Origin of the sequence: Klebsiella sp. OBRC7, from assembly GCF_000293135.1 — a bacterium.
Lineage (GTDB): Bacteria > Pseudomonadota > Gammaproteobacteria > Enterobacterales > Enterobacteriaceae > Klebsiella > Klebsiella michiganensis.
Genome location: NZ_ALNJ01000137.1, coordinates 1 through 57671, shown reverse-complemented (window position 1 = coordinate 57671; position 57671 = coordinate 1). Strand labels below are relative to the sequence as shown.

Annotated in this window: 46 protein-coding genes, 1 pseudogene and 1 other annotated feature (1 of these 48 running past the window's edge); of the genes and pseudogenes, 13 read left to right on the top strand and 34 right to left on the bottom strand. The window is 46.3% G+C overall.

What is annotated here, in order from left to right:
• On the bottom strand, positions 1 to 784 hold the 5' portion of the coding sequence (locus HMPREF1144_RS25740) for an SDR family oxidoreductase (RefSeq protein ID WP_004852412.1). Its footprint begins 41 nt before the window's first position; 784 of the gene's 825 nt are visible here — the first part of the coding sequence; its start codon is at positions 782 to 784; its stop codon lies off the left edge, out of view.
• A 175-nt stretch (positions 785 to 959) separates the two neighbouring features.
• Here HMPREF1144_RS25740 and hisL point away from each other — a divergent pair, with 175 nt between their 5' ends.
• The 9 genes from hisL (at position 960) to hisIE (ending at position 8199) form a co-directional block, all read left to right on the top strand.
• Entirely contained in the window at positions 960 to 1010 is a 51-nt protein-coding gene (gene hisL / locus HMPREF1144_RS33140) for a his operon leader peptide (RefSeq protein ID WP_009654477.1), read from the top strand.
• Positions 986 to 1108 (top strand) — a sequence feature (His leader region). (Overlaps the previous gene by 25 nt.)
• Positions 1109 to 1155: 47 nt before the next feature.
• Positions 1156 to 2055, top strand: coding sequence for an ATP phosphoribosyltransferase (gene hisG, locus HMPREF1144_RS25735; RefSeq protein WP_004138766.1), 900 nt, complete (start codon positions 1156 to 1158; stop codon positions 2053 to 2055).
• 39 nt (positions 2056 to 2094) lie between these two features.
• Positions 2095 to 3399, top strand: a complete 1305-nt coding sequence (gene hisD / locus HMPREF1144_RS25730; protein WP_004852413.1) for a histidinol dehydrogenase — start codon at positions 2095 to 2097, stop codon at positions 3397 to 3399.
• Positions 3396 to 4457 (top strand): histidinol-phosphate transaminase, encoded by a 1062-nt coding sequence (gene hisC, locus HMPREF1144_RS25725; protein WP_009654461.1) that lies wholly within the window; start codon positions 3396 to 3398, stop codon positions 4455 to 4457. The genes hisD and hisC overlap by 4 nt, the downstream gene beginning before the upstream one ends.
• Positions 4454 to 5521, top strand: a complete 1068-nt coding sequence (hisB, locus tag HMPREF1144_RS25720) for a bifunctional histidinol-phosphatase/imidazoleglycerol-phosphate dehydratase HisB (RefSeq protein ID WP_004852417.1) — start codon at positions 4454 to 4456, stop codon at positions 5519 to 5521. The genes hisC and hisB overlap by 4 nt, the downstream gene beginning before the upstream one ends.
• Entirely contained in the window at positions 5521 to 6111 is a 591-nt protein-coding gene (gene hisH, locus HMPREF1144_RS25715; RefSeq protein WP_004852419.1) for an imidazole glycerol phosphate synthase subunit HisH, read from the top strand. The genes hisB and hisH overlap by 1 nt, the downstream gene beginning before the upstream one ends.
• Positions 6111 to 6848 (top strand): 1-(5-phosphoribosyl)-5-[(5-phosphoribosylamino)methylideneamino]imidazole-4-carboxamide isomerase, encoded by a 738-nt coding sequence (gene hisA, locus HMPREF1144_RS25710; protein ID WP_004852421.1) that lies wholly within the window; start codon positions 6111 to 6113, stop codon positions 6846 to 6848. Before hisH ends, hisA begins: the two co-directional genes overlap by 1 nt.
• The gene (hisF, locus tag HMPREF1144_RS25705; RefSeq protein ID WP_004852424.1) at positions 6830 to 7606 is read left to right on the top strand and encodes an imidazole glycerol phosphate synthase subunit HisF; all 777 of its coding nucleotides are present in this window, start codon (positions 6830 to 6832) and stop codon (positions 7604 to 7606) included. The genes hisA and hisF overlap by 19 nt, the downstream gene beginning before the upstream one ends.
• Positions 7600 to 8199 (top strand): bifunctional phosphoribosyl-AMP cyclohydrolase/phosphoribosyl-ATP diphosphatase HisIE, encoded by a 600-nt coding sequence (hisIE, locus tag HMPREF1144_RS25700; RefSeq protein WP_004852427.1) that lies wholly within the window; start codon positions 7600 to 7602, stop codon positions 8197 to 8199. The genes hisF and hisIE overlap by 7 nt, the downstream gene beginning before the upstream one ends.
• Before the next feature lie 83 nt (positions 8200 to 8282).
• Here the strand turns inward: hisIE and HMPREF1144_RS25695 are convergent, their stop codons facing one another.
• From HMPREF1144_RS25695 to HMPREF1144_RS25665, 7 genes are all read right to left on the bottom strand, one after another.
• On the bottom strand, positions 8283 to 9602 hold the full coding sequence (locus tag HMPREF1144_RS25695; protein WP_009654481.1) for a glycosyltransferase: 1320 nt from the start codon (positions 9600 to 9602) through the stop codon (positions 8283 to 8285).
• Between the two features lie 131 nt (positions 9603 to 9733).
• Complete coding sequence (locus tag HMPREF1144_RS25690; RefSeq protein ID WP_009654460.1) at positions 9734 to 10879, bottom strand: glycosyltransferase family 4 protein; 1146 nt, start codon at positions 10877 to 10879, stop codon at positions 9734 to 9736.
• Positions 10880 to 11773 carry a glycosyltransferase gene (locus HMPREF1144_RS25685; protein WP_042928531.1) on the bottom strand — a complete coding sequence of 298 codons (894 nt, stop codon included), beginning with the start codon at positions 11771 to 11773 and terminating at the stop codon, positions 10880 to 10882. It lies immediately after the preceding gene.
• On the bottom strand, positions 11770 to 12924 hold the full coding sequence (gene glf / locus HMPREF1144_RS25680; RefSeq protein WP_009654478.1) for a UDP-galactopyranose mutase: 1155 nt from the start codon (positions 12922 to 12924) through the stop codon (positions 11770 to 11772). The genes HMPREF1144_RS25685 and glf overlap by 4 nt, the downstream gene beginning before the upstream one ends.
• An 18-nt stretch (positions 12925 to 12942) precedes the next feature.
• Positions 12943 to 14835 carry a DUF4422 domain-containing protein gene (locus HMPREF1144_RS25675; RefSeq protein WP_009654500.1) on the bottom strand — a complete coding sequence of 631 codons (1893 nt, stop codon included), beginning with the start codon at positions 14833 to 14835 and terminating at the stop codon, positions 12943 to 12945.
• Positions 14836 to 14848: 13 nt separating this feature from the next.
• On the bottom strand, positions 14849 to 15589 hold the full coding sequence (locus HMPREF1144_RS25670) for an ABC transporter ATP-binding protein (protein WP_004852439.1): 741 nt from the start codon (positions 15587 to 15589) through the stop codon (positions 14849 to 14851).
• Positions 15589 to 16356, bottom strand: a complete 768-nt coding sequence (locus tag HMPREF1144_RS25665) for an ABC transporter permease (RefSeq protein WP_004138730.1) — start codon at positions 16354 to 16356, stop codon at positions 15589 to 15591. The genes HMPREF1144_RS25670 and HMPREF1144_RS25665 overlap by 1 nt, the downstream gene beginning before the upstream one ends.
• Positions 16357 to 17660: 1304 nt before the next feature.
• Here HMPREF1144_RS25665 and HMPREF1144_RS25660 point away from each other — a divergent pair.
• A complete protein-coding gene (locus tag HMPREF1144_RS25660; protein ID WP_009654497.1) occupies positions 17661 to 18665 on the top strand; it encodes an NAD-dependent epimerase in 1005 nt (334 codons plus the stop codon).
• 471 nt (positions 18666 to 19136) lie between these two features.
• Positions 19137 to 19259: a small membrane protein gene (locus HMPREF1144_RS33135; protein WP_004138729.1), complete on the top strand. Its 123-nt coding sequence runs from the start codon at positions 19137 to 19139 to the stop codon at positions 19257 to 19259.
• 572 nt (positions 19260 to 19831) lie between these two features.
• On the opposite strand, the gene ugd is transcribed toward HMPREF1144_RS33135, so the two are convergent.
• From ugd to galF, 20 genes are all read right to left on the bottom strand, one after another.
• Positions 19832 to 20998, bottom strand: a complete 1167-nt coding sequence (ugd, locus tag HMPREF1144_RS25655; protein WP_009654486.1) for a UDP-glucose 6-dehydrogenase — start codon at positions 20996 to 20998, stop codon at positions 19832 to 19834.
• Positions 20999 to 21160: 162 nt separating this feature from the next.
• Entirely contained in the window at positions 21161 to 22531 is a 1371-nt protein-coding gene (rfbK, locus tag HMPREF1144_RS25650) for an O9 family phosphomannomutase RfbK (protein WP_009654491.1), read from the bottom strand.
• 22 nt (positions 22532 to 22553) lie between these two features.
• Positions 22554 to 23969, bottom strand: a complete 1416-nt coding sequence (locus tag HMPREF1144_RS25645; RefSeq protein ID WP_009654483.1) for a mannose-1-phosphate guanylyltransferase/mannose-6-phosphate isomerase — start codon at positions 23967 to 23969, stop codon at positions 22554 to 22556.
• Between the two features lie 212 nt (positions 23970 to 24181).
• Positions 24182 to 25588, bottom strand: a complete 1407-nt coding sequence (gene gndA / locus HMPREF1144_RS25640; RefSeq protein WP_009654492.1) for an NADP-dependent phosphogluconate dehydrogenase — start codon at positions 25586 to 25588, stop codon at positions 24182 to 24184.
• A 176-nt stretch (positions 25589 to 25764) separates the two neighbouring features.
• Positions 25765 to 26895: a polysaccharide pyruvyl transferase family protein gene (locus HMPREF1144_RS25635; RefSeq protein ID WP_009654487.1), complete on the bottom strand. Its 1131-nt coding sequence runs from the start codon at positions 26893 to 26895 to the stop codon at positions 25765 to 25767.
• Positions 26896 to 28236, bottom strand: a complete 1341-nt coding sequence (locus tag HMPREF1144_RS25630; RefSeq protein WP_009654493.1) for a Coenzyme F420 hydrogenase/dehydrogenase, beta subunit C-terminal domain — start codon at positions 28234 to 28236, stop codon at positions 26896 to 26898.
• Entirely contained in the window at positions 28233 to 29750 is a 1518-nt protein-coding gene (locus HMPREF1144_RS33830) for an MATE family efflux transporter (RefSeq protein WP_009654507.1), read from the bottom strand. Before HMPREF1144_RS33830 ends, HMPREF1144_RS25630 begins: the two co-directional genes overlap by 4 nt.
• 138 nt (positions 29751 to 29888) lie before the next feature.
• Positions 29889 to 31034 carry a glycosyltransferase family 4 protein gene (locus tag HMPREF1144_RS25620; protein WP_009654465.1) on the bottom strand — a complete coding sequence of 382 codons (1146 nt, stop codon included), beginning with the start codon at positions 31032 to 31034 and terminating at the stop codon, positions 29889 to 29891.
• Positions 31035 to 31069: 35 nt separating this feature from the next.
• Positions 31070 to 32824, bottom strand: coding sequence for a hypothetical protein (locus HMPREF1144_RS25615; protein WP_009654506.1), 1755 nt, complete (start codon positions 32822 to 32824; stop codon positions 31070 to 31072).
• 37 nt (positions 32825 to 32861) lie between these two features.
• Positions 32862 to 34037 (bottom strand): glycosyltransferase family 4 protein, encoded by a 1176-nt coding sequence (locus HMPREF1144_RS25610; RefSeq protein WP_052544871.1) that lies wholly within the window; start codon positions 34035 to 34037, stop codon positions 32862 to 32864.
• A 140-nt stretch (positions 34038 to 34177) separates the two neighbouring features.
• Positions 34178 to 35104, bottom strand: a complete 927-nt coding sequence (locus tag HMPREF1144_RS25605) for a glycosyltransferase family 2 protein (protein WP_009654473.1) — start codon at positions 35102 to 35104, stop codon at positions 34178 to 34180.
• Positions 35091 to 36509 carry a hypothetical protein gene (locus tag HMPREF1144_RS25600; RefSeq protein ID WP_009654468.1) on the bottom strand — a complete coding sequence of 473 codons (1419 nt, stop codon included), beginning with the start codon at positions 36507 to 36509 and terminating at the stop codon, positions 35091 to 35093. The genes HMPREF1144_RS25605 and HMPREF1144_RS25600 overlap by 14 nt, the downstream gene beginning before the upstream one ends.
• Before the next feature lie 17 nt (positions 36510 to 36526).
• Positions 36527 to 37582, bottom strand: a complete 1056-nt coding sequence (locus HMPREF1144_RS33945) for a glycosyltransferase family 4 protein (protein WP_009654472.1) — start codon at positions 37580 to 37582, stop codon at positions 36527 to 36529.
• An 18-nt stretch (positions 37583 to 37600) separates the two neighbouring features.
• Positions 37601 to 39028 carry an undecaprenyl-phosphate galactose phosphotransferase WbaP gene (wbaP, locus tag HMPREF1144_RS25590; RefSeq protein WP_009654476.1) on the bottom strand — a complete coding sequence of 476 codons (1428 nt, stop codon included), beginning with the start codon at positions 39026 to 39028 and terminating at the stop codon, positions 37601 to 37603.
• An 82-nt stretch (positions 39029 to 39110) separates the two neighbouring features.
• Entirely contained in the window at positions 39111 to 41273 is a 2163-nt protein-coding gene (locus tag HMPREF1144_RS25585; RefSeq protein ID WP_009654489.1) for a polysaccharide biosynthesis tyrosine autokinase, read from the bottom strand.
• 17 nt (positions 41274 to 41290) lie between these two features.
• Positions 41291 to 41725 (bottom strand): protein tyrosine phosphatase, encoded by a 435-nt coding sequence (locus HMPREF1144_RS32100; RefSeq protein WP_071532319.1) that lies wholly within the window; start codon positions 41723 to 41725, stop codon positions 41291 to 41293.
• Positions 41726 to 41727: 2 nt separating this feature from the next.
• Positions 41728 to 42864, bottom strand: coding sequence for a polysaccharide export protein (locus HMPREF1144_RS25580; protein WP_009654485.1), 1137 nt, complete (start codon positions 42862 to 42864; stop codon positions 41728 to 41730).
• A 73-nt stretch (positions 42865 to 42937) separates the two neighbouring features.
• Entirely contained in the window at positions 42938 to 44377 is a 1440-nt protein-coding gene (locus tag HMPREF1144_RS25575) for a capsule assembly Wzi family protein (RefSeq protein WP_009654504.1), read from the bottom strand.
• Between the two features lie 998 nt (positions 44378 to 45375).
• Entirely contained in the window at positions 45376 to 46005 is a 630-nt protein-coding gene (locus tag HMPREF1144_RS25570) for a phosphatase PAP2 family protein (protein ID WP_009654498.1), read from the bottom strand.
• A gap of 460 nt (positions 46006 to 46465) precedes the next feature.
• Complete coding sequence (gene galF / locus HMPREF1144_RS25565) at positions 46466 to 47362, bottom strand: UTP--glucose-1-phosphate uridylyltransferase GalF (protein WP_042928527.1); 897 nt, start codon at positions 47360 to 47362, stop codon at positions 46466 to 46468.
• 976 nt (positions 47363 to 48338) lie between these two features.
• On the opposite strand from galF, the gene HMPREF1144_RS25560 reads away from it, so the two are divergent.
• Positions 48339 to 49925 (top strand): TerC family protein, encoded by a 1587-nt coding sequence (locus HMPREF1144_RS25560; RefSeq protein ID WP_009654482.1) that lies wholly within the window; start codon positions 48339 to 48341, stop codon positions 49923 to 49925.
• Between the two features lie 239 nt (positions 49926 to 50164).
• Here HMPREF1144_RS25560 and asmA read toward each other — a convergent pair whose 3' ends face one another.
• The 4 genes from asmA to alkA all read right to left on the bottom strand — a co-directional run bounded on the left by asmA (position 50165) and on the right by alkA (position 54316).
• Positions 50165 to 52012, bottom strand: a complete 1848-nt coding sequence (gene asmA / locus HMPREF1144_RS25555; RefSeq protein ID WP_004852488.1) for an outer membrane assembly protein AsmA — start codon at positions 52010 to 52012, stop codon at positions 50165 to 50167.
• Between the two features lie 27 nt (positions 52013 to 52039).
• Positions 52040 to 52621, bottom strand: a complete 582-nt coding sequence (gene dcd, locus HMPREF1144_RS25550) for a dCTP deaminase (protein ID WP_004852489.1) — start codon at positions 52619 to 52621, stop codon at positions 52040 to 52042.
• A gap of 90 nt (positions 52622 to 52711) precedes the next feature.
• Positions 52712 to 53353, bottom strand: coding sequence for a uridine kinase (gene udk, locus HMPREF1144_RS25545; RefSeq protein WP_004122537.1), 642 nt, complete (start codon positions 53351 to 53353; stop codon positions 52712 to 52714).
• 114 nt (positions 53354 to 53467) lie between these two features.
• Positions 53468 to 54316: a DNA-3-methyladenine glycosylase 2 gene (gene alkA / locus HMPREF1144_RS25540; protein ID WP_009654464.1), complete on the bottom strand. Its 849-nt coding sequence runs from the start codon at positions 54314 to 54316 to the stop codon at positions 53468 to 53470.
• Positions 54317 to 54452: 136 nt separating this feature from the next.
• Here alkA and yegD point away from each other — a divergent pair, with 136 nt between their 5' ends.
• On the top strand, positions 54453 to 55805 hold the full coding sequence (yegD, locus tag HMPREF1144_RS25535) for a molecular chaperone (protein WP_042928524.1): 1353 nt from the start codon (positions 54453 to 54455) through the stop codon (positions 55803 to 55805).
• A gap of 96 nt (positions 55806 to 55901) precedes the next feature.
• On the opposite strand, the gene HMPREF1144_RS25530 is transcribed toward yegD, so the two are convergent.
• Both HMPREF1144_RS25530 and HMPREF1144_RS25525 read right to left on the bottom strand, forming a co-directional pair.
• The gene (locus tag HMPREF1144_RS25530) at positions 55902 to 57185 is read right to left on the bottom strand and encodes a citrate synthase (RefSeq protein WP_009654505.1); all 1284 of its coding nucleotides are present in this window, start codon (positions 57183 to 57185) and stop codon (positions 55902 to 55904) included.
• Positions 57186 to 57465: 280 nt separating this feature from the next.
• Positions 57466 to 57671 (bottom strand): annotated as a pseudogene (locus tag HMPREF1144_RS25525) (formate dehydrogenase cytochrome b556 subunit); the annotation flags it as partial.

Here is a 57671-nt window from a genome sequence, read left to right as displayed (position 1 = left end):
CAAACCCCAGTTCGTTGCAAATACGGCTGCCATCCACGATCTTGCCGCTACCGTTCTCCGGGTTATCAGAGAATACGGGGACGGGAAGCCCAAGCTCGCGGGCCATCTGCGGATAAAAGACGCCGCGCGCGGGATGCTTAGGCGCACATATATTATAGATGCGCCCGCCTTTCGGAGCCTGCAGTAACAGTTCGATCGCGGCAATCACATCCTGAAGATGCACCAGATTGACGCCGTGCTGGCCGTCCGGCGCGGATTTTCCGGCAAAAAAGCGCCCCGGATGACGGGACGGCCCCACCAGCCCGGCGAGGCGCAGAATGTCCACCGAGGTGCCGGGAAGGTTATGCAGCCAGTCCTCCAGCTCTTTCAGCACCCGCCCGCTGGCGGTTTGCGGGTTGCGGGGCGAATTTTCTTTCAGCGTGCCGCTGGCGTTGCCGTAAACCGACGTCGAGCTGGTGAATATGATGCGCGGCACGTGATGCGCCAGCGCGGTATCGACGATCTCCTGTACCGCCTGAAGATAAAAGTCCTCTCCCGGTCCGGTTCGCCGCGCCGGTAAGGTAATGACCAGCGCGTCAACGTTCATTAAGGCATCCAGATCCTCGGTGTCGCAGACCAGCTGCGGCTCCAGACGCAGCGGATAGCCGTCGATGCCGCACATCCGCGCCGCCTCGACGCCATCCTGCGTGGTCTTACTGCCGGTCACCTGCCATCCCCGCGACATCAACGACAGCGCAAGCGGCATACCCAGCCATCCTAAACCTACAATTGCGACCTTTTTCATCCCCTTGCTCCTGAATTTTCGCTGTGTTGACTTAAGGCTACGCCAGCCGGCGGCAGCTGACAATTTCTTAGGTCAATATGAAATCAATTAATGATAGAAAAAAGCCCTTGCTTTATGCGAGTGAAGTGGTTTAGGTTAAAAGGCATCAAATGCATAGTCATTCACAGAGAATTTTATGAACAGCGTTCAATTTAAAAACCACCATCATCACCATCATCCTGACTAGTCTTTCAGGCGATGTGTGCTGGAAGACGTATGGATCTTCCAGTGGTGCATGAACGCAAAGAGAGCCCCCGGAAGATTCACTTCCGGGGGCTTTTTTTTGGACCGAATTCGGACAGATTCAGACAGGGTTACAGAGGAAAATAAGAATGTTAGACAACAGCCGTTTACGCATAGCTATTCAGAAATCAGGGCGTTTAAGCGAAGATTCACGCGAATTACTCAGCCGCTGCGGCATCAAAGTGAATTTGCACACCCAGCGCCTGATCGCGCTGGCGGAAAATATGCCCATCGATATTCTGCGCGTGCGTGATGACGATATTCCGGGCCTTATCATGGACGGCGTGGTCGATTTGGGGATTATCGGCGAAAACGTGCTGGAGGAAGAGCTGCTGAGCCGCCGCGCTCAGGGCGAAGACCCGCGCTACTTTACCCTGCGCCGTCTCGACTTCGGCGGCTGCCGCCTGTCGCTGGCGACCCCGGCGGATGAACCCTGGGACGGCCCGGCGATGCTTAACGGCAAACGCATCGCCACCTCCTACCCGCACCTGCTGAAGCGCTACCTTGACCAGAAAGGCATCTCGTTCAAATCCTGCCTGCTGAACGGCTCGGTTGAAGTGGCCCCGCGCGCCGGTCTGGCCGACGCGATTTGCGACCTGGTATCAACCGGCGCGACTCTCGAAGCGAACGGCCTGCGCGAAGTGGAAGTGATGTTCCGCTCCAAAGCCTGCCTGATCCAGCGCGACGGCGAGATGGCCGATAGCAAACAGCAGCTGATCGACCGCCTGCTGACCCGCATTCAGGGGGTGATTCAGGCCCGCGAATCAAAATACATCATGATGCACGCGCCGACCGAGCGCCTGGAAGAAGTGATTGCCCTGCTGCCCGGCGCCGAGCGCCCGACCATTCTGCCGCTGGCGGGTGACAAGCAGCGCGTGGCGATGCACATGGTGAGCAGCGAAACCCTGTTCTGGGAAACCATGGAAAAACTGAAAGCGCTGGGCGCCAGCTCCATTCTGGTCCTGCCGATTGAGAAGATGATGGAGTAATCCGGCGGATCGGTCACGGGATAAACAGGGGAAACAACCATGAGCTTCAACACAATTATCGACTGGAACGGCTGTAGCGCTGAACAACAGCAACAGCTCTTAATGCGCCCGGCCATTTCCGCCTCCGAGAGCATCAGCAGGACGGTGTCGGAGATCCTGAATAACGTTAAAGACAACGGCGATGCGGCTCTGCGTGAATATAGCGCTAAGTTCGACAAAACCGACGTCAAGGCGCTGAAGGTCAGCGACGAAGAGATTGCCGCCGCCGGCGCGCGCCTGAGCGACGAGCTCAAGCAGGCGATGGCCGTAGCGGTCAAAAATATCGAAACCTTCCACAACGCGCAGCGGCTGCAGGCCGTCGATGTGGAAACCCTGCCGGGCGTGCGCTGCCAGCAGGTGACCCGCCCTATCGCCTCCGTCGGCTTATATATTCCCGGCGGCTCGGCGCCGCTGTTCTCCACGGTGCTGATGCTCGCCACGCCGGCGCGCATCGCCGGCTGCCAGCAGGTGGTGCTGTGCTCGCCGCCGCCGATTGCCGATGAAATCCTCTATGCCGCCCAGCTGTGCGGCGTGCGCAATATCTTTAACGTCGGCGGCGCGCAGGCGATTGCCGCCCTGGCTTTCGGCACCGAATCGGTGGCGAAAGTCGATAAAATCTTTGGCCCTGGCAACGCCTTCGTGACCGAAGCCAAGCGCCAGGTCAGCCAACGTCTTGACGGCGCGGCTATCGATATGCCCGCCGGGCCGTCGGAAGTGCTGGTGATCGCCGACAGCGGAGCCACCCCGGATTTCGTCGCCTCTGACCTGCTTTCCCAGGCGGAGCACGGCCCGGATTCGCAGGTGATCCTGCTGACGCCGGATAGCGAGATGGCTACCCGCGTCGCGCAAGCCGTTGAGCGCCAGCTGGCCGCGCTGTCCCGTGCGGAAACGGCCCGCGTGGCGCTCTCCGCCAGCCGCATCATCGTGGCCCGCGATATCGCCCAGTGCGTGGAGATTTCCAATCAGTACGGTCCGGAGCACCTGATTATTCAGACCCGCAACGCCCGCGAACTGGTCGACGGCATTACCAGCGCCGGTTCGGTATTTCTCGGCGACTGGTCGCCGGAGTCCGCCGGCGATTACGCCTCCGGCACCAACCACGTGCTGCCGACCTACGGCTACACCGCCACCTGCTCCAGCCTCGGCCTTGCGGATTTTCAGAAACGCATGACCGTGCAGGAGCTGTCGCGCGACGGGTTTGCCGCCCTCGCCTCAACGATTGAGATTCTGGCCGCCGCCGAGCGTCTGGACGCCCACAAAAACGCCGTTACGCTGCGCGTCGCAGCCCTTAAGGAGCAAGCATGAGCATTGAAGATTTAGCCCGCGCCAACGTCCGCGCGCTGACGCCGTATCAATCTGCTCGCCGTCTGGGCGGTAAAGGCGACGTCTGGCTGAACGCCAACGAATTCCCGACCGCGGTCGCGTTTCAGCTGACCGAGCAGACGATGAACCGCTATCCGGAACCGCAGCCGAAAGCGGTCATTGAACGCTACGCGCAGTATGCGGGCGTCAAGCCGGAGCAGGTACTGGTCAGCCGCGGCGCCGATGAAGGCATTGAACTGCTGATCCGCGCCTTCTGCGAGCCGGGCCAGGACGCGGTGCTCTACTGCCCGCCGACCTACGGCATGTACAGCGTCAGCGCCGAAACCATCGGCGTGACCTGCCGGACGGTGCCCACACTCGCCGACTGGCAGCTGGATCTGCCGGGCATCGCGGCCAATCTTGACGGCGTGAAAGTGGTGTTCGTCTGCAGCCCGAATAACCCGACCGGGCAGATTATCAACCCGAAAGATTTTCGCACCCTGCTGGAGATGGCGCGCGGTAAAGCCATCGTGGTCGCAGATGAGGCCTATATTGAGTTCTGCCCGCAGGCCACGCTGGCGACCTGGCTCAACGAGTATCCGCATCTGGTGATTCTGCGTACCCTCTCCAAGGCCTTCGCCCTGGCCGGACTGCGCTGCGGCTTTACCCTCGCCAACGCCGAGGTGATTAACGTGCTGATGAAGGTTATCGCACCTTATCCGCTCTCGACGCCGGTCGCCGACATCGCCGCCCAGGCGCTCAGCGCGGAAGGCATTGCCGCCATGCGGGCGCGCGTGGCGCAGATCCTCGCCGAACGCGATTATCTGGTCAGCCAGCTGCGCAGCATCGCCTGCGTTGAAGAGGTGTTCGATTCCGAGAGCAACTACGTTCTGGCGCGGATCACCGCCTCCAGCGCGGTATTTAAATCTTTGTGGGATCAGGGCATTATCTTACGTGACCAGAATAAACAACCTTCATTAAGCGGCTGTTTGCGTATCACTATCGGTACCCGTGCAGAGAGCCAGCGCGTCATTGACGCTTTGACTGCGGAGAATGTATGACCCAGAAGTTTCTCTTTATTGACCGTGACGGTACGCTGATTTCCGAGCCACCGGTTGATTTTCAGGTAGACCGCTTCGATAAGCTGGCGTTTGAGCCGCAGGTGATCCCGGCCCTGCTGAAGCTGCAGCAGGAAGGGTACAAGCTGGTGATGATCACCAATCAGGACGGGCTGGGAACCGCCAGCTTGCCGCAGGACGAGTTCGACGGCCCGCACAACCTGATGATGCAGATTTTCGCCTCGCAGGGCGTCAACTTTGACGAGGTGCTGATTTGTCCGCATCTCCCGGCGGATAACTGCGACTGCCGCAAGCCGAAAACCAAACTGGTGCTGCCGTGGCTGGAGCAAGGGGTGATGGACACCGCCAACAGCTACGTGATTGGCGACCGCGCGACCGACATTCAGCTGGCGGATAACATGGGCATTATCGGCCTGCGCTATGACCGTGAAAAGCTGGACTGGCCGACCATTTGCGAACAGCTAACCCGCCGCGACCGCTACGCCCACGTTGAGCGCATCACCAAAGAGACCCAGGTGGATGTGAAAGTGTGGCTGGACCGCGAAGGCGGCAGCAAAATCTCCACCGGCGTCGGCTTCTTCGATCATATGCTGGACCAAATCGCTACCCACGGCGGCTTCCGCCTGGAGGTTAACGTTGGCGGCGATCTGTATATCGACGATCACCACACCGTGGAAGATACCGGGCTGGCGCTCGGCGAAGCGCTGAAGCTGGCGCTCGGCGATAAGCGCGGCATCGGCCGTTTCGGTTTTGTGCTGCCGATGGACGAATGTCTGGCCCGCTGCGCGCTGGATATCTCCGGCCGTCCGCACCTCGAATATAAAGCCGACTTTACCTATCAGCGCGTTGGCGATCTGAGCACCGAGATGGTGGAACACTTCTTCCGCTCGCTCTCCTATACCATGGCGGTCACTCTGCACCTGAAAACCAAGGGCAAAAACGACCACCACCGCGTAGAGAGCCTGTTTAAGGCCTTCGGCCGCACGCTACGCCAGGCGATTCGCGTCCAGGGCGACACGCTGCCGTCTTCGAAAGGGGTACTCTGATGAACGTGGTGATCCTCGATACCGGCTGCGCCAACCTCAATTCGGTGAAATCCGCGGTGAGCCGCCACGGCTATGAGCCGCAGGTCAGCCGCGACCCGGATGTGGTGCTGCGCGCCGATAAGCTGTTTCTGCCGGGGGTGGGGACGGCTCAGGCGGCGATGGACCAGCTGCGCGAGCGCGAGTTAATCGAACTGATTAAAGCCTGTACCCAGCCGGTGCTGGGCATTTGCCTCGGTATGCAGCTGCTGGGAAAACGCAGCGAAGAGAACAACGGCGTCGACCTGCTGGGCATTATCGACCAGGACGTGCCGAAAATGACCGATCACGGCCTGCCGCTGCCGCATATGGGCTGGAACCAGGTGTATGCCAAAGCCGGCGATCGTCTGTTTCGCGGCATTGAAGACGGGGCGTATTTTTACTTCGTCCACAGCTACGCAATGCCGGTCAACGTCAATACCATCGCCCAGTGCAGCTACGGCGAGGCCTTCACCGCGGCGGTGCAGAAAGATAACTTCTTTGGCGTCCAGTTCCACCCTGAACGCTCCGGCAGCGCCGGGGCGCAGCTGCTGAAAAACTTCCTGGAGATGTGATGATCATTCCTGCTTTAGATTTAATTGACGGCACGGTCGTCCGTCTCCATCAGGGCGATTACGGCCAGCAGCGCGACTACGGTAACGACCCGCTGCCGCGCCTGCAATCCTATGCCGCCCAGGGGGCCGAAGTGCTGCACCTGGTCGACCTGACCGGGGCGAAAGATCCGGCGAAGCGCCAGATCCCGCTGCTGAAAACCCTGGTTGCCGGCGTGAATGTACCGGTGCAGGTTGGCGGCGGCGTGCGGACGGAAGAAGACGTGGCCGCCCTGCTTGAAGCGGGCGTGGCGCGCGTGGTGGTGGGTTCGACGGCGGTGAAGTCGCCGGAAGTGGTGAAAGGCTGGTTTAAACGTTTTGGCCCGCAGCATCTGGTGCTGGCGCTTGACGTGCGGATCGACGCGGAAGGCCGCAAGCAGGTGGCGGTCAGCGGCTGGCAGGAGAACTCCGGCGTAACCCTGGAGGAGCTGGTGGAGAGCTATCAGTCCGTCGGCCTGCAGCACGTGCTGTGCACCGATATTTCCCGCGACGGGACGCTGGCCGGGTCTAACGTCTCGCTGTATGAAGAAGTCTGCGCCCGCTATCCGCAGGTCGCGTTTCAGTCTTCCGGCGGCATTGGCGATCTGCATGATATCGCCGCGCTGCGCGGAACCGGAGTGCGCGGGGTGATTGTCGGCCGGGCGCTGCTGGAAGGTAAATTTAACGTAACGGAGGCCATTCAATGCTGGCAAAACGGATAATCCCCTGTCTCGACGTTCGCGACGGCCAGGTAGTGAAAGGCGTGCAGTTCCGTAATCACGAAATCATCGGTGATATCGTCCCGCTGGCAAAACGCTATGCCGACGAAGGCGCGGATGAGCTGGTGTTCTACGATATCACCGCCTCCAGCGACGGCCGCGTGGTGGACAAAAGCTGGGTGTCGCGGGTCGCGGAAGTGATCGATATTCCGTTCTGCGTTGCCGGCGGCATTAAGTCGCTGGACGATGCGGCGCAAATCCTCTCCTTCGGCGCGGATAAAATCTCCATCAACTCCCCTGCCCTGGCGGATCCGACTCTGATTACCCGCCTGGCCGATCGGTTCGGCGTGCAGTGTATTGTGGTGGGCATTGATACCTGGTTTGACGCCGCGAGCGGCAAGTATCACGTCAACCAGTATACCGGCGATGAGAGCCGGACGCGGGTGACGCAGTGGGAAACCCTGGACTGGGTGCAGGAAGTGCAAAAGCGCGGGGCCGGCGAGATCGTCCTCAATATGATGAACCAGGACGGCGTGCGTAACGGCTACGATCTGGCGCAGTTAAGCAAGGTGCGCGCCGTCTGCCGCGTGCCGCTGATTGCATCCGGCGGCGCGGGCACCATGGAGCACTTCCTGGAAGCCTTCCGCGACGCCAACGTCGACGGCGCGCTGGCCGCCTCGGTGTTCCACAAGCAAATTATCAACATTGGTGAACTGAAAACGTACCTGGCAGCACAGGGCGTGGAGATTAGGGTATGTTAAGTGAACAGCTGGATTGGCAAAAAACCGACGGTCTGATGCCGGTCATCGTGCAGCACGCCGTTTCTGGTGAAGTGCTGATGCTGGGCTATATGAATCAGGAGGCGCTGGCGAAAACCGAAGAAACCGGCAAAGTGACCTTTTATTCGCGGACCAAACAGCGTCTGTGGACCAAGGGGGAAACGTCGGGCAATTTCCTCAATGTGGTGAGCATCACCCCGGATTGCGATAACGATACCCTGCTGGCGCTGGTTAATCCGATTGGCCCAACCTGCCATAAAGGCACCTCAAGCTGCTTTGGCGAAACCGGCCATCAGTGGCTGTTCTTATATCAGCTGGAGCAGCTGCTGGCGGAACGCAAACACGCCGATCCGGAGAGCTCCTATACCGCGAAGCTGTACGCCAGCGGCACCAAACGTATTGCGCAGAAGGTGGGAGAAGAAGGCGTGGAAACCGCGCTGGCCGCAACGGTGCATGACCAGTTCGAGCTGAAGAATGAAGCGTCGGATTTGATGTATCACCTGCTGGTGCTGCTGCAGGATCAGGGGCTGAATTTGACGGATGTGGTGGAAAACCTGCGGAGCAGGCATAAGTAAGTCATCAAAGGGAGGCGGCACAACGCCTCCCTTGCAATATCAACATCGCCAGCGCGCTGTTTGATATCACCTGTTTATCGTCGTCATGACTTTTTTCGTGCAGTTATTTCTTTAACTAGCCTCAATGGTTTCGTCATTTTCCACGATAAAGATGAAACCAAATCTGTATAGCGCTGGGTCAGCTCATGGTACGCATTTTCGATGCTGAGCAATTTCTGTTGTCGAGTTTGATACTCGTCCTCTAAATGCGTATTCCGCTGTTCAAGCTCGTGGATAATGGTGGTTTTATCGCTAACCTGCGCCTTCAGAACATCAATTTCACTTCGCTGAGATACCGTCGACTGTTTAAGAGAAGTCATTTCTTCCTGCAGCGTTGAGTTCAACATTTGTGCATGTTCCAGCTCGCATAGCGCTCTGTCTTTCAGAGAAAAAATATACTCTTCCGCTGACTGATTAACGATCCGGCCATACGCAGCTTTGATAAAGTCATCATAAAAGTCATCACGATCGATTTCTAAAGATAAGATGAACGACTTCACATCGTTGAAGAGCAGGTTAAAGGAAGGGCCCGAGATCGTATTTAAGTTCCACTCAAGAAAAACAACGGCGTAATTATTAAAATCACGACTTCTGGACGCCAGTAAATCACGATCTTGCATAAACAAACGTAGCGAAGTTAATGCCTGCAGCGCGCAGTGCCACGAATCTTCTCTGGTGGAAGAAAGCGACTCAGCGCGATGGATAGTATGAGAGATTAAGATCTCATCAAGCAGAGAGATACGATTTGCTAACAGCATGAAACAACACACAAAGTACAGGTCGTTTGTGGTTCTCAGCGGTTGAAACTCCAGGCCCGATGCCAGGATAGCCTCGCGTCTAAAAAGCTTATCCCATGGCCACCATATAAAGGCTCTGAAAAAATCGTCAGCAATTTCCCGTGAAGAGAAGACCTCTTTTTCAGGCAGTAAATCCTCCCGCGCCGACAAAGGCATGGGAGAGCGGGTATTGGTTTGCAGATCGATTGACTGGCACCGGCAGATAACAACATCCGTTTGCTGGGCCGTAGCCCGGTCGGACATTCTCTTTAACATCTCTTTATCGGCGTAATCGTCATCGTCGAGGAAAATGATGTATTCGCCGGTCGCGATACGTAAGCCGATATTTCGCGATTCGCCGCCACCGACGTTGCTCGGATTGGTGATAACCCGGACTCGCGAATCTTCACTGGCTATTTTAGTGACGATATCCAGAGTATTATCCGTTGAGTTATCGTTAACAAGGATAATCTCAATCTCTTTTAAAGACTGGGCTAACACCGTAGTAAGCGTCTCAGCAATATACTCCGCGGCGTTATGGACAGGGATAATAACGGATACAATAACGTTACTTAATTCATCAGACATTCAATCACCTTCAAAATAAGAGGCACGCAATCATTAAACTCATCATGCGTTTGCTGAGCAGTTACATAGCTTAAAATGCAACCGCTTCGGAGGTGTTTGATTTACATGAAGATGTAATCTCTTGCGTTACATCATCCCTGAACCACATCATGATAAGTCTTTAAGGTCTTGCTAATGATCATACCGCTAGAAAACTTATCCTGAACGCGTTGCCGTCCTTTGATACCCATCTCTACTCGTGCTTTGGGATTGGCTAACAAGAATTCAAGCTTATCGGCCAGCTCCTGCGGAGAGTTACTTTTCACGATAATGCCGTTATCGTTATTAATGATCAGGCTATCGCAGCCGCCAACATCGTAGGCAATGCAGGCCCGGCCAACCGAGGAAGCCTCTAGCAGAATACGCGGCACGCCTTCGGAATAGATCGAAGGTAATGCCACGATGTTCGACTCCTCGATCAAGTCGCAGACGTTAGAGCTGTGACCTAACCAGTTAATCAGGCCTTCTTTATGCCATTGCTGGATCACCGCAAGGGATATGGCATCTTTATCGTTTTCAACGAGTATCCCGGCAACGTTTAGCGTAAAATGAATATTTCTTGCTTCGAGGATTTTCTTGGCTTCAATTAAATCCCCGAGCCCTTTACTCCAGAGCATTCTGCTGGCAAACAGCACAACCGGAACGTCACGCTCCTGCTCCAGAGAATATTTATAGATCTCCGGATTGATACCCGCGCCATCGATGACAATAGTCTGCTGATAGTCAATCCCAACAAAACCCGCCAGTTTTTTACGATCTTTATCGTGCTCAAACATAAATATACTGCGCTTATTACTGGCAATATATTTGTAGGCCATGATGGTGATATTGCGCAATAGCTTAAGAAAACCCGTATCACCAGAAAATACACGACCCAGACCGACAAAACTCACGATGACGGGACGGTTGTTTGTCCTGGACAGGAGCCCACCGATCAGACAAGGTTTAATAGTAATACAGTGTAAAAGGTCGGGATTAATTTCTTTAATGAGCTTTCGGGAGGCAAAAAAGGCCCGAAAGAAAGTTAATGCATTAAATGATTGAGCATCAAGTGGAACATTATGACACTTAAAACCGAATGTTTTAAATTTATTCAGCACTTTACCGTCGACAAAATGACTGATGATGTGAATCTCATAACCAGCATCTCGGGCGGCGATCGCACGATCAATCCAGTGCAAATCAAAATACCAATCCGAGTTTATGAAATAACACAGTTTTTTCATTGCTATATCCACTTAATGATTCTTACCGCTGATTCCTTTTACACCGTGGAAAATTCCACGACGCAAGTATTTAAAATATAACAATTTATTGCGTTGCCATGGCAATATTGATACATATTTAATCAACCGTAAAAGGATTGAGAGACGGCTAAAAATGGCAACTCGCGGAAAAATTCTCTTCGCCAAAATAAGATTTCGACAAAGATAATAAACCTTCCATTCGGGAATAATACATTTCCCCTGGATACTCACATCGTGGGTAAAGATGACCTCGGGAGAATAGCGAATCTCTTCGCCATCGAGTGTTAACTGATAGCCAAAGTAAAGATCGTCAAAATATAAAAATAACTCATCGTGAATATTGTGTATATTCTTTCGCAGCAAATCTCGCTGAATAATCATCCCGACAAAGGAAACCGTCTGTACCGCACACGCCCGGGAAACCGACGGAAGAAACGCCGCAGGATTTCTGATGTAGCGTAATGTGTCCATAAACGACGACGGCACTTTGGCAAAAGGCATGTTCATCGGACAGGGTTGCCCCTGAAGATCCTTGACCAAAGCGGTGAACACCCGACAGCTAGCCTTATCCAGCTGGGCAAATTTTTCCAGCGCATCGCTCTCGGGCCAGGCGTCATCATCGTAAAAGAAAACCCAGTCGCTATCGACGTTGTCGCATAAATATTGACTCCCGGCCTTAAAGCCACCCGCGCCACCGCTGTTGGATGGCAGATTAAGAACAATCACTCGCGGGTCGCTAAGGGTGGCTAACCAGGCCTGGGTTCCATCCGTGGACCCGTTATTGACAACAACGATCGCTGTAAAATTTAATTTCACCGTGTTGGCAATAGTCAGTTTTAACTTCTCTAAACGATTATACGTGACTATTAATGCGGAGCAATTCATCGCACTGAAACCGTAAATACTGGCATAGACTCATTACTGCTGAGGGAGGATAAGTACTTATCGGCTGTATTTAATGCTTCAGCGATAGTGACATCCATATCCAGATATCGATAGGTTCCAAGGCGGCCAACAAACGTCATATTCTTTTCATTTTCCGCAAGGGACAAATATTTATCGAGTAAAGCCATCTCCCCCATCTGACGAATCGGATAATAAGGGATATCCTTTTCGCCACATTCGCGGCTGTATTCCTTATAGCATACCGACCCTTCATGGGTTTCCCAGGGCGAAAAGTACTTATGTTCAGTGATACGGGTGTAAGGAACATCCAGTGAGCAGTAATTCATCACCGCGCAGCCCTGATAATCGCCCTGCCAGGTGAATTTTTCAAAATCCAGAGTACGATAGCCCAGGCGACCATATTGATAGGAATAGAAGGCATCCAGCGGCCCGCTATAGAACACATGATCGTACTGTTCTCTCTCTTCCGCGTTGAAGGATTGCTGAAGTTCAATGGTAATATTTTCATGATTGGCGATTGACTCAATCATTTTCGTATAACCCAGTTTCGGCATGCCCTGAAATCTGTGGTTAAAGTAATTATCATCGTAGTTAAAACGAACCGGCAGACGCTTAAGAATCGACGCAGGAAGCTGCGAAGGCTCCATCCCCCACTGCTTGATGGTATAGCCCTTGAAGAACGCCTCATAGAGCTCTTTGCCGATAAAACGCAGAGCCTGTTCTTCAAAGGTCTTCGGTTCCAGGATCGAACTGTCCCCTTTTTCGGCAATAAGCGCCCGGGCCTCATCTGGCGAACAGGTCTTCGCAAAAAACTGGTTGATGGTATGCAGGTTGATCGGCAGAGAGAACACCTGGCCATTAACCGTTGCTTTGACACGGTTCACATACGGCATCATTTCAGCGTGCTGAGTCACATAGTTCCACACTGTTTCATTATCGGTGTGAAAGATATGCGGGCCATAAACGTGAACCATAACGTCAGTTTGCGGATCGCGCGCATCATAGGAGTTACCGCCTATGTGGTCACGCTGGTCAATAATTCTGATGTGATGACCCTGTTCAGCAAGCTGGCGTGCGATAACCACACCGGAAAAACCCGCTCCGACGATGAGAATATTTTTACTGTTCATAATATAACTCCAGCAGCCTTAACCAAGAATTGAGCGTCTAACTTTATAGTAGTATTTTGTTATCTTGTTACGCCTCGGTGAACCGACAGGAGCATATTTATTGAGGAAAGGCATCAACGCTTTTTTGATCTTAGTCTGAAGCAGAACTGGCGTTTGCCCTGCAGTATGCGCAGGACTTGATGAATTTACCGGAGATAACTGACGGAAATAGGCCTCTTTTTCCCATGGCGTATTGATGACGTTTTCCAGGAAATCGTCATAAAAGTCGACCTTGTCCGTATTCCACGGTTTATTCTCCCCGGCATAGTGAATCATATTCGGATTCTTTCTGGCTTTTAAAAAGCGCATATATGTTGCGAACTGGAGATTGGGGAAAAAGTCATCCGTATTGCCATTACCATGATAGACATTCCACTCCAGCGGTAAAAATTCAACCCGGCCATAGAAGACTTTGTTCATGATGTCCTGGTCGAGGAACCAGTACTTCTTCTCTTTGAGCGTCTTAATCAGCGCGGAGAAGGTATCTTCCTGCACCATCTGGGCAACGTTAAAAACGATAATTCCCGCCTGGAAATACTCATCCGGATTGGTCATTTTAAGCGTTTTTTGCAGATACTCGCCGGCGGGCATCACGCCATCTGCCGACTCCGACATCGCACCAAACTTGACGAAGCCTTCCATCACGATATCTTTAACGGCGGCAACAAGGTTTGTGCCGAGGTCGACATTAAGCAAAGTCGCAAGATCGGCCTTCACCACAGTATCGGAATCGATAAAAATGACCTTCTCATATTCACGGAAAAGTTGCGGAATAAACAAGCGAGCATAGGTTGATGCGCTAAAGTGCGCTCGGGTATGTACGCCATTCAATTCCGTGAATGCATTCACATCAAAGAAACGCAGTGAAAAGTTTGTATGGGCCGAGACCAGTTTTAGTAAGCGCTGCTTGTTAAGGTTACTCACCTTATTTTCCAGCACAACAATATCGTAATGGGTGTTTTTATCAGAATGGCGAACAATGGAGTTGATTAAGGCTCCACCGCTGATGGCATAGTTGTCATCAAAACTGATAACTATCGGCGCAGCATGAGGAAAAACCGGTTCCAGCTTGCCGTTGAATGTCTCATTCGTCACGAAAGTGCGCTGAAGTTCTTTAACTTTCAGGGCCCGGTCTTGCTGCTGCTTAATAATATAAATGTTAAAAAGACGCTCAGCAATGTGTCCAATAACACGCTTTTCTTGCGCGTTATAATTATTCATAGAGATGCGGCTTTCAAGATTAGTCAAAATCGCGAAGAGCCATTCTGAATAATCTACGAACATATCTTTGTGCATCACAAACATGTTCGTATAATAGCCATCTGTGGCATTGTTAAACTGCTGAATAGCCGCTTTATAATCCGGATAAAGCTCTTCGACAACCTCCAGGGCAGCCAGATAGTCCTTTATATGTAAAAACTCACCTTTCTCATAATGATCGAGGTTATTTTTACTGCCGGCAGAGGTCACAGACCACTTCTTTGGTAACAGCAGGTCAAACCCTGAAATACAATCCTGGATTGCCGTGTCGGTTAAACCAAACTGCTTTTCATACTCTGCATCAATAACGGGTGAATTAACGACACCCCAATTATCTTCGGGAAAGCTCTGCTCTGAGGAAAAGTTCAGATGTCGGCGATAATGCATAAAGCCGACATAATCAGAAAGAGATTCATTTTTCCAAACCCAATAATGTGCTGTTAACTCACAGTAAAAAGGGTTTTTAAACGAAATATTATCACCTGTATCATCGCCAATACAGCCGATATCATTATAGGAGTTGGCTTTACCTACATGCAATGGTTTGATAATCGATGCATTAAGGAATGCGCTCGGCTTATGATGACAGGTATAGATCTTAATACTATTCATTTAATTACCAGATTTAGGCCATTGCTTGTTTATAAAGTTCGATGATTCTTTCAGCAGAACCGATTTCCCGCAGACGATGATTTTCGATCCAGACAACCCGATCGCATATCTTTTCCACATCACTCATGTTGTGGCTAACAAACAATATTGTCACGCCACGATTTTTGAACTCTTTAATCGTCTTGATACATTTGGCCTGAAAAGAAATATCGCCGACGGCAAGCACTTCATCGATAATCAGAATATCAGGCTCAACTTGACTGATAACAGAAAAACCAAGCTTCGCTAGCATACCGCTAGAATAGACGCGGATCGGCTCATCGATAAATTCTCCTAATTCGGAAAATTCAATGATGCGCTCCATTCGCTGCTGCACCTCTTTACGGCGTAACCCAAGAAGTGTGGCATTAAGAAAAATATTCTCGCGCCCCGTCAATTCTGGATGAAAGCCGCCGCCCAGCTCAAGCATTGAAGCGACTCGCCCACGCGTGGTGACCGATCCTTTTGTGGGTTTTATCACGCCGGCAACCAGCCCCAAAGATGTGCTTTTGCCTGCGCCATTTCGCCCGATGAGCGCAACGGCCTCTCCTTTACCGACCGTAAAAGAAACATCCTGAATAGCAAGATATTTGCGGCCCTTCAGTAATTGAAATGCTCTTTTGGGATGAAATATTAAATCTTTAATACCTGAGCCAATATGATGGTAAAGTGGATACTCTTTTGTCACATTATTAAAATCAATTACTGGTTCCATCACAAGATCTCTGCAAAGCGATATTTTAATTTATTAAAAATACTCAGACCGATAACCGTCAGCACTATACCCGTCAAATATAATACTGAAATATGCTCATAGTTTAAAACCCCATCCATAAATAAGTTGCGCCAGCTTAAAATCATACTCGCCAGAGGGTTATAGTCAATAACCCAGCTATATTTTGCCGGAATCATATCGGATGCGTATAAAATGGGCGTACAGTAGAACATCAACATAATACCGAGAGTCACAAATCTTTCCAGATCTCTAAAAAATAGATTCAACGTTGAAAAGATTATGGATATGCCAAAGGTGAATATCACCTGCCCGATAGCAATGAGCGGTATTCCCCACAGCCACGAAAGCGAAGGACGCATACCGTAGACAAAAAGAAAAGCGACGATGACAGGAATGGTACACAAGAAGTGTAACCCTTCCATCATGACATTACTGAGCGGGATAACTGAGCGCGGAAATACAGTTTTTTTAATAATTTGCGCATTAGCAATAAATGAAAAAAGTGAATTTGTTGCTGAGCTTGCAAACCACTGCCAGGGAAATAGCCCCGTTATTAGAAAAAGGGTATAATTAGGTATCTGAACACGCATGATCAGTTTGAAAATAAAATAGTAGATCATCGCAAAAAGCAAAGGATTGGCAATTGACCATAAATAACCAAACACGCTACTTTTATACCGTACCTTTAGATCTTTATTAGTGATAACAACAAGCAGGTCAAATAAATACCCTAGATTATACTTCATTTTTATACTCATAAATTATTCTACGAAATTTTAAGCATTTTGTTATGCACTTTAGATCTCGCGTTGTAGCTGACTAAACCCCCGTCAGCTGCGATAGCTCTAACGCCCGAACTTTTAGATTGCCGGTAGATACCGTGACTTGAGCATACGAGCTGAAAACCTAAGCACATAGATTAAAGCAAGATTTTCCCGAGTTTTGTCTCCGCTTTAATGCATTGGCAGCAGCCGATCATTGTAGATCTTGCATACTGAACTGGGACAAGTGAGATGCTGACCTGGAGATGACCAGTTAATGTGCTGTTTCATGGAAAACAGTAAAAACTGCTATTTTTCAGTCAGATACCCCCTCCCCTTCATGTTATGAGATAGCTTTAAATCACGCTACCGCCCTTGGCTGTCGCAACCAAACTGCGTAATGATTCATCTATCTTGTCTGTCAAACCTCCAGCGCCGGTTATCACAACCACAGTGCACTGGCTCAACGCCGTCCTGACGTTAAACAGCGGCTGTCGAAAAAGTGGCAGCCCGTAACACCGGGTGTTGCTCGCTTGAAAACGATAAAGATTCAAGCAGGGGCACACTCTCGCTGTTTGCTTTTGCCTCATCCATCAGGAATTTCTCAATTCGCTCTTCCAACAAGCCTGTTTTTCATGCATCACAGGGCTTCGTCTCCGTTATCTACCCATTCATCTTCTGATGAATCTGCGCAAACTGTGCTCCAATATTGATTGAAATGACGCCAACAATCAGTTTAGTGTCATATTTAATGCTGCGCACAGGATAGCTGATTAAGCTAACAACACAATGGTCATGCAAATGAGCAGCAGCATTATAGCGCTGGTCTATAGGAATAAAAATGAAAATACGTTGCCAATCAATTCATATTGCAAATGATTCAGGTGGTAAACATAATTTAAGCAAAACACTACAAAGAAAATAACCCTTTGATTTATATAAGAAAACCTTAAAAACCCGCCTTCAATGTGAAATAATTGTAAACTCAAACATAAAATCAATTTTAATCTGCGTTATTTCTCCGGGGCATAAACCATCCGCGCAGAACAGAGAATCATAAGTACGCGATCAAACCATACGCAATCATTACCTTGCTAATCATAAAGCACAGATAATGAATTTCATTCAAACTATAGAACGCCAGTACAAACCCATTGATATCCTGACGCCAGCGCTTCCCCAGCGAACACATGAACATAATCAGCAACGGTAAAGCAGGTGATCCACACGGCAAGCCAGTGTAAAATCAACGAATAGATAGCGGGACACAGTCACCCCAGAGGATGAATATGAAATTTTTAGTAACTGGAGCCGCAGGATTCATCGGCTTTCATACCTGCAAGCGCCTTCTGGAGGCGGGTCATGAGGTTGTCGGCCTCGACAACATGAACGACTATTATGACATCAATCTTAAGCAGGCCCGTCTGGATTTACTGCAATCTCCCCTGTTCAGTTTTCACAAAATCGATCTCGCGGATCGTGAAGGTATTGCCCGGCTTTTTGCTAACGAGAAATTTAACCGAGTGATCCATCTCGCCGCGCAGGCAGGAGTTCGCTACTCCCTGGAAAACCCGTTCGCTTATGCTGACGCTAACCTGATTGGTTATCTGAACATTCTTGAAGGCTGCAGACACAACAACGTTGAGCATTTGCTCTATGCCTCATCCAGTTCGGTCTATGGCCTGAACCGTAAAATGCCGTTCTCTACGGAGGATTCGGTTGATCATCCGGTTTCGCTTTATGCCGCTACCAAGAAAGCGAATGAACTGATGGCGCATACCTACTCGCATCTTTATGGCATTCCAACCACTGGACTGAGATTCTTTACCGTCTACGGCCCGTGGGGCCGTCCGGATATGGCGCTGTTCAAGTTTACGAAAGCCATGCTTGAGGGTAAGAGTATTGATGTCTACAACTACGGCAAGATGAAGCGCGACTTCACCTACATTGACGATATCGTTGAGGCGGTTGTAAGGATGCAGGACATTATCCCGCAGCCTAATCCGGAATGGACCGTTGAAACGGGTTCACCAGCGGATAGCTCTGCGCCATACCGGGTGTATAACATCGGGAATAGCTCACCGGTTGAGCTCATGGATTACATCACTGCTCTGGAAGAGGCTCTGGGGATGGTGGCGGAGAAAAATATGATGCCAATACAGCCGGGCGATGTACTGGAAACCAGCGCAGATACCAGGCCGCTGTATGATGCGGTGGGATTCAGACCGCAGACAACGGTCAGGCAGGGAGTGAAGAACTTCGTTGACTGGTATAAAGCGTACTACAAGGCGTAGTCACATCAGGCATTGTGGATTTAGCCGCAGCAGAACGCTACTGCGGCTTTTTTATATCTGAAATGGTCATTGGATAAACTTATCCATCCTGCTGCGAGTTGAGAGACGTCATTTTTCATGGCCTGCCGCTAAAAACCACACAATACCTAAACACAGATTTAACACGAAGCAAACAAAACCTTCAACAAACTCTCATCTAAGCCACTTCCATTACTTTCACCGAAGAGCATTACCTTATAAAGCAAACAATCCCCAGCGCATCAGTCTGCCAGTAAAGTCAGCCACAGCGCTATTGTTCAACGTAACGGTAATGAAAAAGTTTTTTCCACTTTTCTCAAAAAAAAACCACAAACACCTTATAGGAATTTTCTTAAATTCAGGATATGTTAGGCAGGCAAAGGCATGCTTTTGCAGAGATATTAGTTCGCAGGCAAACGGATTTATAATATTCCTTTCATTCTGGTACGCATTATGGCAAACATAATTTTCTTAGCAGTTGCTGCCATCCTGTTGATTGTTTCAGTCTATTTTCTGATTTCTTATATCAAAGATCAGAAAAAGACCAAGCTGACTTTTAACAAACGAAAGTGGTGAAAAGAAAACTTAATATAATTATAATACAGGCATAGGAAATAATAATATAAGAATAAAACACTGCCAGCGGTGGGGATAGGCATAGTCTTTACAGCTGGCATTGGATATCTTTTAAAATAAAAATGTCATATTAAACTGATACTATACCCTTAGCATCAGCACGCAATTCTCATGGCCATGAATGGCTTGCGTTTGCTATGCCTGCGCCCTTCCCTTGAAAGATCCCGTCCCTCCCCGTGTAAATATCAATCAGCGCCTCACCGCAACGCAGTAAGCCTGAGAACCCGGGATCCAGAAACAACAAAAGCCTGCAAGCAGGCTCTGTTTTACCTTCCGGCGCTTATCTCCAGCGTCTACATCACAGTGACGGTAGCTCTTCACAAGGTGAATTTAACATATCCGACCTCAATGGTTGGGACAAGATGATCGATTGAAGAATTTAAGCGAGGTCACGTTTTTTAGGGAGTTGGGCCGGGGAAGAGAAGCGATACGATTCGTCAGGCGAATAGCTGAACCCTTCAGGAGAGAGAAATATTCTGGCCGGCAGCACATCTCCCGGCCAGAGGGGGGATTTAGTCACTACCGAACAAATCGCGGGTATACACTTTGTCTGCGACATCCGACAGCTCTTCAGCCATTCGGTTTGAGACAATCACGTCAGCTTCTTGTTTGAACGCGTCGAAATCGCGAACTACACGGGAATTAAAGAACTCATCTTCCTGCATAACCGGTTCGTAGATAATGACCGGGATACCTTTGGCTTTGATACGCTTCATGATGCCCTGAATTGAGGAAGCGCGGAAGTTATCGGAGCCACTCTTCATGATCAGGCGATAGATACCAACGACTTTAGGCTTGCGCGCCAGGATGGAGTCAGCGATAAAATCTTTACGCGTGCGGTTAGCATCGACGATGGCACCGATGATGTTATTCGGTACAGATTCGTAGTTTGCCAGCAGCTGCTTGGTATCTTTCGGCAGGCAGTATCCGCCGTAGCCAAAGGATGGGTTGTTATAGTGATTACCGATTCGCGGATCGAGACACACGCCTTCGATGATCTGTTTACTGTTCAGACCCTGGCTTTCAGCATAGCTGTCCAGCTCATTAAAGTAGGCAACGCGCAGCGCCAGGTAGGTATTGGCAAATAACTTAATCGCCTCAGCTTCGGTAGAGTCAGTAAACAGCATCGGGATATCCTGCTTAATCGCGCCTTCTTTCAGCAGATTAGCAAAACGCTCCGCGCGTTCTGAACGTTCACCTATGACGATACGAGACGGGTGCAGGTTGTCGTAAAGCGCGCGGCCTTCACGCAGAAATTCAGGAGAGAAAATGACGTTATCAATGCCCAGGCGCTCTTTAATATCACGCGTAAAACCAACGGGAATGGTGGATTTAATAATCATTACCGCGTCTGGATTAATCTCGGTGACATCACGAATAACAGCTTCAACGGTCGAAGTATTGAAGTAGTTCGTTTTCGGATCGTAGTCAGTGGGCGTAGCGATAATGACATAATCTGCATCACGATAGGCATCATGCTTGTCCGTTGTCGCGCGAAAATTCAACGGTTTTTCCGCCAGATATTCCTGGATCTCCTTATCGACAATCGGAGAAATCTTTTGGTTAATCATATCAACTTTGGATTGAATGATATCCAGCGCCACCACTTCGTGGTTTTGCGCAATCAGGATGCCATTCGATAAACCAACATAACCGGTACCGGAAATAGTAATTTTCATTCGATCACACTTTAATCAGTTAACTGGACGGCGGCATATTAGCCACCCTGGTAATCAACGCTTGTGGCGGTTTTACTCTCAGAAAGATGGGAAGTCAAGAAAGAGCCATAAGGTGATGCATCATTCCACGCACCTATGCTATGGCTCTATGCAGATTAATTTCTATTTCATTAAAGCTAATATTTCTTCTGTTTTAGCCTTCATTAATTCATCGTCTCCTTTTGACTCTACGTTAAGACGCACAACCGGCTCGGTATTCGAGCTGCGCAGGTTAAAACGCCACTCCGGATATTCAATACTGATGCCGTCGGTGGTATCCACGTTCACGGCATCCGGTTCATAGCGTTCACGGATGCGCGCAATTGCCGCTGCCGCATTCTCCAGCTTGCGGTTAATTTCCCCGGACGCCGGGAACGCCGCCTGCCGGTCCGCCACCAGCGCCTTCAGCGGGCTGATCTTCAGACACAGTAGCTCCGCCACCAGCAACCACGGGATCATCCCGCTGTCGCAGTAGGCGAAGTCGCGGAAATAGTGGTGTGCGCTCATTTCCCCGCCGTAAATCGCATCTTCCTGACGCATCCGCTCTTTAATAAACGCATGCCCGGTTTTCGACATCACCGGTGTGCCGCCGCTGCGGGTCACCATATCCACCGTATTCCACGTCAGGCGCGGGTCGTGAATAATCCGGGCGCCCGGCTGCTTCTGCAGGAACGCTTCCGCCAGCAAGCCAACAATATAATAGCCTTCGATAAATTCTGCATCGTTATCAAACATAAAGCAGCGGTCGAAGTCACCGTCAAAGGCGATCCCCATGTCCGCGCCGTGCTCGCGCACCGCATCCGCGGTGTCCTGCCGGCACTCCGGCAGCAGCGGGTTCGGGATTCCATTCGGGAAATTGCCGTCAGCCTGGTGATGCACCTTGATAAAGGTCACTGGCACGCCTGCCGCCACAAAACGTTTCTCCACTTCATCAATCACGTGACCGGCAGCGCCGTTGCCGGAGTTCACCACCAGCTTCAGTGGACGGGTGAAGCTGGCCAGGTTCACGTAGCCCATCAGGTGGTCCACGTACTCCTGCAGCACCGATATCTGACGCAGGGTGCCGCGACGGGATGCGTCCACTGGCGCAAACTGATTCTCTTCCGCCAGACGCTGGATGTCGCGCAGCCCGGTGTCGCCACTGATGGGTTTCGCATTCTCCCGCACCAGTTTCATTCCATTATAGTTCATCGGGTTATGGCTGGCCGTCACCTCAATCCCGCCGTCCACGCCCAAGTGGAAGGTGGCGAAGTAAATCTCTTCGGTTCCGCTCAGACCAATGTCCAGAACGTCCGTTCCCGCATCCATCAGCCCGTTGGCCAGTGCCAGCTTCAAGGACTCGCTGGTCAGACGGACATCACCGCCCACGACTATCGTTTTTGGTTTCAAGAATTCGCCATAGGCACGTCCGATACGGTAGGCAATATCTTCGTTTAATTCTTCACCCAGTTCGCCGCGGATATCGTAAGCTTTAAAACAGTTTAATTTTGCCATCTATTTAATCCTTAAATACAAATTAGCAACGACCATACTGGTCTTTAATACGGATAATATCGTCTTCGCCCAGATAGGAGCCGGACTGGATCTCCAACACTTCCAGTGGGATACGTCCAGGATTCTCCAGGCAGTGTTCGGCACCAATGGGAATAAAGGTAGACTGATTTTCAGTCAGCAGGAACTGCTTACCGTTGACCGTTATCTGCCCCGTGCCTGCGAGGATCACCCAGTGCTCGGCGCGGTGGTGGTGCATCTGCATGGAGAACGCCCCGCCCGGCTTGACGGTGATACGGTTAACATTGAAGCGCGGAGTCTGAACCACCACGTCGCTGCGGCCCCACGGACGGTAGATTTCGCGGTGTCGTTTATATTCGCTGCGCTGGTTGGCCTTCAGGTACTCCACGACCTTTTTCACGTCCTGGGCGCGGTTTTTATTCATCACCAGCACCGCATCCTTGGTACTAACGATCACCAAGTCCTCAACGCCGATAGCCGCCACCAACTTTTCATCGCTGTTGATGTAGCAGTTCTGGCTGTTGTGCACCCAGGCATCGCCGTTCAGCACGTTGCCAAGCTCATCTTTGGGGCTGACATCCCACAGGGCTGACCATGAGCCGACGTCGCTCCAGTCCGCGTCCAGCCCCACCACCACCGCATCGGCGGTCTTTTCCATTACCGCATAGTCAACGGATTCGTCGGGACAGGTGCTGAACACCTCATGCGGGATGCTGATAAAGTCGCTGCCGCTATCGGCCGCATTGACCGCAGCCGTGCAGACTTCGAGAATATCCGGGCGGAACTTTGCCAGCTCGGAGAGATACTTTTTCGCCCGGAACATAAACATACCGCTGTTCCAGTAATATTCCCCGGAGGCCAGATAGGCCTGCGCACGCTCCAGGTCAGGCTTCTCGACAAAGCGGGCGACCTGATAAGGCGCATGCTCCCCTTCCCCCAGCGAATCGCCGCGCTGGATATAGCCGTAGCCGGTTTCCGGGGTGTTCGGAACGATACCGAAGGTGACCAGATGGTCAGCATGCGCATACTGCTCAGCAACGCGGATGGCGTCGTGGAAGACCTGCTGATTATTGATAATGTGGTCCGCTGCCAGGACAAGCATCAGCGGGTCATCGCCATTCTGCGTGGCCTGCAGTGCCGCGAGGGCGATGGCCGGTGCCGTGTTGCGGCCCACCGGCTCAAGAATGATATTCTTCGACAGCTTGTTGAGCTGTCTTAGCTGTTCAGCCACCAGGAAGCGGTGCTCTTCATTGCAGATAACCATAGGCTCATGGGTATCCAGACCGGAGAGGCGCGAGATGGTTTCCTGCAACATGGAGTTCTGCCCGTACAGTCGGAGAAACTGTTTGGGGTAGAGTTCACGGGACATCGGCCACAGGCGGCTACCGGTGCCACCCGCCATAATCACAGGAAGTAACATGATATAATCCTTAATAAATATGAAATATTAAATGTGACGTGATGGAAGTAATAACTTCTTTATTTGCAAGTTCAATTAAAAGTGTAAATAGAGAAATACCACATAGACAAGAAAGGAATAACCTTATTATATACAATCAAAAAAATTAAATACTATTTGATATTTTTGAATTAAAAAACAACCTGGCTTTTGCCAGGTTGTTTGTCAGCTAGTTAATCCATCCACTCGGTGTGGAACACTCCTTCTTTATCGGTACGCTTATAGGTATGTGCACCAAAGTAGTCACGCTGTGCCTGTATCAAGTTCGCAGGCAAGACTGCGGAACGATAGCTATCGTAGTATGCAATGGCAGCAGAGAACGTCGGAACCGGAATACCATTCTGTACTGCGTATGCAACAACATCGCGCAGGGCTTGCTGATAATCATCGGCGATCTGCTTGAAATATGGAGCCAGCAGCAGGTTGGCAATGCCGGCATTCTGCTCATAGGCATCAGTAATCTTTTGCAGGAACTGAGCACGAATAATACAGCCGGCACGGAAGATTTTCGCGATCTCACCGTAGTTAAGATCCCAGTGGTATTCATCAGAAGCCGCGCGCAACTGGGAGAAGCCTTGAGCGTAAGAGACGATTTTGCCCAGATACAGAGCGCGACGAACTTTCTCAACGAACTCCGCTTTATCGCCAGCACTCTTAGCCTGCGGTCCGGTAAGAACTTTCGAAGCAGCTACACGCTGATCTTTCAGAGAAGAGATGTAGCGAGCGAATACAGATTCAGTGATGAGCGACAGCGGTTCACCGAGGTCAAGAGAGCTTTGGCTGGTCCATTTACCGGTGCCTTTGTTTGCCGCTTCATCGAGGATCACATCGACCAGATATTTACCCTCTTCATCCTTTTTGGTGAAGATGTCTTTTGTGATGTCAATGAGATAGCTGCTGAGCTCACCTTCATTCCATTCGGTAAAGGTTTGCGCCAGCTCTTCATTAGAAAGCGCGAGACCACCTTTCAGTAAAGCGTAGGCTTCTGCAATCAGTTGCATATCGCCGTATTCAATACCGTTGTGAACCATTTTGACATAATGACCAGCACCATCGGCACCGATATAGGTTACACACGGCTCACCGTCTTCAGCGACAGCAGCTATCTGCATGAGAATTGGAGCAACCAGTTCATAAGCTTCTTTCTGACCGCCAGGCATGATCGAAGGACCTTTAAGAGCCCCTTCTTCACCGCCGGACACGCCGGTTCCGATGAAGTTAAAACCTTCAGCAGAAAGCTCACGATTACGACGAATAGTATCCTGGAAGAAGGTATTACCACCATCGATGATGATGTCACCCTTGTCCAGGTAAGGCTTCAGAGAGTCGATGGCACTGTCAGTGCCTGCACCCGCCTTCACCATTAACAGGATACGGCGCGGAGTCTCGAGTGATTCAACAAACTCTTGCACAGTATAATGAGGGACCAGTTTCTTGCCTGGATTCTCGGCAATCACTTCTTCGGTCTTTTCACGGGAGCGGTTGAAAACGGAGACGGTATAACCGCGGCTCTCGATGTTGAGCGCAAGGTTACGCCCCATCACTGCCATACCGACAACCCCGATCTGTTGCTTGGACATTACATACTCCTGTCAGGTGTGGTCACTGCGACTGTTCGCAGCTTAAATGTGAAGATTATGTTAGCTCAAAGCCGGGAAGGAATATAGCCAAAAAAAACATGCCTATTGTTGCATGAAAAACCCACAAAGAAACAACCATAGTCAAGTAAAAGTCAAAACATATATTACTAACATCTTTAACTCAACGCATTACTTATGAAATCTAAAGACATTATGCGATATTGCTCAAGTCGTTTATTGACTTCAACATAATCAATATTATCATCAATTATATTTTTATCGAATTTATCAACATCAGTAACAAGGCGCGACTCTAAGCCGAACATATTCAATAGCGATATAAATCTTGCTGCCCCACGTTCTTTGTTAGAAAGTGCAATAAAGGGTTTATTAAAAATAATAGAAAAAACTGTGCCATGGAATGAATCTGTAATTATAAAGTCAGCATCAAAAAAAGATTTCAACCAAGCTGGAACAGAAGGATACTGGTAGGTCTTAATATCGTGAATAAATAAAGTTTTTTTCTGTGTTTTCTCTGGGTATGTAGTAAAAAAATCTTTATGTACATGTGACGATATATTTCTTATTAACTTATTTTTCGCTTCATCAACGTCCAATGTATAATTAAATAATTTCCCTTTATGATTAGGAAGATTTTCACTCTTAAAAATCTCTATATATTCTTCTTTTGTCAATAGCATTGTTGGATCTAACACATGCTGTGCATTTACTGAAAAATATTCTTTACACATATCAGCACCAAGAGACTCTCGTACGGATAAAGCATCGAACTTTTCAATGAGTGACTTACAAATGGAATGCTGCTGACTATTGTACTCCCATTTATCGGAGCCAAATGAAGCTGCATAAGATATTTTCTTGATTGCTGTATTATCTTGAATAAAACTTAAGAAATAGGATTCAATGCAAGGTGTGTACTTAGGCCGCCAAACTTGATCACTACCAACAAATACAGCATCAAATTTATTTTTTTTAAAAAAAAGACTCAACTCTGTGAAATCAACAGGTTCGGTTAATTTAATATAATCACAAATAAAACGCTTGTGGTTAAGAGAAATAATTTCTTTTTCTTTTTTGGTGAAAAGTAAGCGTCTGCTACTCTTAGGTTGCTGAAACAAGCGCTTTGCTGTAGAAAGGCCGTACCTCAAAGTACCTATCTTAGCTTCCTGGCAATTGATAGTAACCACATCATGCCCTAACTTAAGTAAAGTTTGTTGTAATGCAAAATTTTGTACATTCCCACCATAATTAACGTGAAGAGGCAATGTCAGTATTGCAATTTTCATTTATTTAACACCTCGTAGTTTTTTTATTTTTCTATTAACTTTCAATACGATTTTTTGGAATTTAGTAACTCTTTTTAATTTATTCAGGTATGGCGTAAAAGAATCATTAAACTCATCAACATTTTGCGTATTAACCCAAAGAGCCAAGCTATTTTCTCTAGTTTTCATCCGCAAACGTTGAATTTCATTAAACAAAATAGACTGCTTAGATAAAAATCTAGCCCTTTTTATCGGATAAAGCCTTCCTCTTGATTCAGCATCTTTTATCCTAAACAAAAGCCCCTTATGCCTATGATTAAAACTACCTTGTTGAGATGACTTGACTTGCTCAAGAGAAGCAGGAACTAAATTCAAGCTACCATCCGCTATCCCTTTTTTAACAATATCATCAGCAAGAGCACTTCGCGCGATCACAACACTGTTCCCCATACCATCTGAGCTATAAGGTTCGATCCAAGCATCACCAAGGGATATATCTGCTAGTTCTGTTGTGACATCATCACAAAAATCACAGGCGTTTGATTTAAACAGTCCAGTCCCCCACATATCTCCCATTTTCCGCATTTCTACAACATGTATTCTTTCACCATATTTTTCTTTGCACGTAAATTTATAATCAAGTGCATAACTTTCTGGTTTTTTTACACGATACTCTGCATTACTATAATCATCGAAGCAGCCTGAGGATTGCGCCAGAAAATCCGTATAATATTTGCTTTTTAGCCCCCCGCAAATGATGCCAACCAAGAATGTAATTTTATCCCTCAATTCCTGATTATAAACTTGTTTTAACCTAATTGCTTTAATAAAACATGCAACACCTGAAATAGCTATAGTACCTTTAATGTTGTCAATTTCTGAAAAAAGTGATTCAAGTGTGACAGGATAATAACGTGTTTTTGATATTTCTTTTATAGAATCAACCGAGCTATGAAGTTGATATCCATACTTACCATCAATTTCTTTAACTATAAAAAGATGATCTGCTTGGTTTAACAATAAAATCTGCTCGAATAAAAAAGTAGCCATTCCTCCAGAAGAGGATGTAGCTCTATGTTCCTTAGAGAACCCAAAATATAAGTTCGAGTAAAAACCAATATCACTATCTTGGTGTGGTGCATTCTTAAAAAAAAGTTTTGCAAGAGTGTCTTCATTATATTGTCCATTCAAACTAAATGGGCAAACCCTTTCCATCGACTTCTCATCCGAGGAATTTGATAATTGCGGGACTAAAAAACCCTGAGAATTCCATATCATCTCTGATGAATTACTCTTATCTTCTGAGATACAAACACCGCATCCAGTACAAAGTTCATTCCGTACAATCTCTTTTATAGTCACTTAAACTTCCTCAACATATAGTTTAAGACAAATTGTCTTTCCTCCTTAGAGGGAACTGTTATACATAACACAAAAAACGTTACGATATAGTGTAATGTTATACTTACAAACGTGTTCAAAATTGAATCATATTTAAAAAAATTCAACAAAAAGTAGTTAGTAGCTATAACCAAGATGACAGAACACATACAGGGTAATATTACTAAAGAATAATAATCTTTAAATGTAAATCCTGTGGCTTTTTTGAGAAAAAATATTCTAAGATTTAAATTTATTATCGAAATTATGAAAAGAATAACAAATGCACTGTATGGAGGATAGTTCAATTTATAGGAAAAATATGTCAATGGCAAGGACATAAAAACCATAAAACCAACAACAAGTTGGTATACCTTAATTCTTCCCGACGCTTGAATTCCTGCAATTATGCTGGATGAAAGACTATCAACCAATGCAACAGATAGTATAATTCGTACAAATATTACTGCACAGAAAGGAACATTAACTAACCAAATCGAAAGCACTTGCTCAGTAAGAAGAATAATCGGAAAGGACAAAAGGAATAATAAGGAAAAAGTATACTTTGATCCAAAAAAAATCAACATCTTATATCTATTACTATCAGACTGATTAACATATGACTTAAAAATCTGAGGCCTGATTGCAAGTGCAAGAGATTGCGTAAGTGATGTCATTGCATTTAAAACAGAAGTAGATATTGCATATGCAGCATTTGTTGCAGTTGAAAAAAATATATTAATTGCAATATTTATCCCTTGAGTTCTACAAACATAAGCGAAATTACCAAAAATATTCCAAAAGGAAAAAGAGGCAATGTCCTTCATTACTGAAATCGAAAGAAAACCATTTTTAAAATTATCTTTAAAGCTAAAAAAACAAAAAACAGTGTAGATTATGAATGTTATCACAGAAGAAAAGAGTAAAAACAAAGAATAAAACAACACTTTATCGTGTGTTACAATAGACAATGAAAAAGCAATTAACAATTTTGAGCTGACGTCAAAAATCGACATATATGCATAAAAGGACATTCTTTCGTGAGCGATAACAATTGCATTAAATGGCGTCTGAATTATAGAAATAAAAATTGACAATACTGCAATGCCATAAACCTTCTTTGCAACAATTATAGATGAATGAGGAATGTTGATTAAAGATGTGATGACATAATTATTTAAAGAAAAGAGAACAAAAGTAAATGAAAGAGATAAAAATAAATAAATGCATAAACTATTCTTAATCGTATTCCTAACAGCTTGTATATCTCCACGTCCAAGATCGAGGGAAATGTAACGTTGAACTGACTCATTCATAGCTGCTGATAAAAATACCGTAAGAGCAACCACGCCATATATTACATTAAATAAACCATAATCATTAGTACCTAATTGATATAATACAACTCTTGTGGTATAAAGAGAAATTAATATTGATACTACAGTTCTTGTCGCTAAAAAAATAGTATTCTTAACAATTAATTTATTTTTTGACATTTGGCCAGCTTCGTGGGATTTTCATCACAAGCAAAGTTTAAATACAACGCATATATTGATATAAAAAATATGATGATGAATTGTATCACCACCAAAATCATATTCCAAAAATATATAGTAAAGAATGAATGATTTTATTTAATTCTCAATACGTCCTTTGAAATCATTCCATTTATCGTTTACATATGAATGAATTTCGTTTTTAAATCGCTCCTCTGAAAACCGCATGGCATTATTTCTGCATTCAATCGGAGCAAAAAGATCAAAGTTCGACTCAAATTTATTTACAGCATCAATTATAGAGTCAACATGTTGTTTATCAAAGAAAACTCCTGTCGGAGTAGTTTTCGACATTCCACGTATCGTTTCCAAGACGCCTCCTTTTCCATAGGCAATGACTGGAGTACCACAGGCCTGTGCTTCAACTGGAGTGATACCAAAATCTTCCTCAGCTGCAAAAACAAATGCCTTAGCATTCCGCATGCAATTTTCCATAATTTCATTAGACTGAAAGCCAAGTATTTCAGTATTTGCACTTGCTTTGTCACGTATCTTTTTCATTTCTGGACCATCACCAATGACAATCAACTTTTTATCAGGCATTGCCTTGAATGCATCAACAATGAGGTCTATTCTTTTATATGGCACTAATCTAGAGGCAGTCAGGTAGTATTCTTCTTTATTCTCATTTAATTTAAATCTCTCTACGTCAACAGGAGGATAAATAACATCAGCATCACGCCCATAAACTTTCTTAATTCGCCTAGCTATAAAATGTGAATTTGCAATAAAGTGATCTACTCCATTAGCAGTACGTACATCCCACATTCTCATTTTGTGAAGAATATATTTTGCTAAAAGTCCTTTGAAACCTTTATCTAACCCTGCCTCCCGAAGATATTGGTGTTGAAGATCCCAAGCATACCTAATAGGAGAATGAATGTAGCTAATATGCAATTGATCAGGTCCAGTTAAAACACCCTTAGCTACTGCATGACAACTCGATATAATTACATCATGTTTAGAAACATCTAACTGTTCAATAGCTAGTGGCATCAATGGTAAATAGCTTTGATATTTATTTTTAGCTTTTGGTAAGTTCTGAATAAAAGTTGTTGTGATGTCTTTATCCTGAAAATATTTTTTGTTTTCTTTTGAAAGAAAGTCTACAACTGAATAAAGTTCAGAATCGGGGAAAACCTTAATAAACTCTGCAACAACTTTCTCAGAGCCTGCATATGTAATAAACCAATCAGCAACTATACCTACATTAAAATTGCGCATAATTATTCCAAATGTTAATAACCAGTATAAAAAATTTATTTTGTTAGTTTATCTTCAACCCAATCTATATTAAGTTGATTATTATGTCCAGTTGTCATTCTCACCCACCCCTTAATAATACTATCTTCTTTTGTTCCACTTGGTTTTGTATTAACAATATAGTCACCCTCTTTAAAGGATCCTTTCAGAGGTAAAGACTCTAAATAAAACCGCCGAGGAATATATGCCGTTATACCAAGACTACTAACACCAACAATATCATCATAAGCACCTGAAATATATGAATCTTGTGAGATTAACTCTACATTACTTGAGCTACTATCCCACCTAAAAATCTCAAATTTAGAGCCTGTCAGATTTGAACACCCAGTAATATTTAACAAGCATCCAGAATACCCCCCGTCGGATAAGCATCTTACATATTCACCAGCGGATGCGTCGATGTCAGTATTAACAATATTTACTGTTACATTGTCATTATCAATGCTAATAGCAGAGGCTGGAGAAGTTTGTTTGCTGCCAAAACCATAATTATAGAATTGGCAGGCATACATATTAACATTAACTTTAGAGATTATAATGTCCATGTAATATGAATTAAATGTACAGTTAGTAAAACTCACATTCGCGTTGATACTTTTTGTTGATAAAAAGATACCACTAGCATTTTTTACATTAGTTTTCACACCGGTAAAGCCACATGCAATAAAATCCAGTTGATTTTCAAAATCTTTAACCCACAAGGGATGAATAGACTGGTCACTAAAACATCCTATAAACTTAATTCTATCAGCTGAACCAGTATATCGCCTAGATTCAATAACTAAATTTTTATAATATCCATAGCTAAAAAGATTGATGCAGGATGCCCAATCGCATCGGCCGAACTGAAAAGCAGTCGCATTTAATGCCATCCATTGTTTTAGCATGTTCCCGTAAGAATGATTTTTATCTAAATCGAGATAATTATAATTCCAGGAAATATTCTGTATTATTGGTATATCTCTTACTTGTTCAATACTCAACCCAAGAAAAATTGGTGCACCTATAATATCCTTCAATACTATCCGACTACAGCTTCCTAATCCTTTGCCACCAAGAACGAACCCAATATATGCATTCCCTATATCAAGATATTCGAAGCGACTTGAGTAACCACCTCCAAAAAAAAGTGGGAGATAAGCTATTGGATTAGATGCGACGTCAGTCAAATTTTTAATTTGACCGGGGTATCTGAACCGAAGATTTCTAAATACATTAAAATACCCTCCACTGTAGATATCATCTCCTAGCCCGTTTTTATTCCGTAAATCAAAAGTACCGAAACTACCCTCGGTTGAATTAACCAAAAATGTTGCATACCCTCCATCCGGGCCAATAAATTTAGTGAAGGGAGAAATGGCTATGTCGTTTTGGTTTATTGAATAGACACCGTTTGACGGGAAAACGATTGTTTTACCTGACGCTGCAGCAGCTTTCAATGCTGGCGTAGCATCTACAGAACCATCGTGAATATCTAAAAAAAAATCAAATGAAACAGATGGATTTTCCATAAGAAAATGTATTTTTTTTCTTTGTGCTACTAGCTCATCAAGCATAACTTTTTGTGTTTCGTTAGCCTTTATAACTTCACTATCAGCATGCAAATAATTACTTTTATCAGAGGTACAATCTTTTTTTGAACTACCATTGTCATCTTTATTATTTTGAGCATACGATTTTGAAAAGAAAAGTATGAATGGTAACGTTGTAAGTTTACTTAAAATAAGTCTTCGCGAAAAAAAAATCATAGCAGTACCTTTAATGAATAACACACCACATAAGCATTCATTTATTACAAAGAAAAGAATATAATTTCAAATGTTGAGAAATATAACGTTTTTCAGAAAAATGCTCATTAAACTCACTTACCATAGATTTATCTACTGAAGGATTATTCTCAATTAGGGCATCCACTTTTTTAATCAAATCTTGAAAGTCTTTATATATGTCTTGTTTTAAAATTGAATTAATCTCGAGCAAACCACCCCTGCCAGAACTCAAAACCGGAACTGCATATGAAAATGCTTCAATAGCAGTCCGGCCAAAAGGTTCAGCCCATTTGGCAGGAATAATGAGTAGATCAATTTCATTATAAAATTCACTTTGAGATGTATGCCCCATCTCATACAAATTTACACCTGAATACTTACATTTCAATTCATCTAAATAATCTTCGCGACCACTTCCTGCCGCTTTAAAAACAATACGTTTATTATTTTTATAATGATCGGCCAACGCATAAAATATGGAATATCCTTTTTCTTCAGTTAAACGGCCAATAAATCCAATAGTAAAAATACCACTTTTACTTTTACTTTTATTCAAGTAAAAGGAATCAGTTAATATTGCAGAGTTATAAATCTTCCTTAAATATTCATTCCCGCTAAAGAAGCCATGATCATTATGTGTTTTAAGTATATATTCGCTTATACCTATAAAACAAGATACTCTGGATATCCTTTTTTTCTTAATCCACGAAAGAGCTATATCTATCGCTGTTAATTTCTTATTATCACTTAATACACTTGATGGTGTTAATAGATAATAATCTCTGATCGTATGAATAACCTTTATTTTATCATATTTATTCCAAATTGAAGTTGAAAAACCGCAAATGTTGTTAGTATGGATTATATCAGGTGAAAAATCGTTAACTAGTTTATTAACGATTTTCTGCATTAACGGATTATATGAGTCAATAATATGCCACACTAGCTTCTTTATAGATCCGCGATTATCTTTCTCATCAAATGGCCAATAAATATTTTTTAGATAAACCCTTACCACTTTAACCTTATTTATATACTCAGTCGTCAAATGCCTCATCCTATCGTTAGTCAAAGTTACAACCATTACATCGCAACCATGTTTGACAAGACCTTCAGCAAGTAATTGAACTGAAACCTCAGCACCACCAACTTTAAAAGGATAATAAAGCGAGTTTACAAGCATTATTTTCATTTGTTATCCATAATAATAGCAAACGATAGTGCTTTATCGCTTACTAACTCAAAAGATTTTTACTTAGTTGTGAGAATTTCCTTTTCAGCACAGTATTATATTCATCATTTAAAGGAATATTCACAATTGTACTATTTTATTTATTTGCCAAATACTAGAAGGTATAAATATAATAAAACATCTTTACTAGATATAAAAAAATTTGGTTTAATATTTAATAACTTGCACTCATCTTGATAAAATTTTAGTATTCTCTTTTCTGAAGCATGCATTTTTTCACGAGAAATTCTATAAACATGAATTTTTTTTTCCTTTTTAATATTTTTAAAACCACTCAATACAACCAAATTATACAAATCCGCCTTTATAATATCGTTTATTCTGGCACTGTCTTTCGTTGTGCTTAAGGTATTGGCAGAGTATCTTTTATGCCTATATATAATAAGATCACATGTTAGTACAGTACCATTTTTTTTTAAAAGGGAAAGATTAAAATAACGATCTTCAGAATGGTTCATATCTTCTGGAAAACGTATATTAGCAATAAATTGCCTTTTATATATTTTATTCCAAACAGTACTGATTGCATTCTTCTTTGTAAAGTAATCATGAGATGTTAAAAAATCGATCGTGGTAAATCGTTCTTTTTTATAGGAAGTGGTAATTTCAATTTGATTTTCTTCAAAAGCTGTAATATAACCGCATACCACAATATCATCATTTAAATTATCCACTTTTTGTAAAATGTTTAATGATTCATTTGTAATAAGATCATCAGGGTCACAAAACCAAATATAATCAGAAACTGATTCAACTATTCCTTTATTTCTTGCGGATGAGACACCTCCATTTTTTTTGTGAAAATAATAAACATTATTTATTTTATTTTTTAAAACATAGCTATCAATTTTTTCTTTAGTTGAGTCATATGAACCATCATCGATCAGAATTATATTTACTTTATCTGATGGAAGAATACGCAAAGATGACAGGAAATCCTCAATATATTTTTCTTTGTTATAAAGTGGACAGATAATATCAAGTACTTTGCTATTAATTTCTTTCATAATTTCTCTCATCTTGGCTACTTTCGCACTTACTTACATAGATCAGATAAATTGTCCTGACAACAAATATAATGACTGGAAATGGAGTCATTAGCCCAGTCCCATTATATAATCGAGTGATTAAAAAAAGTAACAATGCCTGAATTAAAACATTTTCTTCATTTATTATGGATTTTACTAATAAAAATAATGCAATAAGTGAAAGCAATGTGTAGGCTAATCCTCCTAACAAACCACTAGCTTTATATATATTTAGATATGGAACCTGAATCGAACGTCTTTCATTTCCACTTTCTACATCGACTTCTTTTGTCGCACCTCTATCTAAATCCTGATGGTAGTAAGGATATGTTGACCCCAATCCTGTTCCAATTATATATTGCAGTGGTGTTTGAGTATTTAAATATTCAATATAATCTAAGGTTTGAACTGAACGTGTCGCCAACGCTGTATCCGAGAACTTATCACTTTTCGATAAAGCCAAAAGCGTAAGAGGGACAATACCCAATAAAATAATTATTGTCAACGATATAGTTTTCTTTTTTGCAAGAACCAAACTAACTGAGTAGATCATAATTACAATAGACATACTGAGTATCAATCCTTTATAAAAATTGATCTGTGATAAAATAAGAATCGCAAAACAAATAAAAAGATTGAATCCGCCAATTGTTTTTTTCATTTCTCGATATCTAAATATAGCAACTATGGCCACAATGCTATAAATTGAAACGAATGATGATATGCTATCTTGATTTATGATCGTTACTTTGAATACATACCGAAACCACACATAGTTACTAAATAGTTGTGTTGCGACAAAACCTGACACTAAATTAAGAGCATCAATGATTAAGAAAAAAGAAAATATATCTTTTACGGAAACTTTATTATTTACATCAAATCTTAATGCTAATATAGCCCCAAGAAAATATATTAAACCTCGATAATAAATGAACTCACTGCCAAAATCAAAATTTTTGTCATTAAAATAATTCCAAAGGATGAACGAAAAGAAAGAAATAAAGAAAACCATAAATTCTCTATTTAAAACTATTTTCACCCCTAAATTATTAAAAGTGATCTTTTTATAATATCTCGTTATATAAATTAATTTATATGAAAAGAAAGCTATAGTGACTATAAATAAAACATCAACTAAATTAAAGGGACCAAAAATTTTTTGATGGTACATGAATGTTCTTGAAATTACTTGATTGTAATCATGAACAGGTGCAACCATTATGTTATAAGAAGAATAACTTGTTATAATCAATAAGAAGACAAACCATCTTCCAACAACCTTTGATATTCGTCTTTTTAGTAAAAAGGCATAACATAATGCCATAAACAAAAAAAGTGTAAAATTTAGTGCATCAAATAGTATTGCTTCATTAAGCCCCATAGATTATTACTTCCATATTAGATCTTATTAATAATTGATAGCAATTTTGAAGCAGAGTCACCCCATGAATATTTCTTTAGATTTTTATATCCGCATTCAATCAATTTCTCTCGCAAATTAAGATCATTTGATACTTTAATCATTGCATCTTTAATTTCAGAAGAAGAATGTGGGTTAAAATATAATACACTATCACTAAGAACTTCAGGTAGAGATGCTGCATTACTTGCGATTACAGGGCATCCAAAATATTGAGCCTCGAGAGGTGGAATCCCAAACCCTTCATATAATGAAGGGAAAACAAAACTAGTAGCATTTGCATACAAATCCGCCAATTGTGCATCTGATACACGGCCCAGAAACTCGACATCTTCTTTGAGAATAGAAGTATATGACTGAGTATTAAAAGCAGAATTTTTTGCCCCAATAATTTTTAATCCAAACTCATCTAAATAGCCATCTTTTCTTGCAAGATAAAATCCTTCTAAAGCTCTGCCAAAATTCTTGTGATAGTTTTGAGAAGAAACCATTAGAAAATATGGTTTCCCATTGTATTTTTTAATATTTTCAATACTGAGGTTATTATTTACCGCATTATACACAACAGATATTTTTTCTTTATCTAGATTATACTTTCTTAATATTTCATTTTTAGAAAACTCACTTACAGTCACAATATGTTTCGATGTTTTAATGACTAATGGGATTAAGATTTTATAAAAATATAAAAACTTTTTAGAAAATGACTCAGGAAATTTCAAAAATGTTATATCATGTACTGCTGTTATCTTATTCCGGTATAATATTGGAGCAGTATTTCCTAAGTTCACAAGAATGCCTTTTTCTTGTTTGCTTAAAAAATATGGAAGATCTAACTGCTCCCATAAATGACCTGTATTTTTTCCAATAATCCTTACATTTAGCTGCGAAGCTATATCTGCCCTAACTATATTTGATGGAGATAAAAAACATACATTATCTATTTTCCGATTCAGTTCTAATGAAATCATCTCTGCAAAGCGTTGTACACCCGTCATTTCTTGAGTTAAAAACCTAGCATTTACATATATCATATTATTCAACTCTAGGATTTAGTAAGCACCATCTTTTTTAAGAACAACACTGACAGTCTTGAACAAAATAGCAATGTCATTCCACATTGACCAATTTTTCACATACCAGGCATCTAAATAAACACGAGTGTCATAATCAACATCACTACGGCCACTAACTTGCCACAGACCAGTCATTCCAGGCTTACTGAGGAGATAATAATCAACCTCATCATTATACCGCTCAAGTTCTGCCGTGATAATAGGACGTGGTCCAACAAGGCTCATTTCACCTTTTAATACATTAAATAATTGTGGTAACTCATCTAAACTAGTTCGCCTCAAAAATTTTCCAATTGGTGTTATTCGTGGATCATTTTTTAATTTAAACGTTTCATCCCATTCTCTTTTTGCATTCGAGTCGGAAGATAACAAATTTTCTAATACTTCCTTTGAGTTTATTATCATGGATCTAAACTTAAGGCATTTGAACGACTCCCCATTTTTACCTACTCGCTCATGCCCATAAATTGCAGGCCCTCCATCGCGTTTAACTTTATAACTAATATATAGAAGGATTGGTGATAATATAGTTATTATTCCGAGCGAACCAATAATATCAAAAGTTCTTTTAATAATTCTAGAAGACCATTTCGCTAAATTCTGTTGTACCCTAAAAATCATCACTTCATGACTAAAAATAAATGACATATCAGTACTATCTAAAGGCACCCCTCTTAAGGTTGGTATTACAGAAACATAACGATACCCTTTGATCATAAACTCTCGTAACCAACTATTTCTAGCATCACTTTCATCTGACTCAACTGCAACTATAAATTGAGTCCTTTTATCTATAGATTCGAGCCATTTCTTATCACCTTCGACAACCTTAAACGCTGAATCAATAGTATTATTGACCAATTTCTTATTTGTTGATACAAACCCAACAATATTCAATCCTAAATTTAACTCACTATTAATAGCTTTACATGCATCGAATGCGTTTTTCCCGTTGCCGATGATCCAAGTTTCTCGTTGCCAAAGCCCTATCTTATTTAATAACCATTTGGTCCACATTCGGGCCAATGGGACTAATAACCCTGCAAAAATCCATGTAAAAAACCAGATATAGCGGGATATATCCCATTTAGCAAATGCCATAACAGCCATTTCAATAACTGCAAATATTACCAATGTACGAAGTATTTCTTTCAGTTCAAACCAAAATGTCTTACGATAAAAGTAATGACGCAAACGTATTCCATACCATAATACACAGCAAACTCCCAGTAGCCAATGTAATCCAATCCAACCATCTAACTGCTCACTAGACATATGAAAGTCATACCCTCCGAAAATGAAGGATAATAGCCCCAACGAGAGATAAAGTGATAACACAAAACTAATAAAATCAGATAGCACTAGTAATACACTACAACTAACATTTTTCGAAAAATATGTCATAGTCCCCTCTATTTATATTCTCATTAAAATTAAATAATTTTAGGGAAAAATAAATTGGGCTCAAGAAGAGCCCGAGTTTTAATTAATCAGATCTCTTATCAGTATAAGAATACCCATAATGGTTATAGCCATAGCCATAATAACTACTAGCCTTTTTCACCATGCCATTCAAAATGCAACCTTTTATTGTCACACCACTTTGTTCAAACCTACGAATACTCACTGCTATTTCTTTAGGGGTATTAACTTCATATCTTGCTACCAGCAACGTTGTCCCTGCATATCTTCCAATAATCGCGGCATCAGTAACAGCAAGAATTGGTGGGGTATCAATAATAACTATCTCGTACTGTTGCGAAGCCCATTTAAGTATGGCTTCGAAACGCTCATGCATTAGTAATTCGGCTGGGTTCGGCGGAATTTGCCCCCTAGAAATATAGTCAAACTCACCTCCGACCACTTTTTGTACTACATTTTCTGTTACTTCTTGCCCCGATAAAATATCTGACAATCCCTTAGGTTGGTTTTGCCCAAACATTTTATGAACATATCCTTTTCTAAGGTCAGCATTTATGAAGAGTACTTTTTTACCAGTTAAAGCAATAATAGCGGCTAAGTTAGTACTAACAAAAGTTTTACCTGCATTTGGGCTAGCGCCTGAAATCATTAATATATTATTTTTAGATTCCATCATTGCGAAATGTAAGCTTGTCCTTAGGCTACGAATAGCTTCGACAGCTAGATCTGCAGGATTTTCTACTGCAAGTAGAGTGTCCGACTCTTGTTTTTTTCGCTTATTACTTGACAGATGTTTCGTTAACCATTCTGATACAGGAATACTAGAATATACATTAATCCCCATATCTTCCAGTTCTTCTGGAGTCTCAATACCACGCCTCAAAAATACTCTCAACAACACAAGACCAATAGATACAAACAAACCCAGTAATAATCCCATAACCACAATTAGCACTTTTCGGGGTTTTACTGGTTTTGGCTCAGTGACAGCTGTATCAATGATTCTGACATTGCCAATTGCACTAGATTTTGCAATATTTAATTCTTGTTGGCGATTTAGAAGTTGCAAATATACTGCTCTGCCAGACTCTACGTCACGACTCAATCTTAGCACTTCTTGTTGAGTAGAAGGCATACCACTCACTCTTTTATTAAGTTTCGCCTTTTCCTCCTGAAGTGTCTTCCTTTTTTCGACTAAAGCTTTATATGTCGGATGTTCTTTAGTATAAAGTTGTGATATTTCCGCCTCTCTAAATGTAAGCTCATTTAATTGATTATCCGCATTAACAATTTGGTCCAAAACGGACTTAGCTTCCATCGTTAAGTCTACTGAATCTTTTTGCCTGCGATAAGCATTCAGTTTATCCTCTGCCGAATCAAGCTCAGAACGGACCTCAGGCAGTTGCTTACTAAGGAACTCCAAGCTTTTTGCATCTTGAGCTGCCTGTCTAGCAACGTTCTGAGCCAAGTAGTTTTGGCTTATTCCATCAAGAATATGTGTTATAAGTTCTGAATCATCACCTGTAAGGGTGAGATTTAACATTCCAGTATCTTTACCCTGTTCTGTAACATTAAATGACTCTTGTAAATTATTGATTGCTTTTAATGATGATACATAAGTTACAGTAAAGCTATCGCCAGGTTCAGCGTCAACTGATCTGATTAATAAAGAAATACCTTTGGTTTCCAACAATTCGCCCACTACCCCATCAAGAATCGTATCGCCATACTCAATTTGGTAATGGTTCTTATCCTTAATTTTAACCTTTATACTCGGTGAATCTTGTCCCTCTATCTTTGGAAGATAAATATGTGTTACATCAATATTTGCAGGCTTTTCCCCTATAATCCGAGATAAGCCTCTACCGACTATTGGAAAGAAGTTTTGCTCAACCCTAGCTTGCAAATTTAGGTCATCGACTGTCTTTCCTAAAATCATTCGAGACTGCAATAGAGCGATTTCAGGTGCAGACTGCGGCTGACTATCAGGCAACATCTGGCTTAGACTGTTTAGGATTGCATTACCTTGCTTTTGTTCCACCTGTATCAATGCATTTGCTTGGTAAACCGGTGTCGCTAATAAAGCATAGAGTAGTGCCAACACAGTAAAACCAGTCGTAATGGCTACAATCAATTTACGATGATCGATTAACTCACCAATTATACGCCCCAAATCGATTTCATCAGAATCTGGTGACGATGATTTATTATTTATTACTGATGTCATGCAATCATTTCCTGAAATTATCTACCTAATTTTTCTGCCCAGTGTTTACAGCTTTTGTCAATTAGTTTAAATACCGATTCAAAAGCTTCATCACTTTTCCTATATGGGTCCGGGATATCTTTACCATTCAGCCAATGACTTAACAACATTGTTTTCCCACGAACTTCAGGTGCAATGCTACTAATTTGCTCTATATGGCTTTTCTCCATAACCAATAGCAAATCATACTGACGACCAAGCACTGACGTGAATTGTTTTCCTTTATGGTTGTCTAGCGAGATTCCATATTTTTCAGCCGTTTTAATTGCTGAGGGATCAGCTGGGTGGTCAACTAGCGCGCCAGTACCAGCTGAATCAATTCTTTTATCAGGAAGTATAGTGCGCAGAATTCGCTCTGCTATAGGTGAACGGCAAATATTACCTGTACAGATAACCAATATAGAATTAAACATAATTATGGCCAAGTTCTAATATAACGTACTGTTTCTGTCATATCATGTACACCAGTGATCGTTGGTACAAGTTGTGATATAACTCGATTCCAGCGCACGAGAGGTGCGGCTGTTACATAAACTATATCATATGGTTCCAATTGAAACTCTGTTCCTAACACCATGGCAGATGCATCTTGTGCATTAAGCTGATAAATATTTGCAATTTTTCCTTGCTTATCGTTTTGCAATTGACGGATGACAAAAATACCAGTCGCATCACTTAGAGTTTGCGACATTCCTTCAGAACTACCTATTGCTTCCGCAAGGGTCATTCCACTGCGGTCCATTTTAAGTGTACTTTGCTTACCAACTTCACCCATGACAAACACTTTCAACTCATCATTACGCGGTATAAACAAAATATCACCAGGATATAACAAACGGTTTTGTGTTAGGTCCCCTTTTTGCATTAACGCGTACAATGAAATTTTAGAATCCTTACCATCATGAGTGAGAACTACATTCCTCCAATCGGCATCAGGAGCAAGTCCACCAGCAGCGTTAATAGCATCCATGACCGTTAGAGGGATATTCGTAATTGCTTGTTTTCCTGAATTTGCAACCTCACCAGTAACATAAACTTTCTGGGATCTGAATGCAGCAATACTTACGTCAACTTGCGGACTCTCAATATAGGTCGTCAAACGGCTTGCAATATCTTGCCTGACTTGGCTCAACGTCTTACCAACAACCTGAACTTTCCCAATATATGGGTAGAATATTGTTCCGTCAGAATTCACCCAGTTTCCAGTATCACTTGCACTACGATACTGCCCCGCAGGTGTTGTTAATTCAGGATGATCCCATACCGTTACCATAAGCACATCGCCCACGCCAATACGATACTCATAACTTTTGAGCAAATTATCTAATTGAGGATTAGGACGAGCTAGTATCTTTTCTGGGCGAAGTTGGTCTACCAAGCCCGGAGTCATAGGGTATACATTAACAAGTTTATCCAGATCGTAATCGCTATCCGGCAGTTCAACAACGTTTTTACGCAGGCTATTTAATCCCTGCCCGGGCACAATGGTACAGCCTGATAAAAAACCTATTGCTAATGCCAATGCCGAAAATCTAACAATTTTTTTCTTCATAATGTCACATCATCAGTAAACCAAAAGTTTCTAATCCCCAAACAACAGTCTATTTCCAGAAGCTGTGTTAAGGCTATAAATTAAAGGGAATTTCAATCCCGGCGCTTGCGCCTACATCATCGCTATCATTATGGTTCGCATCGGTATACCAGAGAGAAGTGTTCAGTCGTACCGATTTGTACACATCGCCACTCCAGCCCAGTTGCACACCTTTTAATGTATCCGAGCGAGGAAACGCCTTATTAATTGACTGATTTTCTGGGTTAACCTTCGCATACGCTAAACGTGCACTCCAGCGCTGATTATCCTCCATCACCAGTTCAACTTTACCCGCAAAGAGTTGGCCATCGCCTCCCATAGCATCACCGAGTGAGTAACCTTGCTGGTAGTAGCCATCTTTATAGATATGGTGCGTATAGCTATAGTTGGTTCGGCTCATATTCGTTCGGGTATCGTGAGCTTCCAGATACCAGTTGATGGCATCTTTCCCCCAACCGTGGTGGCCTTCGACTCCGCCAAGGAACATATTCGCTGAAGGTAACAAGCCGGACTCATCTTCGCCAATCATTTGACCATATAAGCTGATCGGCAGCCCCAGCGTAGGTTCCAGTTTCAACTTAAAGTCAAAACCAGCAAGCTGGTTGCCGGGTTCATTGGGATCGTTTGCTGCTGTATTATCTTTACCCGTCAGGCCGTCCCAAAAATTACTAAACGATTCCGGTCTCCCCTCCCCGCCCCACTGCATAATGCGCGATGCGCCAAGCTCAAGGGACTGGAAAGGAGAAAACGTCAGACGACCGCCGATAATTTTGGTATGCGGTACGGCGGTATATTGATTCATCTGGCTGGCGGAAATCTGATACTGCCAAGGTCCAATCCAGCGCAGCCACCAGGTTTCCGGTGCAGCCTGTTCAGCACGCTGCATTAAAACGCCGGTCATCGGGCGCATCGCATCACCGCGGATTAGACTTCCTTCATAACCCGGTCCCCACCACTGCGGCATCTGGCCGAAGGAGAGCCATTGGTTCCAGAACTTAACCGCGCCGTAGGCGCCGTTAGCATTAAAACGTGAACCGTTGCTGATGCGTTCGTCACCTTCAACGTTGCCCTGCAGGTGCACATCCCACCATTCGCCACTGTTATTAAAGGCTAATGATAAAGAGCTATCCGCAGGCTGATTCTGGCCAAACCCCTGCGGCGTTCCGGGCTTATCCGTTGAGGTATAGCCACTCACCCGGAAATCAGCTTTTAAGGAATTGAGGCGTTGGTTGATTCGAGCGAGAACAACCTGTTCAGAAGAGTAAGAGGGTTTTGCTTTCTTTAGTGCCCGATTAATCTCTTCCTGGCTCAGAGGCCAGGTCGACAGGCTGAGATGAATAACGCCGCGATCGGAAAGCCACGCCAGATCGTTGCGCAGTTCGTTGTCATTCATCACTAACCCGGAGGCATAGGCAAGTGAGCTGGCAGAAGATAGCAGCCCTAATGCGAGTGCGATTCGCGCAATTTTTATCATTGTACAAGATCCATTTAAAGCCCCGTTTCCGCAAGCTGGCGCGACAAGGGGAACACTGATAGATGCAGCGCCCTCTGACGCCAACCTTTGCTATTTTTGGTCTACAGGTTTGATCAAAGAAAACGAAAGCATGTTATCGGAATCTCATGCCAATGCTCGCTTTCGGTTCACAGGCTACCTGCAGTACACAATGTATGCGAAATTGTTATTGAAGGCCATTCCTTACGCTTCATACCCGCAGCTTCTCCTGCCCGCCGTCAAACGAACACGTTCTGAGCTGGCGACAACATGCAAGTATATACAGGTTGTAAAGATAATCACCTGTATAGAGTTCACTTTAGGAATTTCAGTCGCATGAAATGAGATGTGATATGGAGAAAACGTCCGTCCGCAGGTACGCTACCGCCCTTGGCTTAACAGCTACCAATGCACTGTACTTCTTTCCCTTTAAATTCAATCGCTGATTTCGATAAATCGGCGATTAATCCATCAAAACAACAATTTCGCGGCCATAAGTTTACGAGATTCTGCCCTCAATTGGGAGCGTAATCTTGAATTATCAGATACGCTGGCAGCACTATGAACGCCCGCCGATAAGGTTATTGTTTTCCGGCTATCACGATCAAATGCCAACAGTATCGAACAACCAGATAATCTCAACCTTATGATTTTATTGCCTTTTTAACCACAGAAAGTGTGTTGACTTAGTTTCAAATTAATTATAGTTAGTCAACTACAAAAATTAATAGTGAAAAGAATTATGCCAGCATGCTGTTATCATTAATAAATTCGATATTTAGCCAGAAAACTTATTTAGGAAACATCCTGGCTGATTATCATTAATGCTAATTATTGCGCAGAATGGTCTATCACAGATTTATTTCATGGATATGAAATATTGCAGCTGCAGACCATTTCACTTTAAATTTCATATTGCATACATTGTGAACAGAACATGAGTCGCTCTGAATCCTTCATCTCTTCCATGCTACCCTGAGTCAGTAAAACCCCTTGTGCAGATCAACTCGGGTAAAAGGTTTTTCCAGTGGGCCAAGCTTTACCGCTATCTCGCCCAGCAGCGATTGGGTTGGCGCCTTCGCCCCGGTATTCAGCAGAAGCACCGGGATAATGATCATGCTAGCCAGGCCGCCAAACGATAGTTGCGCTGTATGAGTATCGCGAACACGCGACTGGAGCAGCAAAAAGGCTGCACTCCCTGCGGCACCCATCAGTAAGCCGGCAATCACTTCCGAAGTTGAATGTGCATGAATCATCAAACGGGAATACCCTACCAGCCCGGCCAGTGCATACCCTAATAAGACGGCAGTAAAGCGAAGAGCTGGTGTGGCGCGCGCGCACAGCAGCCATAAGAGGATTGGCCAGAAAGCGGAAGAGAGTGCGGTGTGCCCGCTAAAGCCAGTGAAGTCCAGCTCGCGAATCCCGATACCCCAACCCATAAATGCCAGTTTTGATGCGCAGACAATGGCGCCAGTTATGCCGAACAGCAGAGCCCAGTGCCAGGCCAGCTGCTTTGAATCTTTTCGCAGAAAAAGAACGATAAACAGTACTGCCGCACTGGGTAACAGTACGGTGCTATCGCCAAAAAAAGTGACAACTTGCCAGTTCATTTCTTTTTCATCCTTTGACGATCTCTCCAGTCCGTAACGTCTTTTCCGCGACATTGGTGTGGGCATACACAATCAGTAACTTCACATTATTATGCATGCGTTACCGTTGTTTAATGCGCAAACATGATCTCAGTCAAGTTTTATTTTCGTCTCACGCCTTGACTAAGGGCCACTTACTTAAGAAAAGTCTTAGTAAGTAATTATCAGCAAAGAGTAAATTTAGCTAGTCCGACCATTTCAGCATGTTACGTCTTCTTCTACTACCAGAAGTCTCCGAACATTGCCTCATGTTCGCAAATGCTACAATATAACAAGAAAAATGCTAACCCATTGTATTCAAATGGATATTAATCAGCGATATCTGCTGAACTTAACGTTGTGAACGGCCACGAATCCTCTTTTCGTCATCAGATAATTCGAACCGTTCACTCTCACGCGCTAATAAGCACTGGCGCGAAAACTACGCCAGCAGCCTCTTAATACTCTCGCGGAATTTTGCCCCTTCTTTATGGTTACGCAGCCCGTAGCTAACAAAAGCCTGCATATAGCCCATTTTTTTACCGCAGTCATAGCTGTCGCCAGTCATTAACATCGCATCAACCGACTGTTTTTTCGCCAGCTCGGCGATCGCATCGGTTAACTGGATACGTCCCCAGGCGCCCGGCTCGGTACGCTCCAGTTCAGCCCAGACATCGGCAGAAAGCACATAGCGCCCTACCGCCATCAGGTCGGAATCCAGGGTTTGCGGTTCATCAGGTTTTTCGATGAACTCAACGATACGGGCAACCTGCCCCGCCGATTCCAGAGCGTCTTTAGTCTGGATAACGGAATATTCGGAGAGATCGCCTTCCATCCGTTTTGCCAGTACCTGGCTACGACCCGTTTCATTGAAACGCGCCACCATCGCGGCAAGGTTATAGCGCAGAGGGTCGGCGCTGGCGTCGTCCAGAATGATATCCGGGAGCACCACCACAAACGGGTTATCGCCAATCAGCGGGCGCGCGCAAAGAATGGAGTGACCTAAGCCCAGCTGCTGGCCCTGACGCACGTTCATGATCGTTACGCCAGGAGGACAGATAGCCTGCACCTCCGCCAGAAGCTGACGTTTTACGCGTTGTTCAAGCAATGCTTCCAGTTCGTAGGAGGTGTCGAAATGGTTTTCTACGGCATTCTTGGATGAATGCGTCACCAGCACGATTTCCTTGATACCCGCAGCTACAATTTCATCAACAATGTACTGCACCATTGGCTTGTCGACGATCGGCAACATCTCTTTCGGAATGGCCTTGGTGGCGGGCAACATATGCATCCCTAATCCTGCTACCGGTATAACTGCTTTCAAACTCACCATTTTCATATCCACCCGTATGGTTATAAACCTTTTGATCCTGTCAGTTTGTATGTATCACTGGCATTTATCAGTGATGATACACGCTTGATACCTGCCATTCTGTCCGTCAAATTCTGAAATTACACGCTGAATTTAAGAATACACGCAAAGTCTACATACCAATAGACAGTTTTAAGAAAATTCTTATACACATATTTTATAAAGAATTTCCATTTAATTACAATGAGTTACTCTGCAACGACACCTTATTTTATTCATAAGGCAGCCTGATGACGCTCATCGCTTCTCCATCGTTTCTCTTTTAATACCTTGTAATCTTTCATCATGAATTGACACAGAACAAGTGACTGTAAAAAAATTAAAATCCAGCCCAAATAATCAATTATACTGATAATAAAATTATTTAACGTACAAAAGTGCCTGAATTGCAGCCAATTACCCGTCACGCCTGGCTTCACGGTCGGCAATGATATTGCTGATAAAAACGACGGGCAGTCAGCTGGCTTTGACCCTTTTCGCTGCTGTTTTTACTGCTCGCCATCACATATAACGCTCATTACATCGTCCTGCAAAAATTGATCTACGGCAAGCCACGACATTAAGTAGTATAAAAATCCAAATTCAAGAAAATCGTTGATATATACATCAAATCTATTGATTGATTCTCGCGTTATCCAAGTATCGTATCCGCCTTCTGCAGCAGAGCAGCATGGTCTTTCACCGTTCGGGTGACATCTGGCTTAAAGTCGTGCGAACCGTCTCCGCCCATATCGCTGAAATTTCGCGCGTTAATTAATAAGTACCATCCAATAAGCGCATTGTGGAAAGGTTATATCCTGCACAAATGACGCTTTTATTTGCTGCTTTATCCGCAGGCGGGTTCGGGGCTGAGCTAGTTAACAGCAGAAAATATTGCATTTTATCTATGGCTTATCCATGATCGGTACATGGCACTCTTAGGTTGTAAAGGTTTTAACTGAATATGGAATGGATTGCCGACCCCTCGATTTGGGCCGGGCTCATTACGCTTGTCGTTATTGAGCTGGTACTCGGTATTGATAATCTGGTTTTTATTGCCATTCTCGCGGAAAAACTTCCTCCCGCGCAGCGAGACCGGGCCCGCGTAACCGGTCTGCTACTCGCAATGGTGATGCGCCTGCTGCTGCTGGCTTCGATCTCCTGGCTGGTCACGCTAACCAAACCGCTCATGACCTGGCACGATCTGAGCTTTAGCGCCCGCGATCTGATTATGCTGTTTGGCGGATTATTCCTCCTTTTCAAAGCCACCGTTGAACTTAACGAACGGCTGGAAGGGAAAGATAGCGATAACCCGACCCAGCGCAAAGGCGCCAGGTTCTGGGGGGTGGTAGCGCAAATCGTAGTGCTTGATGCCATCTTCTCTCTCGACTCGGTGATAACCGCGGTCGGCATGGTTGACCACCTGGCGGTCATGATGGCCGCGGTGATTATTGCCATTAGCCTGATGCTGATGGCCAGTAAAGCCCTCACCCGCTTTGTTAACAGCCATCCGACCATCGTTATTCTCTGTCTGAGCTTCCTGCTGATGATCGGCTTTAGCCTGATTGCCGAAGGCTTTGGTTTCCCTATTCCCAAAGGCTACCTGTACGCGGCTATCGGCTTCTCGGTCATGATTGAATCCTTCAACCAGCTGGCGATTTTCAACCGCCATCGCTTTCTCTCGGCCAACCTGACGCTACGCCAGCGAACCACCGAGGCGGTGATGAATCTGTTGAGCGGGCGCAAAGACAGTAGCGAGCTGGATAGCGAGACCGCCTCGCTGGTTGCCGATCGCGACGATAACCCACTCTTTAATCCGCAGGAGCGACGGATGATTGAGCGGGTGCTGAACCTCAATCAGCGTACCGTCAGCAGCATCATGACCTCGCGTCATGACATTGAACATATTGATCTCAGCGCGCCGGAAGAGGAGATTCGCGCCTTACTCGACAAAAATCAACATACCCGCCTCGTGGTGACCGGCGGCGATGATGACGAGGATATGCTTGGCGTCGTGCACGTGATCGATCTTCTGCAGCAATCATTACGTCATGAACCGCTCAATTTGCAGGTTCTGATTCGTCAGCCGCTGGTGTTCCCGGAAACGCTGCCGCTGCTTCCTGCGCTGGAGCAGTTCCGCAGAGCCAGAACCCACTTCGCCTTTGTGGTCGATGAATTTGGCTCCGTAGAGGGAATTGTGACGCTCAGCGACGTCATGGAGACTATCGCCGGTAATCTGCCTAATGAAGCAGAAGAGATCGATGCCCGTCACGATATTCACAAAAACGGCGACGGGAGCTGGACGGTCAACGGGCATATGCCGCTGGAAGACCTGGTCCAGTCTGTTCCTCTGCCGCTGGATGAGAAACGTGAATACCATACGGTTGCCGGTCTGCTGATGGAGTACCTGCAGCATGTGCCGCGGGAAGGTGAAGAAGTGAAACTAGACGGCTACGTGCTGCGCACGCTGCAGGTGGAGAGCCATCGGGTACAAAAAGTACTGATAGTGCCGCCTGCGCACGATGAAGATGAACTGGACTATGAAGTGTGATGCTCTCTTCGATGAAGCATCAAAAGCCGGACGCAGACGGGTTAAACGATTTTTAAGGGTCTGCTAATCTTTCTGCCGGGTAGTGGCTAGCGCCTTACCCGGCCGACAAAACCTAAACGCTCAGCACATCCCTCTTTAGCCGTAGGCCCGCGCAGGCGATGCGCCGCCGGCAATACCAGAGGAATGCGCATTGCCGGCAATCCGAGCACGATGCGCTTTTTCTGCTTTTCCTGGCCAACTTACAGTTTGTCGAGCAGCTTCTTCACATCCTTACCATCCTGGGTATTTTTATTGCGTTCAGCCCATTCGCTAAGCCGTTTCCTGGCTTCATCCTGCAGCTGCTTGCGGAGTATCTGGTCAACCTGCAGGCTGTAGCTCAGCGTCTGCCAGTTACCATAAATTCGCAAAGGGATCGCCGTCTGCTTGAGCCTGTCGATGAGTTTGCTTTCGCCCTTCCAGCCGCCCAGTACCCGCACGTTGAAGCGCATATCGCAATCTTCTTTCAGCAGGTTGAGCTCACCCTGACCGGTCAGCGCCATCATGTCAGATTGGCCCTGCATATGCGTCAAGGTGACCAGCCCATTATTCAGCGCAAACTCGGTGCTGACAGAATCCAGTCGGGTCGCATTGTCGTAATTTTCCTGCGCCTGAACGTTGGTGCTGCGCTCGACGGCCTGCTGTACCAGCTGCTGGAAGTTGAGCCCTTCAGTACGCGTATCAGTGAGCTGCGTTACCGCCTGCCCCTGCCAGCTGCGGCGGAACTCGTCGGCATCGATCTTGCCGCCGGAGAACTCGCCGGTCAGCGAGAGCTTGCCGGTGAGGTTTATTGAATAATTAAACGCTTTCAGAATCGAGCCGATCTCGACGTTGTCGAGTTGCGGCTGGAAAGAGGCATGCGGCGTTGCGCCGCGCGCATCGAGCGAGCCGGGGAGCGAGAGTCGTCCACCGTCCAGGCTCCCCTGCATCTGATGAATCGTCAGCAGCCCCTGCTGGTTGCTGATTTCACTTTTCACCTGGGTAAAGTGCATCCCCCGCCACTGCAGCTGGTCAGCCGTCAGGTTCAACCGGGCGTTAAAACCGCGCAGAGCGTTGTAATCCTGCTGAATATCGTTATCCGCAATAACCGGGCGTAGCTGCCTGTTCTGGCTTTGCCCCTGCTGGTTAACGCTATTATCGCCAGAGGCGGAGGCATGAGAAAGCAGGCTATCGAGGTTGAGCGTGCCCGCCTGAAGGTTCAGCGTCCAGTCAGGCTGGTCGCCCAGCACGACGCTGCCGTTGCCGGCAATGGTGCTGCCGTTAGCCGTTAAGTTCAGCCCATCGAAGCTGAGCTTTTTCGCATCCTCGACCCAGCTGGCCTGCATACTCGCCTGGCCGCTAATCCCTTCGGGGGGAAGCTCCGCGCCGCGAAGCTGCCAGTTGAGTTGTGAAATATCCGCCTTCAGAGAATGAGGATAATCACCGCCCTGCACCCGGGCGGAGAAGGAAAGCGCCAGATCGCGCTGATCGCGGTTCACCCGGCCAGAGAAATCGACCGTAGCGCGATGGCTGTTGTCCTGCTCCATCTGCAGGCGGATATCACGCACCGTAACCTGCTCGCCATCTTCATGCTGAAAAAAGAGCACGCTATCGGCAATCTGTAGCTTCTGGACATCATACGACCAGCCGCGATCCTCCGGCACCTGAGGCAGCGTATTGTCGTGCGGCACGACCGGAGCCCCCTTGCTACGCACGGCTTCGGTTTTGGAGGTCAGCTGGATCACCGCGCCCTTCAACATCACCTGCTTGACCTGCAGCTGATGGGAGATCAGCGGCAGCAGCCCGACGTCAAGGCGCATATTATCCGCGCGAATAACGGGTTCTTCAGCGCCCGGCGCGGTCAGGGTCATGCGGCCCGAGAGAATGCTGAGCTGCGGCCAGACGTGCCAGCGCAGCGGCCCATTGAGCTCGAGCTGATAGCCGCTACGATCCGCCACCTCTTTAACCATATAGGCGCGAAAATCGTTGGGGTTGACCAGCAATACCAGCGCGGTAAGACCGGCGACAACTACCGCCAGTAAGATCATCAGCGTGGTCAGAATTCGTCTCATGGCATCCTCAGCAAACCGCTAAAATTATCAATCCTTGTCGATTCGACTCGCTACCGCGCCCTGCTGGTCGCGATATTTCGCATCTTCACGGCGATTATAAGGCCGCATCGCCGGCCCGGATAACGGCTCAAAACTTAACGCCCCGATCAGCATCCCCGGACGCAGCGCCAGCGGCAGCTTACCCGAATTATAGAATTCCAGTACGATGCAGCCGGACCAGCCCGGATCGATGCGGTGCGCGGTGACGTGCACCATCAGGCCCAGACGCGCCAGCGAAGAGCGGCCATCCAGCCAGCCGACGAGATCCGGCGGCAGGGTGACCGATTCAAAGGTCACCGCCAGCGCCAGCTCACCCGGATGCAGGAAGAACGCTTCACCATCCGGCAGAACAATCTCTTCGCTCATCACGCGATCCAGCGCCGCGCTGACTTCCGCTTTAGGCCCGCTCAGGTCAATAAAGCCCGCCGTGTGCCCGCGGAAAGTCCGAAACTTATTTCCCAGCCGAACATCGACCGTCGCGCCGTTAATGCGCTCAACGGGCGGGCGCGGATTAATGGCCAGACGCCCCTCATCCAACCAGGCTTCTATATCTCGGTCGCACAGACGCATGAACGTTCTCCTTTAAGGCATTGCGCCCCTACGCCTTCCGGGGATAAGGGCAAATTGGCTTCTCTTTGCACGTTACACAATTCGTTCGTGTTATTCAAAGAACTGACTGATTTTGGCCTTCAATATATCGATGGCGATACGGTTCTTACCGCCGCGAGGCACGATAATATCGGCATACTGTTTGGAAGGGTCGATAAACTGCAGGAACATCGGGCGCACCGTTTTCTGGTACTGCGCCATTACCGAATCCATCGAACGCCCACGTTCATTTACGTCTCGCTTGATGCGCCGCATCAGGCAGATATCCAGCGGGGTGTCGACAAAAATGGAGAAGCTGAGTTCGTTGCGCAGGCGGGCGTCGGTCAGCAGCAGAATCCCTTCGAGAATGATGACTTTCTTCGGTTCAATATGGATGGTTTCCGGCATACGGGTATGCTCAACGTAGCTATACACCGGCAACTCTATCGGCTGGCCGCTTCTCAGCATCTGCAGATGCTGAAACAGCAGACTATGATCCATGGAGCTCGGATGGTCATAGTTGGTTTTTACACGCTCTTCCATCGACAGATGACCTTGATCCTTGTAATAGCTGTCTTCCGGAATAACGCCGATATGTTCATCGCCGACCTGTTCACGTAATTCACGATATAGCGTACTGGCGATAAGGCTTTTGCCCGAAGCCGATGCGCCGGCGATGCCTATAATGACGCACTGATGAGACGTATCAGTCATAAATTTTTGCGACCTGATTAACCTGGGAATGTAGGAAGGGTGGCGGTTGACCGCCAAACGCCGCAATTATAGGGATTTCAGCGCGTCGATACCAGTGCTAAGCGCCTCCCGGGTCTATTCCTCCTCCGGCGACCAGCCTTGCGTATACCAGATATGCAGTAAAGCGTACGAGCGCCAGGGGTGCCAGCGGCTGGCGTAGCGCGCAATCCGCGCCGGCGTCATGCCGGGAAAACGCTGTTTAATCAGATAATCATCCGCCAGGAAGATATCCGGCGCCTGCCAGCCGCGCAGCGCGAAATAGTTCGCCGTCCAGCGGCCTATCCCGGGCAGCGTCTGCAGCTGCTTTATTCCGGCGTCGATATTCTCCGGCGCGGAGAGGGGGAGATCGCCGCGGATAGCCGCCTGCGCCAGGTGGATCAGCGCCTCCGCGCGCCGCAGGGGCATGCCCAGCGCCTTTAGCGCCAGCGGATCGGCCTGCGCCAGCCGCTGCGCGCTCGGGAAGAGATAAAAGCCCGGCGCGTCGGTCAACAGTTCCCCTAAGGCGGCCACCACTTTCCCGGTGAGCTTTGCCGCCATGGCCACGCTCACCAGCTGGCCGAGCACCGCGCGTACCGCTTGTTCAAACGCATCCAGGGAGCCCGGCAGACGAAGCCCCGGCCTTGGCAGCGCAAGGCTTCCCAGCGTCAGGGCGATCTGCTGTGGGTCGCAGGACAAATCAAATAAGCGCGCAACCCGCGCCAGACACGCCTCCGCGACCGGCTGCAGCCCGGCGGAAAGCGTCACCCGCATGCCCTGCGCGGCGTCATCCGGCGTCACCGTGATGAGTCCGGCGTGACCATTCAGGGCGAAGCTACGGCAATAGCTGTCGCCGACAAAAATTTCAATCCCCTGCACCGTACGCGCGCCAAGAAAATGAAACATCCATTGCCAGTCGTAGGGGGAATGCCAGGGTAGCAGCGTCATCATTTCTCCTTTTTTAGCGCTTCAATCATAGCGGCTCCGCGCCGCCTGCGCCTTGCTTTTAAATTCCAGTTGTCCCAGTGCCGTCAATCCGCTAAAGTCGCCCCCCTTCTTCACCGGCATGGGGATTTTGCAGGCTATGTTTATTGGTTTTGACTACGGTACCGCTAACTGTTCAGTGGCGGTGATGCGCGACAATACGCCGCAGCTGCTGACGCTGGAAAACGGCAGTTCACTACTGCCATCAATGCTTTGCGCGCCGACCCGCGAAGCGGTCAGCGAGTGGCTCTACCGCCACCACGACGTCCCGCCCAACGGTGATGAAAACCAGGCGCTGCTGCGTCGCGCGATAAGCTTCAACCGCGAGGAAGATATCGACGTACTCCGCAACAGCGTACAGTTTGGTCTCGCTTCGCTGCATCAGTACGTTGAAGATCCGCAAGAAGTCTACTTCGTAAAGTCGCCGAAATCGTTTCTCGGCGCCAGCGGGCTTAAACCGCAGCAGGTAGCGCTGTTTGAAGACTTAGTGTGCGCCATGATGCTGCATATCAAACTCCAGGCGCAAACGCAGCTGCCGGAAACCATCGACCAGGCGGTTATCGGCCGGCCGATTAACTTCCAGGGGCTGGGCGGCGATGATGCCAACGCCCAGGCGCAGGGCATTCTCGAACGTGCGGCAAAGCGCGCGGGCTTTCGTGACGTCGTGTTTCAGTTTGAGCCAGTCGCCGCCGGTCTGGATTTCGAAGCGACGCTGCGCGAAGAAAAACGCGTACTGGTCGTCGATATCGGCGGCGGTACCACCGACTGTTCGCTGCTGTTGATGGGGCCGCAGTGGCGAGAAAAAGCCGATCGCCAGCAAAGCCTCCTCGGCCACAGCGGCTGCCGCGTCGGCGGTAACGACCTGGATATCGCCCTGGCCTTTAAATGCCTGATGCCGCTGCTGGGCATGGGCGGCGATACCGAAAAAGGCATCGCGCTGCCGATTCTGCCGTGGTGGAATGCGGTGGCCATTAACGACGTGCCGGCGCAGACCGACTTTTACAGCGCCGCCAACGGTCGCCTGCTTAACGATTTGCTACGCAGCGCCCGCGATAGCGAAAAAGTCGCGCTACTGCTGAAGGTCTGGCGTCAGCGTCTGAGCTATCGCCTGGTACGCAGCGCGGAAGAGAGCAAAATCGCCCTTTCCGCGCAGCCGAGCGTCACCGCGGGGCTGCCGTTTATTAGCGACGAGCTGGCGACAGCCATCAGCCAGCAGGGTCTGGAAGCGGCGCTGGATCAGCCGCTGGCCCGCATCATGGAGCAGGTTCAGCTGGCGCTGGAAAACAGCAATGACAAGCCGGACGTGATTTACCTGACCGGCGGCAGCGCTCGCTCGCCGTTGATCAAAAAAGCGCTGGCGGCGCACCTGCCGGGTATTCCGGTTGCCGGAGGCGATGATTTTGGCTCGGTTACCGCCGGGCTGGCCCGCTGGGCGCAGGTGATGTTTCGTTAAACAGCCGCTGCGTTCCCGCTCCACAGAACGCAGTGAATGTGTAGCCCGGTTCAGCGCAGCGCGAGCCGGGCTAAATCCTCCCTATTGCCCCTGTTGTCACACTTCACGCCGCGAAACGTAATCCCGCCGCTTTTCGCCGGTATAAATCTGCCGGGGACGATAAATAGTCAGCGGCGCTTCGTGCATTTCGTTCCAGTGCGCCACCCAGCCAAGCGTTCTGCCTACGGCGGTAATCACCACAAACATCGATGAAGGCAGTCCCATCGCCTTGAGGATCACCGCAGTGTAGAAATCCACGCTCGGCGACAGGCCATTTTCAACAAAGTACGGGTCGGTCAGCGCCACCTCTTCGAGGGCCATCGCCACCTGCAAAGGCATGTCGGACATCCCCAGTTCCTTCAGCACCCGGTGACAGGTTTCGCGCAAAATAGCGGCGCGTGGATCAAGATGACGGTAACGAGAGTTACCGAATCCCAGACGACGAAACGCCTGCGGATCGCGTTTCGCTTTGCTCAGGAACGCCGGAATTTGGTCGACGGTGTTGATCTCCTCCAGCATCCGCATACTGGCTTCGTTCGCCCCGCCGTGGGCCGGTCCCCATAAAGAAGCGAGCCCGGCGGCAATGCAGGCAAAAAGATTCGCCCCGGAGGAGCCCGCCGCCCGGACGGTGGTCGTCGATGCGCACTGGCCGTGGTCGGCGTGCAGCACCAGGATCTGGTTCATCGCCTGCTCAATCACCGGATTCAGCTGATACGGCTCCGCCGGGATAGCAAACAGCATATGCAGGAAATTCCCCGCGTAGGAAAGATCGTTGCGCGGATACTGCGCCGGTTGCTCAATAGAAAACTTATAGCTCATCGCCGCGAGCGTCGGCATTTTCGACAGCAGGCGGGTGGCGGCCAGCGCGCGGTGCTCAGGATTTTCGACGTCCAGCACATCGTGATAGAACGCCGCCAGGGTGCCCACCAGGGCGCACATTAGGGCCATCGGGTGCGAGTCGCGACGAAAGCTGCTGCACATGCGGGCAATCTGCTCATGCACCAGGCTATGGCGGGTAATCGTGTTTTTAAAGGCTTGATAGCTGGCTTCGTCAGGCGCATCGCCGCGCAGCAGAATCCAGGCCACTTCCAGGAAGTCGCACTGGCGCGCCAGCTGATCGACCGGATAGCCGCGGTGCAGCAGAATGCTCTTTTCGGTATCAATCCACGAGATGGCCGACGTACAGCCTGCGGTGTTAGCAAAACCGGGGTCGTAACTGCATATACCTGCGGACGCCAGCGGACGAATATCCATGCCGGGATAGCCCTGCGTCCCTGAGACCGTACTCAACGGAATGGACTGTTGTTCATCCAAAGAAAGCGTTAGCGATTTCGTCGTCATCCTGTCAGGTCCCCTTCCACAACGAATGATGAATTAACCCGGGCGTTTCTCCGGGCGCAACGGCCAACATAACCAGAGTCGTCCGGCGATTCTTTGATATGGATAACCAAAACATTCATAAAACAGCGTTATTATCAGCGGTTTTATGTTGATTACCCTTTAATAATTACCGATAAAAATAGCGCGTAATCGCGTGTTCACCTTGCGGTTTCCCTGCCATTACGCGCGCTCGCTACGATAATATCCGCTGCATGGCAGCGAACTTATCGTATTTGTTTTATCAATCTTTCGTCCGTTTCGCTTTCACTTCACGATACCAGCGCGGGTGATGTTTCTTCGCCCAGGTCTTCGTGACCCAGCCTTCCACCATCGCGGTAATGGTGCCCTTCACCCACAGCGCAGCGTAAATATGCACCATGATCACCACAATCAGCGCTACCGCAGAGAAGGAGTGCAGCATCAGCGCGAAGCGGATAACCGGGATGG

Coding starts and splice junctions, on each gene's coding strand:
- hisG (WP_004138766.1), top strand. CDS start 1,156: ATGTTAGACAACAGCCGTTTACGCATAGCTATTCAGAAATCAGGGCGT.
- hisD (WP_004852413.1), top strand. CDS start 2,095: ATGAGCTTCAACACAATTATCGACTGGAACGGCTGTAGCGCTGAACAA.
- hisC (WP_009654461.1), top strand. CDS start 3,396: ATGAGCATTGAAGATTTAGCCCGCGCCAACGTCCGCGCGCTGACGCCG.
- hisB (WP_004852417.1), top strand. CDS start 4,454: ATGACCCAGAAGTTTCTCTTTATTGACCGTGACGGTACGCTGATTTCC.
- hisH (WP_004852419.1), top strand. CDS start 5,521: ATGAACGTGGTGATCCTCGATACCGGCTGCGCCAACCTCAATTCGGTG.
- hisA (WP_004852421.1), top strand. CDS start 6,111: ATGATCATTCCTGCTTTAGATTTAATTGACGGCACGGTCGTCCGTCTC.
- hisF (WP_004852424.1), top strand. CDS start 6,830: ATGCTGGCAAAACGGATAATCCCCTGTCTCGACGTTCGCGACGGCCAG.
- hisIE (WP_004852427.1), top strand. CDS start 7,600: ATGTTAAGTGAACAGCTGGATTGGCAAAAAACCGACGGTCTGATGCCG.
- HMPREF1144_RS25695 (WP_009654481.1), bottom strand. CDS start 9,602: ATGTCTGATGAATTAAGTAACGTTATTGTATCCGTTATTATCCCTGTC.
- HMPREF1144_RS25685 (WP_042928531.1), bottom strand. CDS start 11,773: ATGAATTGCTCCGCATTAATAGTCACGTATAATCGTTTAGAGAAGTTA.
- glf (WP_009654478.1), bottom strand. CDS start 12,924: ATGAACAGTAAAAATATTCTCATCGTCGGAGCGGGTTTTTCCGGTGTG.
- HMPREF1144_RS25675 (WP_009654500.1), bottom strand. CDS start 14,835: ATGAATAGTATTAAGATCTATACCTGTCATCATAAGCCGAGCGCATTC.
- HMPREF1144_RS25670 (WP_004852439.1), bottom strand. CDS start 15,589: ATGGAACCAGTAATTGATTTTAATAATGTGACAAAAGAGTATCCACTT.
- HMPREF1144_RS25665 (WP_004138730.1), bottom strand. CDS start 16,356: ATGAAGTATAATCTAGGGTATTTATTTGACCTGCTTGTTGTTATCACT.
- HMPREF1144_RS25660 (WP_009654497.1), top strand. CDS start 17,661: ATGAAATTTTTAGTAACTGGAGCCGCAGGATTCATCGGCTTTCATACC.
- HMPREF1144_RS33135 (WP_004138729.1), top strand. CDS start 19,137: ATGGCAAACATAATTTTCTTAGCAGTTGCTGCCATCCTGTTGATTGTT.
- ugd (WP_009654486.1), bottom strand. CDS start 20,998: ATGAAAATTACTATTTCCGGTACCGGTTATGTTGGTTTATCGAATGGC.
- rfbK (WP_009654491.1), bottom strand. CDS start 22,531: ATGGCAAAATTAAACTGTTTTAAAGCTTACGATATCCGCGGCGAACTG.
- HMPREF1144_RS25645 (WP_009654483.1), bottom strand. CDS start 23,969: ATGTTACTTCCTGTGATTATGGCGGGTGGCACCGGTAGCCGCCTGTGG.
- gndA (WP_009654492.1), bottom strand. CDS start 25,588: ATGTCCAAGCAACAGATCGGGGTTGTCGGTATGGCAGTGATGGGGCGT.
- HMPREF1144_RS25635 (WP_009654487.1), bottom strand. CDS start 26,895: ATGAAAATTGCAATACTGACATTGCCTCTTCACGTTAATTATGGTGGG.
- HMPREF1144_RS33830 (WP_009654507.1), bottom strand. CDS start 29,750: ATGTCAAAAAATAAATTAATTGTTAAGAATACTATTTTTTTAGCGACA.
- HMPREF1144_RS25620 (WP_009654465.1), bottom strand. CDS start 31,034: ATGCGCAATTTTAATGTAGGTATAGTTGCTGATTGGTTTATTACATAT.
- HMPREF1144_RS25615 (WP_009654506.1), bottom strand. CDS start 32,824: ATGATTTTTTTTTCGCGAAGACTTATTTTAAGTAAACTTACAACGTTA.
- HMPREF1144_RS25610 (WP_052544871.1), bottom strand. CDS start 34,037: ATGAAAATAATGCTTGTAAACTCGCTTTATTATCCTTTTAAAGTTGGT.
- HMPREF1144_RS25605 (WP_009654473.1), bottom strand. CDS start 35,104: ATGAAAGAAATTAATAGCAAAGTACTTGATATTATCTGTCCACTTTAT.
- HMPREF1144_RS25600 (WP_009654468.1), bottom strand. CDS start 36,509: ATGGGGCTTAATGAAGCAATACTATTTGATGCACTAAATTTTACACTT.
- HMPREF1144_RS33945 (WP_009654472.1), bottom strand. CDS start 37,582: ATGATATATGTAAATGCTAGGTTTTTAACTCAAGAAATGACGGGTGTA.
- wbaP (WP_009654476.1), bottom strand. CDS start 39,028: ATGACATATTTTTCGAAAAATGTTAGTTGTAGTGTATTACTAGTGCTA.
- HMPREF1144_RS25585 (WP_009654489.1), bottom strand. CDS start 41,273: ATGACATCAGTAATAAATAATAAATCATCGTCACCAGATTCTGATGAA.
- HMPREF1144_RS32100 (WP_071532319.1), bottom strand. CDS start 41,725: ATGTTTAATTCTATATTGGTTATCTGTACAGGTAATATTTGCCGTTCA.
- HMPREF1144_RS25580 (WP_009654485.1), bottom strand. CDS start 42,864: ATGAAGAAAAAAATTGTTAGATTTTCGGCATTGGCATTAGCAATAGGT.
- HMPREF1144_RS25575 (WP_009654504.1), bottom strand. CDS start 44,377: ATGATAAAAATTGCGCGAATCGCACTCGCATTAGGGCTGCTATCTTCT.
- HMPREF1144_RS25570 (WP_009654498.1), bottom strand. CDS start 46,005: ATGAACTGGCAAGTTGTCACTTTTTTTGGCGATAGCACCGTACTGTTA.
- galF (WP_042928527.1), bottom strand. CDS start 47,362: ATGAAAATGGTGAGTTTGAAAGCAGTTATACCGGTAGCAGGATTAGGG.
- HMPREF1144_RS25560 (WP_009654482.1), top strand. CDS start 48,339: ATGGAATGGATTGCCGACCCCTCGATTTGGGCCGGGCTCATTACGCTT.
- asmA (WP_004852488.1), bottom strand. CDS start 52,012: ATGAGACGAATTCTGACCACGCTGATGATCTTACTGGCGGTAGTTGTC.
- dcd (WP_004852489.1), bottom strand. CDS start 52,621: ATGCGTCTGTGCGACCGAGATATAGAAGCCTGGTTGGATGAGGGGCGT.
- udk (WP_004122537.1), bottom strand. CDS start 53,353: ATGACTGATACGTCTCATCAGTGCGTCATTATAGGCATCGCCGGCGCA.
- alkA (WP_009654464.1), bottom strand. CDS start 54,316: ATGACGCTGCTACCCTGGCATTCCCCCTACGACTGGCAATGGATGTTT.
- yegD (WP_042928524.1), top strand. CDS start 54,453: ATGTTTATTGGTTTTGACTACGGTACCGCTAACTGTTCAGTGGCGGTG.
- HMPREF1144_RS25530 (WP_009654505.1), bottom strand. CDS start 57,185: ATGACGACGAAATCGCTAACGCTTTCTTTGGATGAACAACAGTCCATT.